The sequence below is a fragment of the Pseudomonas sp. B21-035 genome (genome assembly GCF_024748945.1).
Lineage (GTDB): Bacteria > Pseudomonadota > Gammaproteobacteria > Pseudomonadales > Pseudomonadaceae > Aquipseudomonas.
Window position 1 is genome coordinate 3967253 of record NZ_CP087179.1, and the last position, 55563, is coordinate 4022815.

Sequence of the window (55563 nt, forward strand, 5' to 3'; positions counted from 1 at the left end):
TGTACATCGCCCCCATGCTCAAGGATGCAATACACATCAAAGGCATCGTTCTTGTGCCCATTCGCCAATGGGTCAGAGCTGTGATGCGAATACAGACGATCATCCGTGATAGTGATCCCAGGCAGCCCGCTACTACTTTGAGGGCAGAGCCATTTACCGCCGTGCTTGCTGTAACCATGAGCTGCCAGCAGCGCTTCGATGTCATGACAGCGATTGAACTCATCGATAACTTTCGGCAGTTGCTTACCTCCGACCAAAGCTCGCTTGGGCGCAGCCGGTGGAGCCTTAGCGAGCTTCGGGGCCCATGGGCAGACGGCTTCCGCTTCAGGCTTGAATGCGTCCCAGCCCTGCCAGATGGCTAACAACTCAGCCGGCAGATCTGGCAAACCTTCAGCCCTGGGAGGGTTGCGCCATACATAAGGTTTCTGCGTTCCCGGGTGGATCGAAGGCGGTAGCACGTCCTGCGTCAGGCCGGCGCGCAACTCAAATACGGTGAACTTCTTGTAGGGTTCAGCTGCAGCACGCGCAACGGCCTCGGCTTCCGCGTCTTCGGCCTCTTTCGCTGCCTTGGCCTGGGCCATGAACCCCCGGAATATCGAACCATCAGGATCGTTTTCGTTTGGCCAGGACAGCGAATGTCGACTCAGCTCAACGCCGTCAGGCACGCGAAACAACACGCGAAAACGCGCCGGGTTGCCTACCACTGTCGGATAGGCAACTGCCAACGCATCCAAATCGACCCCCAGCCGCTCCTGCAGGACGAAGCGCGTCCACTGGACATCATCCACGTCCAGGGAACAGACTCGACTGGGACCATGAACGACGCCCATGTTGTGCGATGGGTTCTTCTGCCAGAATGCCTCAGCGGCTTCCGCATCTACAAAGTACCCACCAGGCTGATTCCAGCCCTTACCTTTCGGGCCCTTTTCTCCCGGCTCGATTGGCACCAGTGCGAAGTTGAAAGTTTCGATATAGCGGCGGGCCCAGACAGCAATCGGCACTCCATTGCGCTCAGTCATCCCCAACGCTCCCGCAACCCCTGGCAACTGATGCAGGTCTCACAACCTGCAACGGCCCGCTGACGGGGCAGCGGGATCGGGTCTTCACAATCAACGCAGAACTGAGCGCTTGGCTTGAGCGACTGGCGTGGCCGGGACTGCAATGCGACCTGCAGGTGATACTCGACCTGCTCATTGGCCCGATCAATTTCATCAGCCATCGATACGGTCCTCCATCGCCTGCCGCGCACCGGCCATGATGCCCAACACTTCGCGGATAACGTCCATACCATGCTTCTCTAGGTCGAGAACCTCATGGAGTTCCCACTTTTTGTCGGCGGCACCGTCATGCATGCTGGACACAAACTCGCTGGCCTCTTCCAGCAACTTGCCCACGGCCTTCAGTGCTTCATGAGTTGCTGGGACCGGTACAGGGCGATACCAAACGGCACCAGCTGGGCGCACCAATGCATCCAGCAAACGAGGGTCAGCCGTCAACCCGATAACCTCTTCCAGCTCATCAGGCGTCAGCCAACGGCGCTCTTCGTCAAGCTTGAGCTTCTTTTGCAGTGCATCGTTGTCGAGCACCATTTCGTAGGCAAGGCGGGTGATACCACCCGGAAAATCGCGACCGGCGCGATAAAGCGCCTGCCGCAAAGAAAGGACCGGGCCTGCGCCTGGCAATAGATCTGTGCGACTCATAACCGTAAAACCCCCGTTTACGGTGTAGCCACAGGAACAGGTTCACCCTATCCTACGACCACGACCGATGTGCTGTGCTAAACGTGCTGTGCGGCACGGTGCTTCGATTGAGTCGTCCGGTATGACTTGTGGTGAGAAGGACCGGACGGCGGATTGCGTCGGCGCCATGCGCCGACATTGCTGAGCTGGGGAACTTCTTGTGGTGAGAGCCCCCAGCTCGGCGTTCCTATCAGGGCTTCGGCTTGCGCCGGCTCCCTATTGGGCGGATCTCAAAGGCGGAAAATCCTCCTTCGCCATTACTGCGCACACGTATGTCACGCGCAGAATTGAGCATCTGAGAGACTGCGCTTTGAGTGACACCGAGCAGTTCAGCCAATTCGGGCTGACTTCTATCCTTTGCGAACTCCCGCAAAGGCACTCCAAATTTTTCTTCCATCCCTTTCGTCCTCGACGGGTGCATGCGTGAATATTAGTGTTACTTCTTTTGAAGGGCAAGCAAAATATAAGCATCACTCTTTGAACGAGATAAGCGGCGCTAATATCTTGGTAGGCATGACTACTAAGCCCGCTTACATCGCCGAAGAAGCAGCCCGACTCAAGGCCATCTACAAAGCCCGTAAGTCAGCTGACCCGTCACTCAATCAAGAAAAGGTGGCTCATGACTGCGGCTGGGCAAGCCAAAGCGTTGTCAGCCAGTACATGACAGGGAAAATCCCCCTCAACATCGCCGCCCTACTAACGCTGAGCAGGGCCTTGAACTTCGCTCCAAATGAGGTCAGTCCGCGCTTAGCGGAAACCCTCGGGAGCCAGCCTGGCTCGGCCGGCGTGGAGAACGCCACAAACTTGGGGACTGCAGGTCGCCTGCTCCCGGTCGTGGGCTACGTCAAAGCAGGCGCGTTCTGTGAAGCCGTTGCCTTCCAGGCCAGCGATGCAGATGAATGGGTCGAAGCAGGCGGCCCAGCAGGGCCTCGCGCGTTCATTCTGAGGGTTGAAGGCTTCAGTATGGAGCCAGACTTCAAACCAGGGAAAAGGTTGTAATAGACCCCGACATGCAGTGGGAGACTGGCGACTTTGTGGTGGCCAAGCGTGTTAGGGATCAGGCAGTGACCTTAAAGCAATTGCGCCGAGAAGGGGGCGAGTTCTACCTATATGCAACCAACCCTGACTGGCCTGAAAGGATCATTCGAATGGATGAAGAGTGGTCAATATGTGGCCGAGCACGGAGAAAAATTGTCGACCTGTAAGGCTCCAAGCCCGCATCAAGCGGGCTTTTTCATGCCCTCAACCAGCATTTATTAGTATCACTGTTGACTTATTAAATCAGTAATACTAATTTTGTCTCGCACAAGCCCTCTCACCACAGAGACCGAGACATGCTAAACGCACAGCAATGCCAAGTATTTCTACACCCCACAGCCTGCAGCAGCCGCTCAGCAATTGATGCTATCCAGAGACGTACAGGGCGACTGATCATCGTTACGCAGAAAGGCAACGCCCAAGCTGTACAGGACGTGACCGCCCAACAGCTCGGGGTAACGCGGCATGAGCGCCTTCGTCATCCCTTTTGCAAAACAAGATCTACTACACCAAGTCCTCACGACTGGCGGTACAGCGATCTGCCCGCTTTATCTCCCTACGATTCAGCTCGACGCTGACATTGATGTCGAACTGAGCACAGGCCAGGCGCACGTTAAAGTAAAGTTTGGTGCGTTTTCGGGATCTCTGACACTCCCCCGCGGCGACCGGGCTAACCACCTGCACCTACGCGACTTCATCGAGGATGTCGCCAACGGCCGTACCACGACTGGCCGGACCAAACAGGCTATTGCCCTGATGGAAGCACTCGACCATATCAGCACCGCACTCCTAGAAGGCCAGGTTGCGTACATCGCACCTACGACCAATGCTGAATACCCGTTCGGCGCCGTGGTTACGAACGGACGCGGTGAGCTCTGCGCGGCAGCAATTGGCACCGACAAAGAGCACCTAGCGGATTTACTGCGGGACAAGCTGCGGCCCCATCCCGAGGGGAACGGGGAGAAGGCATGAGTGAAACGCTAGCCCAACTGCGCCGGCAGTGGACAACCCCCTGCCCAACCCTACGTGAAGTTCGGGAACACTATTTCCCGCACATCAAGACGGATCAGCATCTGCGCAAACTGATCAACAAAGGCCGCATCAAGCTCAAGCTGATTAAGCCAGATCACTCCGTACGCGCCGAGTACGTGGTCTATCTGCACGAACTCGCTGCTTATCTGGATGCACAAGCGCATTCCGCAGGCTAATTAAGGCGGCCCCGGCCTACAGGGGCATCTTTGCACTGCCGCTCTCACCACGGCTCACAATGGCGGCGGGCACATTCTGGAGCACAGCACATGCAACCACAGCAAATCATCCTTGCCCTGGCCACCCTCTGGCTCTTCACGCTAGTGGCCCTGCCATTCCTTTTCAGCAAGGCCCGCCGGCGAGCAAAAGAATGCGGCTTTGCCGCAGGGCTTGCTCAACGGGAAGCCGACCATGCCAAGCAGATCGCTGACTTAAATGCTGACATTGACGCCATCGCCCAGGAGCGCCTCAAAGAACAGCGGGCGCACCTTCTGGTTACAAGTCAGCGGCTGGCTCACATCGAAGAGCTTGAAGCCAGAATCATGTCCTACTCCGGGCTCGCCGTGACAAAGGTCGACTATGACCACCTAACACGCGCAGCCGAAACTCTGCGCCTTGCTCGAAATACATGGCAAAAACTGGAAGGCACTGAGCCATGGTGCAAACGCGCGTACGCCGAGTGCCAAGGTCTTCTGCGCCTAGCCAGCCGCGTCCATGCAGAATTGCGCTCCAGCGCCAGCTCGGCCACCCAGCAAGGAGACGCAGCATGAGCCTTGATCAGCAAGAACGAGAACGCATTATCCGCAAGATAAAGCACTGCCTCGCTCTCTCGGCCAGCTCCAACGAGCACGAGGCTGCAGCAGCAATGCGACAGGCTCAAAAGCTGATGCGTAAGTATCGCCTGACCGAGCTCGACGTACACATCAGCTCTGTGGGGAAAACCTATGGCGCTCAAGTGAAATGCCGTCGGCCGGCATGGGATCGGGACCTAATCAACGTCGTGGCTGAAGCCTTCAACTGCAAGGGATTCACTCACAGCAACTGGGATGCAGACTCAGGTGCCCGCCGAGAGCGAGCCCTGTTCGTTGGTGTTTCACCAGCACAGGAGATTGCCAAGTACGCCTACGACATTCTTTTACTGAAAGCGAGCGCCGCCAGAAAAGCCCATGTCGCCAAAATAAAGCGAGGAGAGATACCGCAGGCTCGATTCACCCCAGAGACTCGTGGCAATCACTTCGCTGAAGCGTGGGTCAGCGAAGTCCGTTACAAATTGCAAGAGCTGGTACCTGAAGCAGATGAATCCGACGAACTCGGGATCAGTGACGAGAAAGCTTTAACCATTGCCGAATCCAAAGAGCACGCCCTAATTAGTGCCTTTGTGCACCAACTTACCAAGGGCAAGGGGCCGACTACTGAGCGCGAACGAAAAATGCCAGACGCCAACCTCGAGGACCTGGTACTGGGGATGAAAGCCGGACGAAACGTTGAATTGAATCACGGGCTGGCAAACGCGGGAGACACCCCCACCCCCCTGACCTTCGACACGCGAGAGGTCGCATGAGATGAAAACGACCTTCGTACTGATGGCGCAATACAACGCACTTGCCGTCATCCCCTTGGAGCAGGTGTGCAATGATTACTTCACACACCTAACCGTAAAGATGTTGGAGCGTAAGGTCCTGGCTGGCCAGATCAAACTCCCCATAACTCGACTTGAGTCTAGCCAGAAGAGTGCCAAAGGGGTTCATATCACCGACTTGGCACTTTACCTGGACCAACAACGAGAAGCCGCATTAAAGGAATGCGCCCAGCTAAACGGATACAAGAAAGCCAGCTGACTTACGCCTTGATCCTGGCGCCCAATTCTACGGGCGCCTTTTTTATTTGCTCCAACCACCTCCAATCGCGGTAATTATCTCCCCGCCCTCGCAGATGCGTATAACGGCGCAGTGAATTCCAGTCCCTATGACCCGAAACACTCGCCACTCGCGGAATATCCCAGTCCATCTCAAACAAGCGACTGACCCCCTCATGCCGCAAGTCGTGGAAGTGCAGGTCCTCGATCTCTAGGAACTGGCAAGCCCTGGTCCATGCGGCCGAGATTGAATCACTGTTGTAAGGGAATATCTCATCGCACTCCCGAGGCATGCTGTGAACAATCGCCCAGGCCTCATCCGGCAAATGGCACCAGACATCGTTACCGATCTTCTGCCCCGGGTTCTTCATGTCCCGAACCTTCACAGCCTGCCGTTCTTCATCCAGATCAGCCCAGCGGATTCGCGTGATCTCCTCCTGACGGCGCGTCGAGAACAGGGCAAAAGCAAGCACCTTTGGCATGTTGATAGACGATGGCCGACGCTTCTGCATCTCGAAGAAGTGCTCAAGCAGCCTGTCCAGCTCAACCATCGCCGGCCGACGATCACGCTCACGGCTTTTCATGTTGTACCCGAGCTTCTTCAACACGGTACGGGCATCACTCATGGCGTGGGGTTCCACCTCATACCCCCAAGCAGGCCGAGCCACCGATAGCACCGATCCGAGGTGTGCGAGATCGTTGCCAGCCGTCTGAGGCTGTACAGCGCCACCTTCAGGGCTCATGCGCCACAAAGCGTAATCAACCAGGATCTGACTGTTGATAGCAGAGTCCACTACCTCTCCGAAGTGGCTCGCAGCAATGGCGAGCAACGTAGCCTTCTTGGTTTTCCCAAGCGGCCGGACCTTGGCGCCTTCGACCAGGTAGCGGTCAATCATCTCGCGAACGGTGTGCCCCTTGCGGTTTGCTCGCTCGATCGCACCAGGTTCAGCTAGCTCTGTCTCTCGTCGCTTTGCCCACGCCTGAGCAGCCTGCTTGCGGGCGAATGTCTGGCACTCTTGGTAGACTAGGACACCCTTGTTTTTAAGACGGATCTGGACGGTGTAGCTGACCGTTCCGTCGGCCTTTTTTCGTGCTCTGATCGTTGCCATAGATTCCGGTGGTACAAAGGAGATTGTCGGTGGTACATCGTACCACCGAGGTACAAAAAACGCCTTAAAACGCCCAAAAATGGTACAAAACACGTAATCGAAAATGCCCCTAGAATCCGCCTCAACCCCAGTAAACCCGCGCCCCGAGCCGTATCGCCGGTTCAGCGTTGCGCCTATGATGGACTGGACTGACCGCCACTGCCGGTTCTTCCTGCGCCTGCTGTCCAGCAACGCCCTGCTCTACACCGAAATGGTCACCACCGGCGCCTTGCTGCACGGTGATGCCGAGCGTTTCCTGCGTCATAGCGAGGCCGAGCATCCGCTGGCGCTGCAGTTGGGCGGCAGTGTGCCGGCTGATCTGGCCGCCTGCGCCAAGCTGGCCGAGGCCGCAGGCTATGACGAGGTCAACCTCAACGTTGGCTGCCCAAGCGATCGGGTGCAGAACAATATGATCGGCGCCTGCCTGATGGGCCATCCGGCGCTGGTTGGCGATTGCGTGAAGGCGATGCAGGATGCGGTGCAGATTCCGGTGACGGTCAAGCACCGCATCGGTATCAATGGCCGCGATAGCTACGCCGAGCTGTGTGATTTCGTCGGTCAGGTGCGTGATGCCGGTTGCCGCAGTTTTACCGTGCATGCGCGTATTGCGATTCTTGAAGGCTTGTCGCCGAAGGAGAACCGTGAGATTCCGCCGCTGCGGTATGACGTCGCCGCGCAGTTGAAGGCCGACTTCCCGGACCTTGAGCTGGTGCTCAACGGCGGGATCAAGACCCTGACGGAATGCCAGGAACACTTGAAGGTTTTCGACGGGGTGATGCTCGGACGCGAGGCTTATCACAATCCGTATCTGTTGGCCGAAGTTGACCAGCAGTTGTTCGGCAGCAGCGCGCCGGTGATCAGCCGCAGCGAAGCGCTGGCCAAATTGCGCCCTTACATTGCTGCGCACCTGGCCTGCGGCGGCGCCATGCATCACATCACCCGGCATATTCTCGGCCTTGGCCAGGGCTTCCCGGGGGCGCGCAAGTTCCGCCAGTTGCTGTCGGTGGATATCCACAAGAGCAAGGACCCACTGGCCCTGCTCGACCAGGCCGGCGAGCTGCTGCAGGGGCGTTAACCCCGGAACCTGTGCGCGCTTTGGCACTCGAAGGCTTATCCCCTTCGCCCCGCCTGCCAGCCAGCCCTTGAGCGGCTGGCAGCGCTCGGGTAATGTCGATCCATTGCACAGGACAGAGCACGCCCATGACTTCCAAGCTGGAACAACTCAAGCAGTTCACCACTGTGGTTGCCGACACCGGTGATATTGATGCCATCAGCCGCTTGAAACCGGTCGATGCCACCACCAACCCTTCGCTGCTGCTCAAGGCCGCGGCCATGCCTGGCTATGCCGAGCTGCTCCAGCAATCGGTCGCGCACAGCAAGGGCGATGTCGGCCTCGCCTGTGACGCCTTTGCCGTGGCCGTTGGCGCCGGCATTCTCAAGGTGATTCCGGGGCGTATCTCCACTGAGGTCGACGCCCGCCTGTCCTTCGACCAACCGGCGCTGCTGGCCAAAGCCCGGCAGTTGATCGAGCTGTACGACCAGGCCGGTATCGGCCGTGACCGGGTGCTGATCAAACTGGCCTCGACCTGGGAAGGCATCCGCGCCGCCGAGGTTCTGGAAAAGGAAGGCATCCAGACCAACCTGACCCTGCTGTTCTCCTTCGCCCAGGCCCAGGCTTGCGCCGACGCCGGGGTGTTCTTGATTTCGCCGTTCGTGGGGCGCATCTACGACTGGTACAAGAAGTCCACCGGCAAGGAGTATGTCGGCGCCGAAGACCCGGGCGTGCAGTCGGTGACGCGCATCTACGATTACTACAAGACCAATGACTACAAGACCGTGGTCATGGGCGCGAGCTTTCGCAATATCGGCCAGATCGAGCAACTGGCCGGCTGTGACCGCCTGACCATCAGCCCCGAGCTGCTGCAGCAATTGAGCGATGATCAGGGCGAGCTACCGCGCATCCTCAAGCCTGGCAAAACCGGCGAGGCGCGCCAGCAGTTGACGGAAAGCCAGTTCCGCTGGGCGTCGAACGAAGATGCCATGGCCACCGAGAAGCTGGCCGAGGGGATTCGCCAGTTTGCCCGGGATCAGGAGAAGCTTGAGGCGTTGTTGGCAAAGGCCTGATACAAATCTGGGTTTGCCAGTGAGGGGTGCAGCGTAGAGCATCTTATCGGCCTTCAGGGCCTCATCGCGGGTCAAGTCGAGTCGTCGCACCGCCGCTCCCACCCATCAAGTGGGAGCGGCGGTGCGACGACTCGACTTGACCCGCGATGCTTTCGACTTTGCTTTCAGAGATGTTGATGTCTGAATCTTCCGAATTACCCGCAGTACTGGCCGGGCCTTTACTGCGCCGCCTCGAACCCACCCGGATGGTGTTCTGGCTGGTAGCCTCCACGCCACTGCAGGCCGAGTTGCACCTGAGCTGCGCAGGCATTACTGCCGACATCCACTGCACGGTTGTGCCGATTGGCCGCCAGGCGTTTGTCCACCTGCTCGACATCAGCCTCGACAGCCCGCTGCCATGTGACGAACAGATCGACTACGACCTGATTGTCAACAACCAAGGTATCGCCGAGTACGCCCCGCACCTGCTTTACCCCGGCGCGCAACGGCCGAATTTCGTCCTGCGTTCACACCTGGAGCACCTGCTCCACGGCTCCTGCCGCAAACCCCACCACCCGGCGGCCGACGGGCTGCTGTGCGCCGATCGCCTGTTGCTGGAACACCCCACGCCATTGCAGCGCCCGGCCCTGCTGATGATGAGCGGTGACCAGGTGTATGCCGACGATGTCGCCGGGCCCATGCTGCGCGCCATACATGCGCTGATCGAGCGCCTGGGGCTGTTTGGCGAGCACCTGCAAGGCGCGGTGGTCGATGACAGCGCCGCGCTCTACCAGCACCCGGCCAGCTATTACCACCGCGCCGACCTGCTGCCGGCACTGGAGAGCAACGAAACCCTGCGCGAGCGCTTTTTCGGCGGCACGCGCAAGCCGATCTTCACCAGCAGCAACGCCGACAACCACCTGGTGACCTTCGCCGAAGTCATGGCCATGTACCTGCTGGTCTGGTCCCCGCTGCCCTGGGGCCTGATCGACGTGCAGATGCCACCCGGCCTCAATGCCGAGCGCCAGGCCCGCTACCGCCAGGAACAGCAACTGATCGACGGCTTTGCCAGCGGCCTTGGCGGGGTGGCGCGGGTATTGGCGCATTTGCCGAGCCTGATGATTTTCGATGACCACGACATCACCGATGACTGGAACCTGTCGGCGCAATGGGAAGAAACCGCCTACGGCCACCCGTTCTCCAAGCGCATCATCGGCAACGCCCTGCTCGGCTATATGCTGTGCCAGGGCTGGGGCAACAACCCGGATGCCTTTACCGGGCTGCTGGAGCATTGCCAGGCCTTCAGCCACAGTGCCGACGCCGATGACTACCTCGACACGCCGCTGCAGGATGCGCTGATCAACGAGGTGCTGCGCTTTCAGGGTTGGCAGTTCGTCCTGCCCAGCAGCCCGGCGCTGCTGGTGCTCGATACCCGCACCCGGCGCTGGCGCAGTGAAAGCAACTTCAACAAACCCTCGGGCCTGCTCGACTGGGAAGCCTTAAGCGAGCTGCAACAGGCGCTGCTCGACCATCCTTCGGCGATCATCGTCTCGCCGGCGCCGATCTTCGGCGTCAAGCTGATCGAGAGCGTGCAGCGGGTATTCAGCTGGCTGGGTTATCCGCTATTGGTCGATGCCGAGAACTGGATGGCCCATCGCGGCGCGGCGCAAGTGATCCTGAACATCTTCCGCCACTCGCGCACACCGGGGCACTACGTGATTCTTTCCGGTGACGTGCACTACTCGTTCGTCTATGAGGTGCTGATCCGCCACCGCCAGCGCGCCCCGCACCTGTGGCAGATCACCAGCAGCGGCATCAAGAACCAGTTCCCCAAGCGCCTGCTGGACACCTTCGATCGCCTAAACCGCTGGCTGTACTCGCCGCGCTCACCGCTCAACTGGTTTACCAAGCGCCGGCAGATGCAGGTGATGCCGCGCACACCCGCGCACAGCAAGGCCGGCGAGCGGCTGTGGAACAGCGCGGGCCTGGGCCAGGTATTTTTCAATGAACAGGGGCAGCCGGCGCGGATTTTCCAGCTCAACGCCGATGGCAGCGCGGCGACCGAGTTTCCACCGCGCGAAGCTGACTGTTAAGTGATTTTTGACCGGCGCCAGAACGGCGCCCGGTCGACGATCAGGTGCGCTCGAGAGCGTTGACCAGGTCGTGGAAGGCTTCGCGGTTGGAATCGTTCAGGCCCATGAGGATCTTGTGCGCCTCAAGCACCTTGGAGCGCACCACGTCTTCGTTCTGATCCTGCGACGGCAGGTCGGTCAGGCATTCGGGGCACGGGATCGGCCGGTCAACGATGTTGAACACCTGGTCGAAACCCATCGACTGCAACAGGCGGGTGATGTCGGCGTGGGTGGTGACCACCGTTGGCAACAGCCCGACCTTTTGCCGCGACAGGATCGAGAGCTTGGCCAGCAAGCCCAGGGTGGTGCTGTCGATGCTGTGGGTTTCTGTCAGATCGATGACGATCGCCGAGAAATTCAGCGCCGTGAAGATCTTTTCAATCGTCGCATCCAGCGCCGAACACAAGGTCAGGCGCACTTCACCGACAAACTTCAGCACGAAGGTGCCATTCTGCTCGGCGAACTGGATTCTACCCGTACTCATTGAAGGTTCCTGCTCAACACCAATAGGGCGATATCATCCGGCATCTCCCCAAGCGTAGCTAATCCGAATCGTTGGCGCAGCCCATCCAGACTACCGCCTGCGGCCTTGATGATTTCAGGCAGGGCCGCCTCTTTATCTTTGAGTGTGTCACCGGGCAAAAGGTCCAGAATGCCATCAGACAGCAGGGTCAGGCTGAACTGCGGCGGCAACTCCAGGACGTGGTCCTGGTAGGTAGCCTCCTCGAACAAGCCGACCGGCAATCCGCGGCCCTCCAGATAACGGCTCTGGCCCGGGGTGTACAGCACTGGCAACGGCAGGTGACCACCGATGCTGTAGGTCATGATACCGGTGTCTTCGTCGATCACGCCGCCGACCATGGTCACATGCTTGCCCAGCTTGCAGTTGATCAGGCCGCGGTTGATGTGTCCGAGTACTTCCGACGGTTTGAAGTCACGCAAGTTGCCGCCGCGCTTGAATTCGAACAGCAGGCGCGTGGTCATGAACTTCAGCAGCACGGTGACGAAGGCCGACGACGCGCCATGCCCGGAAACGTCTGCCAGGTAAAAGGCAATTCGCCGGTCATCGACACGGAAATAGTCGGCAAAGTCGCCCGACAGGTACAGCGACGGAATAATCTGGTGCTCGAACGACAGGTCGTCGGCCACCCAGGGGCTTTCCGGCAGCATGTTCATCTGCACCTGACGCCCGGCGGTCTGGTCCTCCTGCAGCAGGTGCAGGCTGGCCTCAAGCTCGCGGTTGGCGGTTTCGAGCTTTTCCCGGTAGCGCTGGTTTTCCAGCACCAGACGCGCGCGGTCCAGGGCCCGGCGTACCGAATGCTCGAGCACCGCGAGGTCTTCGAGGGGCTTGATCAGGTAGTCGGCCGCGCCCAGGCGCAGGGCCTCGACGGCGTCGTTCATCACCCCGGCGCCCGATACCACGATCACCGGCAGTTCCGGCGCGCGCTCGGTTACCTGGCGAATAAGCTCCAGGCCGCCCATTTGCGGCATGCGCAGATCGCAGATCACCAGATCAGGATGTTCCTGTTCGAAGACCTGCAGGCCCTGCTGGCCATTGGCTGCCTGCAGGACGCTGAAACCGCTGTCTTCCAGGTAGGCGGCAAGACTCGCACGTACGACGTCGTCGTCATCGATTATCAGCAGCGTTGCACTGGTTTTCTGCATGTGGGCAAACGGCGCCAGGAATAGGTTGGGCGTAGGTGAGCATCGGCCCACGTACTGGATTCACTTCGAGCTACTCTTCTATGAGTTGTAGGACATCAAAACCTGTCCGGCAAATAGCAGAGGTGCCTTGTAAGGCGCAGACGGTACTCCCATCCGCCGGGCGTTTCAAGGGCACACCGATGGTCGCCGATGCTCTTTACAGCCGAAAGCACCGGGAGTTATAAAAACCCCTCCAACCGCAACGCAATGAAAGGATGCCGAGATGAGCTCAGGGCCCATGGACTACAGCGAGAAGCGCGATTTCATTCGCATGCGGGTGGAAGCAGATATAAGCCTGATCCACCAGGGGCAGGTCATCGCCGCCGTCTGCCTCGACCTCTCCAGCAGTGGCATGCAGGTCCAGGCGCCGCAGCCGTTCACGGTTGGCGATCAACTCGAGGTGCGTATCGACTCCGACCATCCGGCACTCAAGGGCCTGGAAGCGAGCACAGAGGTGGTGTGGATTGCCGACCAGCAAGACGGCAAGCAGAAACTCGGGCTGCGCATCCTCAGCATGAAATAATTGCAGACACAAAAAAGGCGACCTGAAGGTCGCCTTTTGTTTACCCGCTCGGATCAGAAGTCGTCGACGACGGCGCCATCCTTGACCTTGAATTCGCGATTTTGCAGGTATGCATTGCGAATGAAGATGTATTTGTCGCCATTGATCAGCTTTTCAGCCGACAGCAGGCTCGCGCGGGTGTCGACCACATCGACGGCGGCGGCGGTGTTGCGGGTCGGCACGTGGTCGATGTAGCGGTAGGGTTCGGTGTAGGTGTCCGGGTACTTGCCGATGGCATCGCGCACGGTGCTCGGGCCGAGCAACGGCAGCATTACGTACGGGCCGCTGCTCACGCCCCAGTAGCCGAGGGTCTGGCCAAAGTCTTCGTCATTGCGCTGCAGGCCCATCTTGGTGCCGACATCGAAGAACCCGCCAATACCGAAGGTGGTGTTGACGATCAGCCGCGCAGTATCAACCCCGGCGGCGTGCGGCTTGAGCTGCAGCACGTTGTTGGCCAGGTTGGTGACGTCGCCCAGGTTGCGGAACATGTTGTGGATGCCGTCTTCGAGGAACTGCGGGGTGACCGCCTGGTACCCCTGTGCCAGCGGCTTGAGCGCGTAGGTGTCGAGCGTGTCGTTGAAGCGGAAGATCGGCCGGTTGATGCTTTCCCAGGGATCTTCTTCAGTGGCCGCCTGGGCCGCGACGACAGGCGCCAACAGTAGGCCGGCACAGACACAAGCCCGGGTCATCCGATCGATCAGGCCGATCCTACGCATAGTGTTACTCCTCGAACTAGGCAGACGCCGCGCGTCCTACGCCAAAAAATGAAGCAAGTATAAAGGCTCTGCTGCCGTTAAGCAGCTTGGCATAAACAACGTCGCAAAAATGTGAACAACTGTGTATCGGCAGCGTCACCAAAAAGTAACAACCCAAGCGTAGCCTGCAAAGTATTTCAGGGACGTTGCCATGCCAGACTCCCCCGCCATCACTGCCCTGCTGTTCGGCTTGCGCGGCTGCCTTGTCGAAGTGAACCCGGGCTCTGATGCCCAGGCACCCTGCCCCACTCCGGGCGCGCTGCCCACCCTTGACTGGCTGTATCAGCAAAAGGTTCCCTGTGCCTGGCTCGATGAGCTGCCGGCTGCAGACGGCAAACAAATGGCCAGCCCCTTGCCGGCCTGGCTCAATGCCTTCCCGGCCTGCAAGACCCCCTGGCCGGCACCGGATGCCTGCTGGCAGGCACTGATGAGCCTCAGGGCGGGCAAACTCGACGGTTGCGTGCTGGTCAGTGGCGAACCACGCCTGCTGCAGTCGGGCCTCAACGCCGGGTTGTGGACCATCGGCCTGGCCGCCTGCGGGCCCAGCAGCCAGTGGCAAGCCCTTGGCCCCAAAGAGCAGGAACGCCAGCGTGGCCAGGCCACCTTGCAGTTGTTTGCCCTGGGCGTGCACTCGGTGATCGACCACCTCGAAGCCCTGGCCGACTGCCTGGCAGACATCGGCCAGCGCCGGCGCAAAGGTGAAAAACCCTGAAACAGCACCTTTGATCAGGGTCATGCAAAGCGCTGGCCGGTGGATTACTCTAGTAGGCAGGGCATGGACCTTTCACCCGCTAACGGGGTCCATGACTGTGCCTATTCATAGAGGGAGAACACCCATGCCTGCCCGCGAACTGCAAGAGCAACTTGACGCCCTGCGCGAGCAACTGGAGCAAAATCCACCGCTCACCGAAGAAGAGCGAGCCGATCTGCATGTATTGATGCAACAAATTGAGGCGAAGATAGAACTGGAAGCCAAGACCCCGGACAACAACCTGGTCGATGGCGTCAACCTCGCCGTGGAGCGCTTTGAAGTCGAGCACCCGGGCCTGACCGCCACCTTGCGCAATATCGTTCAGAGCCTGCAAAGCATGGGCATCTAAGCCCGCCGGAATAAAAAAGCCCCGTCATCGAACGGGGCTTTTCGTTACTGGCGAACCAGTCGCAGGTTCTCCAGGGTCACCTGTGAAGTACTGCGGTACGGGTTGATGTCCAGGCCGCCGCGGCGCACGTAACGGGCATAAACCGTCAGGTGCTCGGGGTTGAGCAGGCGCTTGAGGTCAAGGTAGATGCGCTCGACGCACTGCTCATGGAAGTCGGCATGCTGGCGGAAGCTGATCAGGTAGGTCAGCAGGCTGGCATGCTCCAGCGCCGCGCCACGGTAGTGCACGGTGACACTGCCCCAGTCCGGCTGGCCGGTGACCGGGCAGTTGGACTTGAGCAAATGGCTGTGCAGGGTTTCTTCAACAATGTTGTCGCTGTCGCAGCGCAGCAACTCCGGCTGCGGTTGCTCGTAGTTGCTGATGCTGACATCCAGCTCGTCGATGCACACGCCCGGCAAGCCGACCACGCCCTGCCCTTCGACCTCGGCCAGGCTGCGGACCTGCACGCCCACCGGCTTGCCGGCGGCAGCCGAGAGGTCCTTGACCAGGCATGCCTGCAGGGCAGCGGGCGATTCGAACACGGTCTGGTTCAGCGAGTTGAGGTACAGCTTGAACGACTTCGACTCGATGATGTTCGGCGAGTCGGCCGGGATGGCGAACTCACCGATTGCCACCACCGGCTTGCCCGACGCCAGCAACCAGGACAGCTCGAAGCAGTTCCAGAAATCGACGCCCTGCCATGGCAGGGTCTGGGCGCTGACGCCCAGCTCGGCCCATTTTGCCGCCCGCGGGATCGGGAACAGCAGCGAGGGTGTGTAGGTGGAGACGTATTCGCTGGATTTACCCAGCGGAGAATGTTCGGCGGCAGGATGCATGGCTAAAACCTGTAGGAGCAAATGCGCCTAGTTTATCGGTTTTAGGCCATGCTTTGGGCAATCGGCTGTTATTGGCCGATGGTCAGCTTGCCGACCATGCCCGCTTGATAATGACCGGGCACGTTGCAGGCGAACTCGATTGGCGTCGACTGGCTAAAGGTCCAGGTCAGTTCAGCGCTTTTGCCAGGTTCGACCATCACCGTGTTCGGATCGTCGTGCTGCATGCTGGCGTGATTCATGTTGCCGTGGCCCATGGCCGAATGGTCCATCTGGCCCTGCATGGCGAGCATTTTTTTCTGGTGCCTGGCGTGCATCACAGCATCGCCGAGGCTGAACTCATGGACTACCGCGCCCTTGTTGATTAGCACGAAGCGCACGGTCTCCCCGGCCTTGACCTCAAGGCTGCGCGGCGCGTAATACATGTCGCCCATCACCACCTCGACGCTGCGGGTGGCCTTGCTCGCAGGCGCAGGCTGGCCGAAGGTGTAGGAATGCGCGGGCGACGCCAAGGCTGGAAGGCTGAACAGCGCCAGTGCGCCAATGATAAAAAGGTGTTTCATTTCAAGCCCACTCCAGGGTTGCGACGGTTCAGGCTTCACTGTAGAAAATCGCCGCTGGCAGTCACCTGACAAAAACATTACAACTTTGTCAGCTTGGCCACCCGCCACGCCCGCCGCGGTATAACCCTGCGGCAATCCACGTAAAAGAGCCAGCCGATGAAATTGTTGATCGTCGAAGACCAGACCAAGACCGGCCAGTACTTGTGCCAGGGCCTCAGTGAAGCGGGCTTTGCCACCGAGCTTGCCAGCGACGGCAATACCGGCCAGCACCTGGCCCTGACCGGCGACTATGACTTGCTGATCCTCGACGTCATGCTGCCGGGCCGCGATGGCTGGCAGATCCTTCAGGCGGTGCGCGCCGCCGGCCTGGAAATCCCGGTGCTGTTCCTCACCGCCCGCGACGCCGTCGAAGACCGCGTGCACGGCCTGGAACTGGGCGCCGACGATTACCTGGTCAAGCCGTTCGCCTTCTCTGAACTGCTGGCACGGGTGCGCAGCCTGCTGCGCCGCGGCAGCAGCCCGGCACAGGAAACCAGCCTGGGCCTGGCCGACTTGCGCCTGGACCTGATCCGCCGCCGGGTCGAACGCACAGGCCAGCGCATCGACTTGACCGCCAAGGAGTTCGCCCTGCTCGAACTGCTGCTGCGCCGCCAGGGCGAAGTGCTGCCCAAATCGCTGATCGCCTCGCAGGTGTGGGACATGAACTTTGACAGCGACACCAACGTCATTGAAGTGGCGATCCGCCGCCTGCGCCTGAAGATCGACGATGCCCACGACAACAAGCTGATCCATACCGTGCGCGGCATGGGTTATGTGCTTGAAGAGCGCAGCGCCTGATGCGCCGCCTGTCCCTCGGTAGTCGCCTGGCACTGCTGTTTGCCGCCTGCACGGCAGTGGTGTCGCTGACTGCCGGTATCCTTTTTAGCCGCGCCAGCGCCACCCACTTCATCGAGCTCGACCAGCAACTGCTCAACAGCCGCCTGTCACTGCTGCGCCAGATGCTCGAAGGCGTGGACGACCCGGCCAGCCTCGCCCCGCGCCTGCCTGCCCTGCAAACCGAACTCAGCCACCAGGCCGACCTTGCCGTGCGCATTCGCGGCCGGGACGGGCGCATCTGGTTCGACAGCCAGGCCGGCCTGCCCGAGTCGCCGCAAGTGCTCGGCCTGAGCACCCTGCACAGCAGCGGCGTCGACTTTCGCAGCCTGTGCATCAACCTCAACGGTGGCGACGCGCAGCTGACGCTGTTTCTCGACATCACCCACCATCAGCATTTCCTCCAGCGCATGCAGCAGCTGATCTGGCTGACTGTCGGCCTTTCGGCGCTGGCGACCGCGTTGCTCGGCGCCTGGGCCGCGCGCAGCGGGCTGCGGCCACTGCGGCAGATGGGCGAAGTGGCCTCCGGGGTGTCGGCACGCTCGCTGACCACACGCCTACCCGAAGGGCAAATGCCGGTGGAGCTGGCAGAACTGGCGCAGACCGTCAACGCCATGCTCGAACGCCTGGACGATGCCTTTCAGCGCCTCTCTGCGTTCTCTGCCGACATTGCCCACGAGCTGCGCACGCCGCTGTCCAACCTGCTGACCCACACCCAGGTAACCCTGACCCGGCCGCGCAGCCTGGATGAATACCGCGAGGCGCTGCACAGCAACCTCGAAGAGCTGCAATGGATGGCGCAACTGGTCAACGACATGCTCTACCTGGCCAAGGCTGACCACGGCTTGCTGATGCCCAGCCGCCAGCATCTGGCGCTGGAGGACGAGGCCGATGCCTTGCTCGAATACTACGCACCGCTGGCTGAAGATGCCGAGATAAGCCTGAGCCGTGAGGGCCAGGCGCCGCTTGCCGGCGACCGGCATATGCTGCGCCGGGCGCTGTCCAATTTGCTTGACAACGCCCTGCGCTTTACCGCGGCCGGCGGCGAGATACGTGTGACCATCGAGCGACACCAAGACGGAGTAAGGCTGCAGGTGGCCAACCGCGGTGAGCCGATTGACCCGGCCGTGCTGCCGAAGCTGTTTGATCGTTTCTACCGGGCAGACCCGGCACGGCGCGAAGGCAGCAGTGAGCATGCGGGGTTGGGACTGGCGATTACCCGCTCGATCGTACAGGCGCACGGCGGGCGTATTCGCGGGGAGTCGGCTGGGGGCTGGACGCGGTTCGTGATCGACTTGCCGACGGTGTGAATACCATCGCGGGGCAAGCCCGCTCCTACAGCCGGTGTAGGAGCGGGCTTGCCCCGCGATCAGCCATCACTCGTAACGCAAGGCGTACGCCGGCTCTACCTGCGAAGCCCGCCAGGCCGGGTACAGGGTGGCCAGGAAGCTCATGATCAGGCCGGCGCTACAGATCAGCGCCACGTCGCCCCATTGCAGTTCCGACGGCAAGGTACTGATGAAGTACACGTCCGAGGTGAAGATGTGCTGGCCGCTGACACGCTCCAGCCAGCCGACGATCTGGCTGACGTTGAGCGCGGCAATCACCCCCAGCACGCCGCCGATCAAGGTACCGACGATACCGATCAGGCTGCCCTGGACCATGAAGGTGCCCATGATCTGCGCCGGCGTTGCGCCGATGGTGCGCAGGATGGCGATGTCGGCGCCCTTGTCGTTGACCACCATGATCAGCGTGGCAATGATGTTGAACGCCGCCACGGCGATGATCAGCAGCAGCAACAGGCCGATCATGGTCTTTTCCATCTTCATGGCACTGAACAGGCTGCCCTGGGTGTGGGTCCAGTCATCGGCGCGGTATTGCTCGCCAAGGCTTGTGGTAATCGCCTTGGACACCTGCGGCGCCGCGTACAGGTCCTTGACCTTGAGGCGCACGCCCTGCACCTGGTTCGGCGCCCAGCGCTGCATCTGCGCGGCGTCGGCCATGTGCATCAGGCCCAGCGAGCCGTCGAGCTCGGCGCCAACCTTGAATACCCCGACCACGTTCAGGCGCTGCATGCGCGGGGTGATGCCACCCGGCGCGCTGCTGACTTCGGGCACGATCAGGGTCAGTTTGTCGCCGACATTGAGGCGAAAGCGGCGCGCGGTGATTTCACCGATGACCACGCCGAACTCACCCGGCTTGAGGTCTTCAAGGCTGCCCTGGACGATATGCTGGGCAACGATCGAGACCTTGCCCTCCTCGGCCGGGTCGATGCCGCTGACCTGGATCGGCTGCATCGAGCCCTTGTAAGAGAGCATGCCTTCCATCTCGGTCAGTGGTGCGGCGGCGATCACTTCAGGGTTTTTCAAGGCTTGCGCCGCCACCGGCCGCCAGTCGTCCAGCGGCTGGGCACCGAGCACGCTGGCGTGCGGCACCATGCCGAGGATGCGCGAGCTCATTTCGCGCTGGAAGCCGTTCATCACCGACAGCACCACGATCATCGCCAGCACGCCCAGGGACAGGCCGATCATCGAGGTCATGGAAATGAACGAGATGAAATGGTTGCGGCGCTTGGCGCGGGTGTAGCGCGCGCCGATGAAAATAGACAAGGGTCTGAACATGAACGAAAGCACCCGGGTAAAGAAAAGGAACCAGGTGCCCGCCTGACAGCGGCGGGCACGTTGCGCGGGCAATCAGATCGGTACCAGGTGCCCGTCTTCCAGGCGCAGTACGCGGTCCATCTGGCGCGCCAGGTTGAGATCGTGGGTCACCACCAGGAAGGCCGTCTGCGAAGAGCTGCTGAGCTCCTGCATCAAGTCCTGGATACCCTGGGCGGTGTGATGGTCGAGGTTGCCGGTAGGCTCGTCGAGCATCACCAGCCCCGGACGGTTGACCAGCGCCCGGGCGATGGCCACGCGCTGGCGTTCGCCACCGGACAGCTCGGCCGGCTTGTGGCTCAGGCGATGGCCCAGGCCGACGCGCTTGAGCAGCGCTTCGGCGCGCTCGCGGGCTTCGGGGATGGCGGTGCGACCGATCAGCAGCGGCATGCACACGTTCTCCAGCGCCGTGAACTCCGGCAGCAGGTGGTGGAACTGGTAGACGAAGCCCAGGGCGCGGTTGCGCAGCAGGCCACGGGCGCGTTCGCCCAATGCCGAGAGCTCTTCGCCGGCCAGCCAGACGCTGCCTTCGGTCGGGGTATCGAGGCCGCCGAGCAGGTTGAGCAAAGTACTCTTGCCTGAACCGGAGCTACCGACGATCGCCACCCGCTCGCCCGGGTGCAGCTCCAGCTGCAGGCCGGACAACACCTGGACTTTCTCCGGGCCTTCCTCGTAGGACTTGCCCAGGTTGCGGCAACTCAGCACTGCTTTATCACTCATGCCCAACTCACTCATAACGTAGCGCCTCCGCAGGCTGGGTGCGTGCCGCACGCCAGGCCGGATACAGGGTGGCGAGGAAACTCAGGACCAATGCCGCGCCGCAGACCATCCACACGTCCTCGGCCATGATCTGCGATGGCAGGTAGTCGATGAAGTAGACGTCGGCATTGAGGAACTTGTGCCCGATCAGGGTCTCGATGCCGGCAATCGCGGCGCTGACATTGAGCGCGGCGAAAATGCCCACCAGCGCGCCGATCAGGGTGCCGACCACGCCGATCACCGTGCCCTGGACCATGAAGATGGCCATGATCTGCCCCGGCGTCGAGCCCAGGGTGCGCAAGATGGCGATGTCGCCCTTCTTGTCGTTGACCACCATCACCAGGGTGGAAATGATGTTGAACGCGGCCACCGCGACAATCAGCAGCAACAGCAGGCCGATCATGGCTTTTTCCATGCGGATCGCCTGGTACAGGTTGCCGTGGCTACGGGTCCAGTCGCGGGCGTAGAACTCCTGCTCGCCCAGCTTCTGGGCGATGTCCCAGGCAACCCGGGGGGCCTGGAACAGGTCGTCGAACTTCAGGCGCAGGCCCTGCACCTGGTCGGCTTTCCAGCGGTGCAGGCGCGACAGGTCCGACAGGTTGGTCAGGCCCAGGTAGCCGTCGATTTCACCGGCGCCGACATGGAAGATGCCGACCACGGTAAAGCGCTTCATGCGCGGGAACATGCCGGCCGGAGTGACGGTGACCTCGGGGGCGACGAAGGTCAGTTTGTCACCGATGCCGACGCCCAGCTTGGCCGCCGCCTTGTCGCCGATCATGATGCCGAAGCCGCCAGGGGCCAGGTCATCGAGCTTACCCTCGCGGATAAAGTCGTCGATGATCGAGACCTTGCGCTCCTGGGCCGGGTCGATGCCGTTGAGCAGCACCTTCTGCACCTTGCCGTCATGGGTCAGCAGGCCCTGCATCTGGGTGAAGGGCGCCACCGCCAGAACCTGCGGGTTCTGCTTTACTTGACTGGCAAGGGCGGGCCAGTCGTTGATCGGCTGGCCGGTTTCCAGTGTGGCGTGGGGCACCATGCCCAACACCCGGGTGCGCATCTCGTGATCGAAGCCATTCATGACCGACAACACCACGATCATCACGACAACGCCCAGGGCGAGGCCGATCATCGAGGTCAGGGAAATGAACGAGACGAAGTGGTTGCGACGCTTGGCACGGGTATAACGCGTGCCGATGAATACGAAGAGAGGTCTGAACATGTCGGGGCTTGTTCGGATGAAAGAGGAACGTCCTTGTGGCGGGGCTTGATTAGCAGCTTTACACTCAGACCACCGCCGCTACCATGGGTTCGCCATGTCGACATTAGATGAAGAAGATCGCCGCGAATACTACCGTATCGAGGATCGGATCGCACTGGAAATTAGCCCGTTGAGCGCCGCCGAAGCGCTTGGCACAGACTTGTTGCAAGATACTTCACCGCTGTTCAACCTGCTCAGTGAACTGCACCTGAGCGAGTTCGAGTCCCAGCACCTGCTGCGCCAGCTCAGTGACAAGGACCGCACCCTGGCGGCCTTTCTCAAGGCCCAGAACAAACGCATCGACCTGCTCAGTGCCGTGGTTGCGCAGACCCTGCTCGGGCAATTGAGCGCGCCGCAGGCGGTAGTGCTGTCCGAGGGCGGCATCGAGTTCAACCGCGCCGAGCCGCTGGCGGCCGGCGAGCGCGTGGCCGTGAAGATGGTGCTGATGCCCCAGGCCCTGGGCCTGCTGCTGCGCGCCAAGGTCACCCATTGCGACCGCCAGGCCGACGGCCAGTACGAGATCGGCACCGAGTTCGTCGACACCACCGACGCCCAGCGCCAGCTGCTGGCCCGCTACATCCTGCAACGCCAAGCGCAACAACGACGCCAGGCCCTGGAGCAGAACGACCCAAGCGCCTCCTGAGTTTCACTTATTTGTTGAAGGAACAGACGTGACCACGATTTACGGCCACCGCGGCGCCAAGGGCGAAGCCCCCGAAAACACCCTCACCAGCTTCCAGCAGTGCCTCAAGCATGGCGTGCGCCGCTGCGAGCTCGACCTGCACCTGTCGGCTGACAACCAGCTGATGGTGATTCACGACCCCAGCCTCAAGCGCACCACCGGCCGGCGCGGCAAGGTGGTTGAACATAGCGCCGCCGACCTTGCCACCTACGACGCGCGCAAGGGTGGCCCGGGCTGGGTCTCGCCCTGCCCGATCCCGCGACTTGAGGAGCTGTTTGAAAAGTGCGATTTCGAGCACTGGCAGCTTGAGGTCAAGAGCGCCTCGCGCACCCGCGCCGCCACCACTGTGCTGGCGATCCGCGAAATGGCCCAGCAGTTCGGCCTGCTCGACAAGATCACCATCACCTCAAGCTCACGGGAAGTGCTGGGCGCAGCGCTGGAGCTGACTCCGGATATTTCCAGGGGACTGGTGGCCGAGTACGCCTGGCTCGACCCGCTGAAGGTCGCCCAGAACTACGGCTGCAACTTGCTGGCGTTGAACTGGACACTGTGCACCCCCGAGCGCCTGATCAAGGCCCAGCGCCAGGGTTTGCACGTGTCGGTGTGGACAGTCAACGAGCCGGCGCTGATGCGCAGGCTCGCCGACTTCGGCGTAGACAGCCTGATTACAGACTTTCCCGGTTTGGCCAGCGCCACCCTCGAGAATCGCTGAAATCGGTCTCCCCGGCCGGCTCAGGCCACCGGCCGGAGCCGCTCAAAAAAGCCGGTTGAGGCCGTCGTAAGCCGCTACCCGATAGGCTTCGGCCATGGTCGGGTAGTTGAAGGTGGTGTTGACGAAGTACTTCAGGGTATTGCGCTCACCCGGCTGGTCCATGATCGCCTGACCAATGTGAACGATCTCCGAGGCCTGGTAGCCGAAGCAGTGCACGCCGAGGATTTCCAGGGTTTCGCGGTGGAACAGGATCTTCAGCATGCCTTGTGGCTCACCGGCAATCTGCGCCCGGGCCATGCTCTTGAAGAAGGCCTTGCCCACTTCATAAGGCACCTTGGCCTGGGTCAGCTCCTGCTCGTTCTTGCCGATCGAGCTGATCTCCGGAATGGTGTAGATGCCGGTCGGCACATCGTTGACGAAGCGCCAGCTGCCATTGTCGACGATACTGCCGGCAGCCGAGCGGCCCTGGTCGTGGGCGGCACTGGCCAGGCTCGGCCAGCCGATCACGTCACCGGCACCGTAGATGTTCGCCACGTGGGTGCGGTAGTTTTCGTCGACTTCGATCTGGCCACGGCTATTGACCTTGATGCCGATGTTTTCCAGGCCCAGCTTGTCGGTGTTGCCGGTACGGCCGTTGCACCAGAGCAAGGCATCGGCCTTGATCTTCTTGCCGGATTTCAGGTGCAGGATCACCCCGTTGTCCAGGCCTTCGACACGCTCGTACTCTTCGTTGTGGCGCACGGTGATGTTGTTGTTGCTGAAGTGGTAGCTCAACGCCTGGGAGATTTCCGAGTCGAGGAAGCTCAGCAACTGGCCGCGGTTGTCTACCAGCTCTACCAGCACACCCAGGCCGCTGAAGATCGAGGCGTACTCGCAGCCGATCACGCCGGCGCCGTAGACGATCAGTTTGCGCGGGGTGTGGCCGAGGCTGAGGATGGTGTCGCTATCGTAGATTCGCGGGTGGTGGAAATCGATATCGGCCGGGCGATACGGGCGCGAACCGGTGGCGATGATGATGTGCTTGGCCACCAGCTTCTCGACCACGCCGTTGGCGCAGACCACTTCGATGGTCTGCTCGTCGGCGAAGCTGCCGGTGCCGAAGAACACGTCGACGCGGTTGCGGGCGTAGTAGCCGGTGCGCGAGGCCACCTGCTTGGAGATCACCTTCTCGGCGCTTTTCAGCACGTCGGGGAACGAGAACCAGCGCGGCTCACCAATGGCCCGGAACATCGGGTTGGTGTTGAACTGCATGATCTGGCGCACCGAGTGACGCAGGGCCTTGGACGGAATGGTACCCAGGTGGGTGCAGTTGCCGCCGACCTGGCGACGGCTATCGACCATCGCCACCTTGCGTCCTGCTTTGGCAGCATTCATTGCCGCCCCTTCTCCTGCGGGGCCGGAACCCAGCACCACTACGTCGTAGTTGTAGACAGCCATGCGTACTCCTTCAGAACAGGCCCACGCGCCACATCGGCGGGCGGGGCTACCTCATGTCGCCAGCGGCGCCATGCAAAAATTCGGGTGCAGTCTAATCAAGCTTGAACGCCGCGCACATTAACCCTTGGTCGCGTCGTAGGCTATTTTTCTCTGCACTACATGTATTCATTGTCAGTTCACCAGCACCTGGGCAAACGCCGGCGTGCTGCGGGAGACGAAACCATCGGCAACCCGGGTCACGAACACTGCGCCAATCCCGTGCCGAAGGGCAAACTCCCAGCCGCGCTCAGGCCCGAGAATCAGCAGCAAGGTCGAATAACCATCAGCCATCAGCGTCGAGCGGTCAAACACCGTCACCGAGGCCAGCTCGTGTTTCACGGGTTTTCCCTGGCGCGCATCGAAGGTGTGTGAATAGCGCTGGCCATTCTCCTCGAAATAATTGCGATAGTCACCGGAGGTCGATACACCAAACCCGTCCACGTCCAGCACTTGCTGGGCTATCTGGCGGTCAGCGCGGGGCAGTTCCAGCGCCACTTTCCACGGGCTGCCGTCGGCCTTGCGCCCGATCGCCTTGAGTTCACCTGTCGCCTCGACCAGCAAATCCGCGACCCCCAGGGCTTTTAACCGCTCCACCAGCAGGTCTACCGCATGCCCGGCGGCGATGCTGTTGAAGTCCACTTCCACCGGCGCATCCTTGCACAGCTGCTCGCCAACTATGCGCAAATGCCCATGCCCGACCCGCTGGCGAGTGGCAGCCAGGGCCTGGGCATCCGGTACTTTTTCCATCCGCGACTGCGGGCCAAAGCCCCACAGGTCGAGCAAGGGCTCCACGGTCAGGTCAAAAGCGCCGTCACTTTGCTGCGCCAGTTGCTCGCCGACCCGCACCAGTTGCAGTACATCGGCCGGCATCGACTGACAGCTATTGGCCGGCAGCCTGTTGAAAGCTTCGGTCAAAGAATCACTACGGTAGGTGGAAAAACGCCTGTCGACACCCTCGAGAATCCGCTCGACCTCGCGCTTGACCAGCTCCGGTGCCGGCCCCTGGGGCGTACGCACATACTGCACGGTGTAGCTGCTGCCCATGGTCGGGCCACTGATGCGCTCCAGGGTGTTGCCTTGCCCGCACCCGGCCAGGCCCAGCATCACACCGATCAACACTGCCTTGCGCATCCAGCCTCCTGGGAAAGTTCAGGCAAAAAAAACGGGAACCCTGAGGTTCCCGTCTTTCACGATCAAGCCAAGCTTAGCGTGGGAAAGCAGGCGGATTGACGCCAGCCATGTCTTCCATCACGCGCACTACCTGGCAGCTGTAACCAAATTCGTTGTCGTACCAGACGTACAGGACAACACGGTTATCGTTGCAGATGGTGGCTTCGGCATCGACCACACCGGCGTGGCGCGAACCGACGAAGTCGGTGGAGACCACTTCCTGGGAGCTCACGTAGTCGATCTGCTTGTGCAGGTCCGAGTGCATGGCCATCTGGCGCAGGTACTCGTTGATCTCTTCGCGATTGGTGGCTTTTTCCAGGTTCAGGTTGAGGATGGCCATCGACACGTTCGGCGTTGGTACGCGGATCGCATTGCCGGTCAGCTTGCCCTTGAGCACTGGCAGTGCCTTGGCGGCTGCAGTGGCGGCACCGGTCTCGGTGATAACCATGTTCAGCGGCGCGGCGCGGCCACGACGGCTGCCCTTGTGGAAGTTGTCGATCAGGTTCTGGTCGTTGGTGAACGAGTGAACGGTTTCAACGTGGCCGTTGACGATACCGAACTTGTCGTTGACCGCTTTGAGCACAGGAACGATGGCGTTGGTGGTGCAGGAAGCCGCGGAGATGATCTTGTCATCAGCGCTGATTTCGCCATGGTTGATGCCGTGCACGATGTTCTTCAGCGCGCCCTTGCCAGGTGCGGTGAGGATCACGCGGGCCGCGCCCGGGCAGGCCAGGTGCTGGCCCAGGCCGTCGGCGTCGCGCCATACACCGGTGTTGTCGACGATCAGGGCATTCTCGATGCCGTACTGGGTGTAGTCGACTTCGCTCGGGTTCTTGGCGTAGATAACCTGGATCAGGTTGCCGTTGGCGGTGATGGTGTTGTTGGCTTCGTCGATGGTGATGGTGCCATCGAACGGGCCGTGCACCGAGTCACGACGCAGCAGGCTGGCACGCTTGACCAGATCGTTCTCGGCGCCTTTGCGCACGACGATGGCGCGCAGACGCAGGCCGTCGCCACCACCGGTTTTCTCGATCAGGATGCGCGCCAGCAGGCGGCCGATACGACCGAAGCCGTACAGCACGACGTCGGTGCCTTTGCGTGCCGAAGCGTTTTGCTGGCCAACCACGTCAGCCATTTCTTCACGCACGAACTGCTCGGCAGTACGGCCGTTGCCTTCTTGCTTGAACTTGTTGGCCAGCTTGCCCAGGTCGACCGAGGCGGCGCCCAGTTTCAGCTCGCTCATGGCTTTGAGCAGCGGGAATGTCTCGTGTACAGACAGTTCGGTTTCGTCGGTCTGGCGATGACGGGCAAAGCGGTGTGCTTTGAGGATCGAGATCACCGAGCGGTTGATCAGGCTACGGCCATAGATCGAGCTCACCACATTGTTATTGCGGTAGAGCTGACCGATAAGCGGGATCATCGCTTCTGCAAGCGCTTCACGATCAATCCACTCACCAAGACACTGGTCGGGCTTCTGAGTCACGGGAACCTTCCACATGTAGGGACAGAAAAAAGGGGCTACATTATGACGCCCCGCAGCCCATCGGGCAATGAGCGCCTGTCGCCAGCATCGCACTACATGCTTTTAGCCTGCACAAACCTGACAGCGCGGGCCTGCGCCCGGTACAATTGGCGTCTTTGTCGCAACGCTTGGAGCTCGACCTCCCGTGCCTGTTCTGCGTCTACCGCACCTGCCGGCCACTGCCGGCAAACAAACCTGGGGCAACCTGCCGGGCGCCGCCCTGAGCCTGGCCATTGCCGAAGCGGCCAGCGCCGCCAAACGCTTCACCCTGCTGCTGACCGCCGACAGCCAGAGCGCTGACCGCCTCGAGCAGGAGCTGCGCTTTTTTGCGCCCGAGCTGCCGGTGCTGCCGTTCCCCGACTGGGAAACCCTGCCCTACGACCTGTTCTCGCCGCACCAGGACATCATCTCCCAGCGCATCTCCAGCCTGTACCGGCTGCCGGAGCTCGATCACGGCATTCTCGTGGTGCCGATCACCACCGCCCTGCACCGCCTGGCGCCGACGCGCTTCTTGCTCGGCAGCAGCCTGGTGCTGGACATCGGCCAGAAGCTCGATGTCGAGCAGATGCGCACGCGTCTTGAAGCCAGCGGCTACCGCTGTGTCGACACGGTCTACGAGCACGGCGAATTTGCCGTGCGCGGCGCCTTGATCGACCTGTTCCCGATGGGCAGCAAGCTGCCGTACCGCATCGACCTGTTCGATGACGAAATCGAGACCTTGCGCACCTTCGACCCGGAAACCCAGCGCTCGATCGACAAGGTCGAGTCGGTGCGACTGCTGCCGGCCCGCGAGTTCCCGCTGCAAAAAGATGCGGTGACGCGTTTCAAGGCGCGCTTTCGCGAGCGCTTCGACGTTGATTTTCGCCGCTGCCCGATCTTCCAGGACCTTTCCAGCGGCATCACTCCGGCCGGCATCGAGTACTACCTGCCGCTGTTCTTCGACGACACCTCGACCCTGTTCGACTACCTGCCCCAGGACACCCAGGTGTTCTCCCTGCCCGGTGTCGAGCAGGCCGCCGAACACTTCTGGAGCGATGTACGCAACCGTTATGAGGAGCGTCGCATCGACCCGGCGCGGCCGCTGCTGCCGCCGGCCGAGCTGTTCATGCCGGTGGAAGACTGCTTCGCCCGGCTCAAAAGCTGGCCGCGGGTGGTGGTCAGCCAGGATGACCTCGACAGCGGGGTCGGCCGCGAACGCTTCCCGGCCCAGGTCCTGCCCAACCTTGCCATCGAAGCCAAGGCCAACCAGCCATTGGCGGCGCTGTCGGGGTTTCTCGAGACGTTCCCTGGCCGCGTGCTGTTCACTGCCGAATCGGCGGGGCGCCGCGAAGTATTGCTGGAACTGCTCGAACGCCTGAAGCTGCGCCCGCAGACCGTCGACAGCTGGAGCGCTTTCGTCGCGGGCAAGGCGCGCCTGGCGATCACCATCGCCCCGCTGGACGAAGGCCTGCTGCTGGACGACCCGGCCATTGCCCTGGTCGCCGAGAGCCCGCTGTTCGGCCAGCGGGTGATGCAGCGCCGGCGCCGCGACAAGCGCAGCGACGCCAACAACGATGCGGTGATCAAAAACCTCACCGAGCTGCGCGAAGGCGCGCCGGTGGTGCATATCGACCATGGCGTGGGCCGCTACCTGGGCCTGGCGACCCTGGAAATCGACAACCAGGCCGCCGAGTTCCTCACCCTCGAATACGCCGAGGGCGCCAAGCTCTATGTGCCGGTAGCCAACCTGCACCTGATCGCCCGCTACACCGGCAGCGACGACGCCCTGGCGCCGCTGCACCGGCTCGGCTCCGAAGCCTGGCAGAAAGCCAAGCGCAAGGCTGCCGAACAGGTGCGCGACGTGGCCGCCGAACTGCTCGACATCTATGCCCGCCGCGCCGCGCGCAAGGGCTATGCCTTCGCCGACCCGTCGGTGGACTACGCCACCTTCAGCGCAGGCTTCCCCTTCGAGGAAACCCCCGACCAGCAGAGCGCTATCGAGGCGGTGCGCGAGGACATGCTCGCGGCCAAGCCGATGGACCGCCTGGTGTGCGGCGACGTCGGCTTCGGCAAGACCGAAGTGGCCATGCGCGCAGCCTTCATTGCCGTGCATGGCGGTCGCCAGGTGGCGATCCTGGTGCCCACCACCCTGCTCGCCCAGCAGCACTACAACAGTTTTCGCGACCGCTTTGCCGACTGGCCGGTAACGGTTGAAGTGATGAGCCGCTTCAAGTCGCCCAAGGAAGTCGCTGCCGCGGTGGCGGACCTGGCCGAAGGCAAGATCGACATCGTCATTGGCACCCACAAGCTGTTGCAGGACGACGTCAAGATCAAAGACCTGGGCCTGGTGATCATCGACGAAGAACACCGCTTCGGTGTGCGCCAGAAAGAACAGCTCAAGGCCCTGCGCAGCGAGGTGGACATCCTCACCCTGACCGCCACGCCAATCCCGCGCACCCTGAACATGGCCGTGGCCGGCATGCGCGACCTGTCGATCATCGCCACGCCGCCGGCACGCCGGCTGTCGGTGCGCACCTTTGTCATGGAGCAGAACAAGAGCACGGTCAAAGAGGCGTTGCTGCGTGAGCTGCTGCGCGGTGGCCAGGTGTACTACCTGCACAACGATGTGAAAAGCATCGAGAAATGCGCCGCCGACCTCGCCGAACTGGTGCCGGAGGCCCGCATCGGCATCGGCCACGGGCAGATGCGCGAACGCGAACTCGAACAGGTGATGAGCGACTTCTACCACAAGCGCTTCAACGTGCTGATCGCCTCGACCATCATCGAGACCGGCATCGACGTGCCGAGCGCCAACACCATCATCATCGAGCGCGCCGACAAGTTCGGCCTGGCCCAGTTGCACCAGTTGCGCGGCCGGGTCGGGCGCAGCCACCACCAGGCCTACGCCTACCTGCTCACCCCGCCGCGCCAGCAGATCACTCCGGACGCCGAGAAGCGCCTGGAAGCCATCGCCAACACCCAGGACCTGGGCGCAGGTTTCGTCCTGGCTACCAACGACCTGGAAATCCGCGGCGCCGGCGAGCTGCTCGGCGAAGGCCAGAGCGGGCAGATCCAGGCAGTCGGCTTCACCCTGTACATGGAAATGCTCGAGCGCGCGGTCAAGGCCATCCGCAAGGGCGCCCAGCCGAACCTCGACCAGCCGCTGGGCGGCGGCCCGGAAATCAACCTGCGCCTGCCGGCGCTGATTCCCGAGGACTACCTGCCGGATGTCCACGCGCGGCTGATCCTCTATAAGCGCATCGCCTCGGCGGTGGATGAAGACGGCCTCAAGGACCTGCAAGTGGAGATGATCGACCGCTTCGGCCTGCTGCCGGAGCCGACCAAGAACCTGGTGCGCCTGACCCTGCTCAAGCTGCAGGCGGAAAAACTCGGGATCAAGAAAGTCGATGCCGGGCCCAATGGCGGCAAGATCGAGTTCGAATCGGAAACCCCGGTCGATCCGCTGGTGCTGATCAAGCTGATCCAGAGCCAGCCAAAACGCTACAAGTTCGAAGGCGCCACCCAGTTCAAATTCCTGGTGCCGATGGAGCGTCCGGAAGAACGCTTCAACAACCTTGAGGCGCTGTTCGAGCGCCTGACCCCACAATCTGCGTGAAGGAAGTTCCATGCGTGTAATGCGTAGCCTGACCCTGCTGCTGGCGCTGATCGCCCCGGCAGCCTTTGCCGATGGCACTTTTCAGGTCGAAATGATCCTGGTACGGCAAAACGCCGTGCCGGCGATCACCATCAAGTCGGCTCCGGAAGACTGGCGCAACGGCGCCCAGGCCATCCAGGAAGGTGACCTGCGCCAACCGGCGCTCAATGACGAAGCGGCCAAGCTTGCCGCCGACCCGCAGTACACCGTGCTGCTGCACAAGGCCTGGAAACAGGACGCAGGCACAGTGGCGATCAGCGACGGCGAAGAACACTTCGGCCAGTTCCCCATCGCCGGCAACCTGAGCATCAAGGAAGAGCGCTTCATCGCCGCAGAAGCCAACTTCTGGGTCAACCAGTTCGACGGCAACGGCAGCGTGCTGCAGAGCGAAGCATTCAAGCAGAGCAACAGCAACATGAAAAATGGCGAGTTGACCTTCTTCGATGGCGGACACCTGGCCGTGCTGCTGAAAGTTACTACCCACCGCCCAGTCAGCGCCCCCGCTGCGCCTGCGGAGATGATGGAGCAGTAACCCGATGCCTAACGATGGTCTTGCCCCCACACCTCACCTGATCCTGGGCAGCCACGAGTTCAGCGCCTACGTGCCGCAAACCGGCCGGATGCAGCGCCAGCACCAGCACCGGGCGGCGCTGTCGTTCAACTATGACGGCATTCGTGCCAGCGGCAGGCAAGGCAAGGAAGCCGGCCGCCTGGACGTCAGCAGCCAGCGCATACAGCGCCACGCCGAAGCCGAAAGTCAGATCCGCCAAACCCTTCAACGCCTGGGCTTCAAGGTCGCCACCCGGCAAAGCAAAGCCTTGCCGGAGAGTGCCGGCGACCTGCTGGAGCTGGCTTCCGAAGCGGCCTGGCTGCGTTTCATGCTCAACGATCTGCCCAGCCTGCGCGAGCAAGGCTGGGAGATCGAGTACACCGAGGACTTCGCCTTCAACCTCGCCGAGGTTGACGACTGGTATGCGCACATCGACGAAGCCAGCGGCCGCGACTGGTTCGACCTGGAGCTGGGCATCGAGGTCAATGGCCAGCGCCTGAGCCTGCTGCCGATTCTGCTCAATGTGCTACGCAGCCACCCGGAGCTGCTCAACCCGGCGCAGCTATACAAACGCCGCGATGACGAGCAGTTGCTGGTGCAGATCCCCGCCCCCGCCGGTGAAGCACGGCGCAATCTGCAAGTGGCCTTGCCCTACGGCCGCCTCAAGCCGGTGCTGGCCACCCTGGGGGACTTTTACCTGCGCGAACCCGGCGAAACCAGCGTGCGCCTGCCAACCCTGGACGCCACCCGCCTCAACGACCTGGAAGACCTGCCGTTGAGCTGGCAAGGTGGCGAACAGGTGCGCAGCCTGGGCGAACGGCTGCGCGATATTCGCTTACAGCCGGCACAAACCCCGGATGGCCTGAACGCAACCCTGCGCCCCTATCAGCTCGAAGGCCTGAGCTGGATGCAGGCCCTGCGCGAGCTGCAGGTTGGCGGCATCCTCGCCGACGACATGGGCCTGGGCAAAACCCTGCAGACCCTCGCCCACCTGCTCTGCGAAAAGAACGCCGGACGCCTGACCCGCCCGGCGATGGTGGTGATGCCTACCAGCCTGATCCCCAACTGGCAGGACGAAGCTGCGCGCTTCGCCCCTGGCTTGCGCGTACTGGCCCTGCAGGGCATTGGCCGGCGCAAGCATTTCGACAACCTGCAGGACTACGACCTGCTGCTGACCACCTACGCCCTGCTGCCCAAGGACCTGGAGCACTTCAAGGGCCTGATGCTGGATGTGCTGATCCTCGACGAAGCGCAGTACATCAAGAGCCCGAACAGCAAGGCGGCCCAGGCGGCGCGCCAGCTCGACGCACGCCAGCGCCTGTGCCTGAGCGGCACGCCGCTGGAAAACCACCTGGGCGAGCTGTGGTCGCTGTTTCACTTCCTGCTACCTGGCTGGCTGGGCGATGCCAAGGCCTTCAATCGCGACTACCGCGTGCCGATAGAGCGCCAGGGCAACGATGAACGCCTGCAGTACCTGAATGCGCGAATCAAGCCCTTCCTGCTCAGGCGCACCAAGGAGCAGGTGGCCACCGAACTGCCGGCCAAGACCGAAATGATCCACTGGGTCGAGCTAAGCGATGCCCAGCGTGACGTGTACGAAACCATGCGCCTGGCCATGGACCAGAAAGTGCGCGCCGAAATCACCCGCAAGGGCGTGGCGCGCAGCCAGATCATCATTCTCGAAGCACTGCTCAAGTTGCGCCAGGTGTGCTGCGATTTGCGCCTGATCAACAGCGAAGCCTCGACCGCGCGCGGCGCCCACTCCGGCAAACTCACCAGCCTGATGGAAATGCTCGAAGAACTGCTGGCCGAAGGGCGACGCGTCCTGCTGTTCTCGCAGTTCACCAGCATGCTGCGGCTGATCGAGGCCGAACTGCAGCACCGCGGTATCGCCTATGCCCTGCTGACCGGCGAGACCCGCGATCGCCGCTCGCCGGTGCAGGACTTCCAGAGCGGGCAATTGCAGATCTTCCTGATCAGCCTCAAGGCCGGTGGTGTGGGCTTGAACCTGACCGCTGCGGACACCGTGATCCACTACGATCCGTGGTGGAACCCGGCCGCAGAAAACCAGGCCACCGACCGTGCCTATCGCATCGGCCAGGAGAAGCCGGTGTTCGTCTACAAGCTGATTACCCGGGGCACGGTGGAAGAAAAGATCCAGCAGTTGCAACTGGAGAAATCGGCGTTGGCGGCGGGTGTGCTGGATGGGCGTCAGGCGGGGGACTGGCGTTTGGCGGCGGAGGATATCGATGCGTTGTTTGCGCCGTTGCCGGGGAAGCGGCACGGCACAAGATCTGGTTGAATTCATCGCGGGTCAAGTCGGATCGCCGTACCGCCGCTCCCACCCTGTGGGAGCGGCGGTACGGCGATCCGACTTGACCCGCGATTGCCATCAATCGACCAGTTGCGCTTCCTTGAGCGCCCCCAGGGCCTCCAGCCAGCGCGGCTGCTGGCGATAGTCGGTACGGGCAAAGCCCTGCCCACGCATCTGCGCAATCCGCGGCGAAGGCTTGACCTTCAGGCGCTGGGCCGCGCTCAGGGCAAGTTCCGCCGCCGCACGGTCATTGCACACCAGGCCCATGTCGCAGCCGGCACTCAGCGCCGCTTCGATGCGGCTGGCCGCATCGCCGACCACGTGGGCGCCAGCCATGGACAGGTCATCACTGAAGATCACCCCGTTGAAACCCAGCTCGCCACGCAGGATGTCCTGCAACCAGCGGCGGGAGAAACCGGCCGGCTGGTTGTCGACCTGCGGGTAGATCACGTGGGCCGGCATTACTGCCGCCATTTGCCCGCTCAAGCGGGTGAACGGCACCAGGTCGGCTGCGCGGATCTGCTCCAGGCTGCGCTCGTCGGTAGGGATCGCCACATGGGAATCGGCCTCGGCCCAGCCATGACCGGGGAAATGCTTGCCGCAAGCGGCCATGCCCGCAGCGTTCATGCCGCGGATAAAAGCACCGGCAAGCAACGTGGCGCGCTGTGGATCGCCTTCAAAGGCACGGCTGCCGACCACCGCGCTGCGCTGGTGATCGAGGTCCAGCACTGGCGCAAAGCTCAGGTCCAGGCCCACCGCCAGCACCTCGGTGGCCATCAGCCAACCGCACTGTTCGGCCAAATAGTCTGCGTTGGCGTTGTCGGCAATCGCGCGCATCGCCGGCAGGCGCACAAAGCCCTGGCGCAGGCGCTGGACCCGACCGCCCTCCTGGTCCACCGCCAGGATCAGCTCCGGGCGAATGGCGCGAATCGAGGCACACAGCTCACGCACCTGGCGCGGGCTTTCAATGTTGCGGGCAAAGATGATCAGGCCGGCCACTTCGGGCTGGCGCAAAAGCTGGCGGTCCTCGGCGGTCAGCCAGGTACCGGCGATGTCGACCATCAGGGAGCCTTGCAGGCTGGCACTCATAATTGATCCTTCAGTTGACGCTGATGTGAGCCCATAGGGGGCACGCGGCTTCGTCGATCTGCACCGGGCAATGCACCGGCACCTGGTCGAACAGGCTCAGCAGGTCGGCGTTGCGCAAGCGCACGCAGCCATGGGACAACGGCACACCCATAGGTTCGCTATCGGGCGTGCCATGCAGGTAGATGTAACGACGAAAGGTGTCGACCGACCCCAGGCGATTGACGCCCGGCTCGCAACCGCTGAGCCAGAGAATGCGCGTAAGGATCCAGTCGCGACCGGGAAATTGTTCATGCAGCTCGGCCGACCAGGTCTCGCCAGTCCAGCGCCGCCCGCGCAGCACCGCGCCTTGCGGCAGGCCGGCGCCGATCTTGGCACGCACCTGGTGGCGCCCTCGCGGCGTGCAACCTGAACCATTGAGCTCGCCCGCGCCATTGCGCGCAGTGGAGATCTCGAGGCGCAGGCGCAACTGCCCCTGGGCGAACCCATAGAGGCATTGATCAGCGAGGGAAATATGCAGGAAATCGAGACTGGCCATGGGGCGCTAGCTTAGCCGATGCGGCCCGCCGCGCCCAGCCGTGGCATCAGGCCTTGGCGGCGACCGGAGCGCTGGAGGACTTGCTGCGCGGGCGCAGCTGCGCGGCAGCCATGGCCTCGTCGGTGACGCCGCTGTCGGCGCGCATGCCGGCGGCCAGGAACGGCACCATCAGGCGCATGACCTGCTCGATCGAGGTATTGATGCCGAAATCGGTTTCAGCAATGGCGCGCAGGGCCTTGATCCCGGACATGCTGAACGCCGCAGCGCCGAGCATGAAGTGCACGCGCCAGAACAGCTCGATTGGCGGAATGCGCGGCGCGGCTTCGTTGACCAGCAGCATGTAGCGGCGGAATACCTTGCCGTACATGTCTTCAAGGTAGCGGCGCAGGTGACCCTGGCTCTGGCTGAAAGCCAGGCCCAGCAGGCGCATGAAGATCGACAGGTCGTTGCCGCTGCGTGGCTGTACCACAAGCGCCTGTTCGACCAGCATCTCCAACAGCTCTTCAAGGGTGGGCTTTTGCTCGGGGCGGGCCTGGCGACGCTCCAGCTCGCGCTCAAGGCTTGCGCAGAACGGCCCGAGGAAACGCGAGAAAACCGCCTGGATCAGGGCCTTCTTCGAACCGAAATGGTAGTTCACCGCCGCCAGGTTGACGCCGGCCTTGCTGGTGATCAGCCGTAATGAGGTTTCGGCAAAACCTTTTTCCGCGAACAGCTGCTCGGCAGCATCGAGAATGCGCTCTACGGTTTCCGACTGGGCCATGACTTCTCCGCCTGACAAACACTTGTTTGAAACATACGTTTCAAAGTGGTGATTTGTCAAGTCCGCACAGCCGTTTTGCGGCCATATGGTCACGTATTAAACCATAGCTGCAAGCCACAAGCTGCAAGCGGCAAGAACGCCCCTGTGCCGTTTCTTGAAGCTTGGCGCTTGCAGCTTGCCACCCACTGTATATAATCCCAGTCACTGTATAAAAAGACAGAGCGATCGACATGCTAAAACTGACGCCACGCCAAGCTGAGATTCTGGCTTTTATCAAACGCTGCCTGGAAGACAACGGCTTCCCGCCGACCCGCGCAGAGATCGCCCAGGAGCTGGGCTTCAAATCGCCCAACGCCGCCGAGGAGCACCTCAAGGCCCTGGCCCGCAAGGGTGCGATCGAAATGACCCCCGGGGCGTCACGGGGCATTCGCATCCCAGGCTTCGAAGCCAAGCCCGACGACAGCGGCCTGCCGATCATCGGCCGGGTAGCAGCCGGTGCGCCGATCCTCGCCCAGCAACACATCGAGGAGTCCTGCAACATCAACCCGGGGTTCTTCCATCCGCGTGCCGACTACCTGCTGCGCGTTCACGGCATGAGCATGAAGGATGTCGGCATCGTCGACGGCGACCTGCTGGCGGTACACACCTGCCGCGAAGCCCGTAACGGCCAGATCGTCGTCGCCCGCATCGGCGATGAAGTCACGGTCAAGCGCTTCAAGCGCGAAGGCAGCAAGGTCTGGCTGATTGCCGAGAACCCCGAATTCGCCCCTATCGAAGTCAACCTGAAAGACCAGGAACTGGTGATCGAGGGCTTGAGTGTCGGCGTCATACGCCGGTAAAGGAGGCATCATGCAGTTCCCCCCTGCGTCACAGAACGTACCGCTGCAAGCACAATTGCCACTGTTCGAAGCATTCCTGGCCCAGCCGGTACTGCCCGGACTGAAAAACACCAGGCCTGCACCCCACCCCGGCGCGGCCCAGGTTTTCAGCGAGCTGTCCTTGCGTGGCGCACTGGGTAGCTGCCAGAGCCTGCTGGCACCGATGCTGCGTGAACTGAGCGAGTTGAGCGAAGAACATGACGCCCGCTGGCTGACCCTGATCGCTCCACCCGCCAGCCTGACCCAGGCCTGGCTGCGCGAGGCCGGGCTGAACCGCGAGCGCATCCTGCTGCTGCAACCGCGCGGCAACCAGAGCGCCTTGCAACTGGCCTGCGAAGCCCTGCGCCTGGGCCGCAGCCACACTGTGGTCAGCTGGCTCAATACCGTCAGCAGCAGCGCCCGTCAGCAACTGAGCAATGCCGCCCGTGCAGGAGACGCACAAAGCCTGAACATCCGCCTCGGCTGATATTCAGGTCTGTTTCAAATGTTGATTTCGCCAGGCTTCCTCAGGACGAGGAAGCCATGCAGGCGATCAGTGCAGAACCCGCGGCCCGTCGTCACGCTCGATCTCGCCTTCCACCAGCTTGCCAGCCATCTGCACGCCAACACTGAGCATGGCCTTGGCCACTTCGACGTGTTGACCCTGCAAAAAGGCTTTGGCGTCCTCGGAGAAATCCAGGGTTACCAACGAACCCTCGTCCTCGGCACGGCGCAGCTCGATCCGGCCATCAGGCAACTCGACAATTTCTAGAAAGGACGTTGGCATAAGGGGCTGTTCTCCACGAAAGGCCGGCATTGTACCAGCCGTTGCCCCAATCAGCACTCACTCAAACCCTCGCGAAAACGAACCGTAAGGCGCTTGAGATTTTGCCGCCAGCTTTCCAGCTCTTCGCGCGACAGCGCTGGCGCCTCGGGTTCGTCGAGGCTCACCGCCTGGATCAGCGGCTGGGTGACGTCGGTTTTTGCTGCTTTTTTCGCGACCGGCGGTCGGAACAAATCGGCATAAGCGTCAAGCAGTTGCGCCAGCCAGGTTTCGCGCTGCTCAGCCAGTTCGACCAGTTCGGCCATCTCTGGAATGGCAATGGCCTCAAGCACTTCGCGGGTCAGCAGCAGCTCGGCGCGGGGTGCGCCGGCCTGGGGCAAACGATAGAACCCGGCAATCTCGTGACACAAGCCCAGCAACGCGCCGTACAGGTGGAACAGCGCCGATTCGCGCTCGGCCTGGATCAGCGCCTGGGCGTTCATGGCCCGGCTCTCCTGCGCCTTGCCAAGGGCTTCGAGGGCCAGGCCTGCGAAGTAAATCTTCTGGTTGGTGCGGGTGTAGAGTTCCTGGGCCATCTGGGTGCCCTCCGAAAGGCTGCAAGGCGGTCTATCAATCTACACTAGTGCAGGCCTGAAAAGCATCGCGGGGCAAGCCCGCTCCTACAGACTGTAGGAGCGGGCTTGCCCCGCGATTTTTACCTGACCTGGCGATCAGCGCTTGTCTTCGACCTTCCAGGCATTGCCGTCGTAGAACGCACGCCAGCCAGTCGGCTTGCCGTCAACCTCGGTCTGCACGTACTGCTCCTTGGTCTTGCGGCTGTAGCGAATGACTGCCGGGCGACCGTCCGGGTCCTTCTTCGGCGCTTCGCAGAGGAAGTGGTACTTCGGATCGATCTCGTCCTTGTGCGGGATGATTTCGATCACCAGCGGTGCGCGGGTCTCGCGGTTTTTCGGGAACTGGCTGGCAGCCAGGAACAACCCCGAAGCGCCGTCACGCAGCACGTAGGTGTCGTTGACCTTCTCGCACTTGAGCTCCGGCATCTTCACCGCGTCCATCTTCGGCGGCGCCGCCTCGCCGCTCTTGAGCAGCTTGCGGGTGTTCTTGCATTCGGCGTTGGTGCAACCGAAGAACTTGCCGAAACGGCCGGTCTTGAGCTGCATCTCGCTGCCGCACTTGTCGCACTCAAGGCTCGGCCCTTCGTAGCCCTTGATGCGGTAGTTGCCTTCTTCGATTTCGTAGCCGGTGCAATCCGGGTTGTTACCGCAGATGTGCAGCTTGCGCTTCTCATCGAGCAGGTAGGCATCCATGGCAGTCGAGCAGATCGGGCAGCGGTGCTTGTTGAGCAGCACGCGCGACTCCGATTCACCCTCGTCATCGGCGGCGATCTCATCGCCAGGGACCAGGTTGACGGTGGCCTTGCAGCGCTCTTTCGGTGGCAGGCTGTAGCCCGAGCAGCCGAGGAACACGCCGGTGGAGGCGGTGCGGATCATCATTGGCCGGCCACATTCCTTGCAGGCAATGTTGGTCAGGGTCGGCTGGTTGGCACGCATGCCCTTCTCGCCGTCCTCGGCCAGCTTGAGCTTGTTGCTGAAGTCGCCGTAGAACTCGTCGAGCACGTTTTTCCAGTCGCGCTCGCCCTGGGCCACGTCATCGAGGTTCTCTTCCATGCCGGCGGTAAAGCCGTAGTCCATGAGGTTGGAGAAGCTCTCGGACAGGCGCTCGGTGACGATGTCGCCCATCTTCTCGGAGTAGAAGCGGCGGTTGTGCAGGGTCACGTAACCGCGATCCTGGATGGTCGAGATGATCGCCGCGTAGGTCGAAGGACGACCGATGCCGCGTTTTTCCATCTCCTTGACCAGGCTGGCTTCGGAGTAGCGCGCCGGCGGCTTGGTGAAGTGCTGGCTCGGGTCGAGCTGGATCAGCTTGAGCACTTCGCCCTGGTTCATTTCCGGCAGCACATCGTCATCGCCCGGCTTGCTCTGCTGCGGCAGTACCCGGGTGTAGCCGTCGAACTTGAGGATACGGCCCTTGGCGCGCAGTTCGAAGTTGCCGGCGGTGACGCTGACGGTGGTCGACAGGTACTGCGCAGGCGGCATCTGGCAGGCCAGGAACTGGCGCCAGATCAGCTCGTACAGACGCTCGGCGTCACGCTCCATGCCGCTGAGCTTGGTCGGATGGGTGTTAACGTCGGACGGACGAATCGCTTCGTGCGCCTCCTGGGCACCCTCTTTGCTGCCGTAGACGATCGGCGCTTCGGGCAGGTACTTCTTGCCGAACTCGCTTTCGATGTAGCTGCGGGCCATTTCCACCGCATCGACCGAAAGGTTGGTCGAGTCGGTACGCATGTAGGTGATGTAGCCGGCTTCGTACAGACGCTGGGCCATCATCATGGTTTTCTTCACGCCGAAGCCCAGGCGGTTGCTCGCGGCCTGCTGCAGGGTCGAGGTGATGAACGGCGCCGACGGCTTGCTGCTGGTCGGGCGGTCTTCACGCTTGGCCACGGTGTAGCTGGACGACTTGAGCTGCGCAAGCGCTGCCATGGCCTGGGCTTCGTTCAGCGGCTTGAAGGCTTCGCCGTTCTCGCGGGCCACTTCGAAGCGCACCTTGGCGTCCTTGGCGGTACCCAGGTCGGCGTGCACTTCCCAATATTCTTCAGGGATGAAGGCGCGGATTTCGCGCTCACGCTCGACCACCAGCTTCACCGCCACCGATTGCACCCGGCCGGCAGACAGGCCGCGGGCGATCTTGGCCCACAGCAGTGGCGAAACCATGTAGCCCACCACGCGGTCGAGGAAGCGCCGCGCCTGCTGGGCGTTGACCCGGTCGATATCCAGCTCGCCAGGCTGCGAGAACGCCTCCTGGATGGCTTTCTTGGTGATTTCGTTGAACACCACGCGCTTGTAGCGGCTGTCGTCCCCACCGATGGCTTCGCGCAGGTGCCAGGCGATGGCTTCCCCCTCGCGATCCAAGTCGGTTGCGAGATAGATGGTGTCGGCATCTTTGGCCAGGCGACGCAGCTCGTCGATGACCTTCTCCTTGCCCGGGAGAATCTCGTACTTGGCCTTCCAGCCGTGGTCAGGGTCGACGCCCATGCGCGCAACCAGCTGCTTGCGCGCCTTCTCTTTCGGCGACAGGGCCGGCGCTTCGCCCGCAGCGGCCTTGCCGCGCTTGGCGGCAGGCTCCTTGCTGGCGCTGGCCGAACCGCTGGTGGGCAGGTCTCGGATATGGCCGATACTCGACTTCACCACGTACTGGCTGCCCAGGTACTTGTTGATGGTCTTGGCCTTAGCCGGGGATTCCACAATGACCAGCGATTTGCCCATGGATCGGAAAATTCCTGAATACTGAAAATAAAAACACGGCAGGTACCTGACGCGGCACCGCTATATATAGTGGCAACAGAGTGAGGTCAAGCGCGGGGCTTTAGCCACCCTCGGCATCGGAGCGGGAAAACAGCTCGGTTTCAGCCTTGACCAAAGCAAAGCGCGGCACTTGCTCGCCGTCAACCTCGACCGACTCCAGAAACATCGAAAGCGGTCGCACCCACAGGCCGAATTCGCCGTACAGGGCTTGGTAGAACACCACCCACTCCTCGGTTTCGGAATGGCGCGCGGTGCCGAACACACGATACTCAGGCCCCTTGTAATGCCGGTATACGCCTGGTTGTATCTGCATGTTGCTCACCCTCTTGAAAAAAATTTGCTGCAAAAACAAAAACCGGGGCACCAGGCCCCGGTTTCCGTCCAGCGAAGCGTTAAACGCGTTCGAAGACGGTGGTGATGCCTTGGCCCAGGCCGACGCACATGGTCGAAACGCCGAAGGTCCCGCCATTCTGCTTCATGACGTTGAGCAGAGTGCCGGAAATCCGCGCACCGGAGCAACCGAAAGGATGGCCCAGGGCGATGGCGCCGCCGTGCAGGTTAACCTTCTCATCCATCTTGTCGAGCACTTTCAGATCCTTCAGCACTGGCAGGGCCTGTGCGGCGAAGGCTTCGTTGAGCTCGAAGAAGTCGATATCGGCGATCGACAGGCCCGCGCGCTTGAGCGCTTTCTGGGTTGCCGGAACCGGACCGTAGCCCATGATTGCCGGGTCGACACCGGCCACGGCCATGGAACGGATCACCGCCAGAGGCTGGATACCGAGGTCCTGGGCACGCTGGGCCGACATGACGATCATGCACGAGGCACCGTCGGTGATCTGCGACGAAGTACCGGCAGTCACGGTACCACCTTTGGGGTTGAAAGCCGGCTTGAGGGCCGCCAGGCTTTCCAGGGTGGTGTCCGGGCGAATGGTTTCGTCGTAGTCGAAGACCTTGAGGAAGCCGTTCTCGTCGTAGCCCTGCATCGGGATGATCTCATCCTTGAACTTGCCTTCGACCGTCGCCTTGTGGGCGAGCTGGTGCGAACGCAGGCCAAACAGGTCCTGCTGCTCACGGCTGATGCCGTGCATCTTGCCGAGCATTTCGGCGGTCAGGCCCATCATGCCCGAGGCCTTGGCGGCGTACAGCGACATGTGCGGGTTCGGGTCGACGCCGTGCATCATGCTGACGTGGCCCATGTGCTCGACACCACCGACGACGAAGACATCACCGTTGCCGGTCATGATCGCCTGGGCGGCGGTGTGCAGCGCGCTCATCGACGAGCCGCACAGGCGGCTGACGGTCTGGCCGGCAGCGGTGTGCGGGATCTGGGTCATCAGGGAGGCCATGCGGGCGATGTTCCAGCCCTGCTCCAGGGTCTGGTTGACGCAGCCCCAGATGACGTCTTCGACTTCGCTCGGATCGACCTTGGTGTTGCGCTCCAGCACCTTGCTGATCAGGTGCGCGGACATGTCTTCGGCGCGGGTATTGCGATGCATGCCACCCTTGGAGCGGCCCATCGGGGTGCGACCGAAGTCGACAATCACCACGTCTCTTGGATTCAGGCTCATATATTCACTCTCGCTCTATATCGTTGGGCGCTTAACCGAAGAAGCTCTGGCCGTTCTTGGCCATTTCACGCAGCTTCGCGGTGGGGTGATACAGCGGACCCAGATCGGCGTACTTGTCGGCCAGGGCAACGAATTCGGCTACACCGATCGAGTCGATGTAACGCAGCGCGCCGCCACGGAAGGGAGGGAAACCGATACCGTAGACCAGGCCCATGTCGGCCTCGGCCGCGGTGTCGACGATGCCGTCTTCCAGGCAGCGAACGGTTTCCAGGCACAGCGGGATCATCATCCAGTTGATGATGTCTTCGTCGCTGACTTCACGCTGCTCGTAGACGATCGGCTTGAGCACTTCGAGGACTGCCGCGTCAGCGACCTTCTTCGGCTTGCCGCGCTTGTCGGTCTCGTAGGCGTAGAAGCCCTTGCCGTTCTTCTGACCCAGGCGCTTGGCTTCGTAGAGCACATCGACGGCCGAACGACGGTCGTCCTTCATGCGGTCCGGGAAGCCCTCGGCCATGACGTCACGGCCGTGGTGGCCGGTGTCGATGCCGACCACGTCCATCAGGTAGGCCGGGCCCATCGGCCAGCCGAATTTTTCCATGATCTTGTCGATGCGCACGAAGTCGACACCGGCGCTGACCAGCTTGGCGAAGCCGCCAAAGTACGGGAACAGTACACGGTTGACCAAGAAGCCCGGGCAGTCGTTGACCACGATCGGGTTCTTGCCCATCTTCTTGGCGTAGGCCACGGTGGTGGCGACGGCCACTTCGCTGGACTTCTCGCCACGGATGACTTCGACCAGCGGCATCATGTGCACCGGGTTGAAGAAGTGCATGCCGACGAAGTTTTCCGGACGCTTGAGGGCCTTGGCCAGCAGGTTGATGGAGATGGTCGAGGTGTTGGACGCAAGGATCGCGTCTTCCTTGACCTGGCCTTCCACTTCAGCCAGTACGGCCTGCTTGACCTTGGGGTTCTCGACCACGGCTTCGACGACGATGTCGACGTTGCCGAAGTCGCCGTAGGACAGGGTCGGGCGAATCGCGTTCAGCGCTTCGGCCATTTTCGCCGGGGTCAGGCGGCCTTTTTCAACGCGCTTGCCGAGCAGCTTGGAGGCTTCGTTCAAGCCCAGCTGGATGGCGGCTTCGTTGATGTCCTTCATCAGGATCGGGGTGCCCTTGACCGCCGACTGGTAGGCGATGCCGCCGCCCATGATGCCGGCGCCGAGTACGGCGGCCTGCTTCACGTCGTGAGCGATTTCGTCGTGGGCCTTGGCTTTGCGCTTGAGCTCCTGGTCGTTGAGGAACAGGCCGATCAGGCTCTCGGCGACCGAGGTCTTGGCCAGTTTGACGAAACCTGCGGCTTCGACTTCCAGGGCCTTGTCACGACCGAAGTTGGCGGCCTTCTGGATGCTCTTGATCGCTTCGACCGGCGCCGGATAGTTCGGGCCAGCTTGACCGGCGACGAAACCCTTGGCGGTTTCGAACGACATCATCTGCTCGATGGCGTTGAGCTTGAGTTTTTCCAGTTTCGGCTGGCGCTTGGCCTTGTGGTCGAGCTCGCCGCTGATGGCGCGCTTGATCAGGTCCAGGGCCGCAGCCTGCAGCAGCTCAGGAACCACCACAGCATCGACGGCGCCGACCTTCAGCGCGTCTTCAGCACGGTTTTCCTTGCCGGCGGCAATCCACTCGATGGCGTTGTCGGCACCGATGATGCGCGGCAGGCGCACGGTACCGCCGAAGCCCGGGTAGATGCCCAGTTTGACTTCCGGCAGGCCGATCTTGGCGCTGCTGGCCATGACGCGGTAGTCCGCCGCCAGGCACATTTCCAGGCCGCCGCCCAGGGCGATGCCATTGATCGCGGCAACGGTCGGCACGGCCAGGTCTTCGAAATCGCTGAAAATCCGGTTGGCTTCCAGGTTGCCGGCGACCAGTTCGGCCTCGGGCAGCTTGAAGTTGTCGACAAACTCGGTGATGTCCGCGCCGACGATGAACACGTCCTTGCCACTGCTGACAATCACGCCCTTGATCGATGCGTCGGCTTTGATGGTGTCTACGGCCTGACGCAATTCGTTCAGGGTAAGACGGTTGAACTTGTTGACGGACTCACCCTTGAGGTCGAACTTCAGTTCGACGATGCCGCTTTCAAGAGCCTTAACCGTGATGGCTTTACCTTCGTAAATCATCAACTGATCTCCACGATATGGAAGCTGAACTGTACACGCCGATCGCTGGTGAAAGGCCCGGCCGGCCAATGGCCGTTGTTGCCGAACCCTTGCGCCAGGCACACCCGCCAGCGCGATAGTCGGGATTCTGTAAGAGCCGTCTGACAATACAAACGCTCAATTCATACGCCCGTTTGATTTGGGTATGCACACATTCAACGAAAAGATCGCCGTTGTCAAATACCCAAAAGCAGCGGCAAAACGCGACTTTCCGGTCATTTTCTGCTGAGCGCGGGTAAACCGCCGTGGCGGTGATGCTGAGCCATTCACTGGCGCGATAGTGTTCAACGGCTTACACGCCGTTACTATTGATCAACACGGAAAAAGTTGGGATTTGCAGCAGATAGCCGCGAGATGGCTACACTGGGAGAGATTGAACCTTAAGCCGGCCTGCCTGGCCTGTCCGCCCGATCTGTGAATCGGGCTTTTTATTGATGATGATCAGGCCAGCGCCTTGAGGACCTCGGCAATATCCTGCAATACAGCCGTTTCACCGCGCTCTCCCCAGTACAGGGCAACCATCTGCGGACCCGCCTCGACCTTGTAGACGCTTTCTGGCAAGCGTGCCAATTGACCGGCATGCACGGCATCGGTGCACGGCTCGCGCCACTGGTTGAGCCATACCCCAGGGGTGGTCTGCCAATAGCTCCAGCTGTCGCTGCGGCCCGGGCGCCGCGGTCGCAGGTACTGGGCACAGGGGCTTGGCGGCTCTTTGGGCAGCCAGTGTGGCCACTCCTGGGGCGCCAGTTGCATGGCCAGGCCCATGCGCCGGGCTTCCATGCGCAAGGCCATCTGGCCGCTCTGCTTGCGTGAAGGACGCAACCAGGCCAAAGGGCTGAGAATCAGCGCAAGGATTGACACCACTACCCAGACCGTCATATCTGTTGTTCCCATAAAGCTTTGCAAATGAGCTGGTTAGCCGTGGTTCGAAGCGATCAGCCTGAAACCGACCATACTTTAACTATCGCGACTGTCAGGAGAGCTTCTCATGCCCTACGAACACATACTGGTTGCCGTCGACCTGACCGAAGAATGCGACCCGGTCATCAAGCGCGCCATGAAGCTGGCTGAACCTACCCGCGCCAAGGTTTCCCTGGTGCATATCGTCGAACCCATGGCCATGGCCTTTGGCGGCGACGTGCCGATGGACCTGTCGCAGCTGCAACAGCAGCAGTTCGACCAGGCCAAGGAGCGCATGGAGCGCCTGTACAACAAGTACCCCGACATCAACCGCGGCGATTCGCACCTGACCTACGGCCAGCCGCGCCAAGAAATCCACCAGTTGGCCAAGGAGCAGAAATGCGACCTGATCGTGGTCGGCAGCCATGGCCGCCACGGCCTGGCCCTGCTGCTGGGCTCGACCGCCAATGACGTGCTGCATGGCGCACCGTGCGATGTGCTGGCGGTACGCCTGCAGAAAAAAGCCGAGTAAACCTCTGGCGGACCCGGCGCACTTTCAAGCGCCGGGCCCTGCCCCTCAGCTGTCGAGCTCAGCCCAGCGCTCGACCAGCACGTCCAGTTCGCCCTGCATCTTCTCCAGGCTTGCCAGTACGGCGCTGGTCTGCTCGATCGGGCGCTGGTAGAAGGCCGGGGCAGCAATTTCTTCCTGCACCGCAGCCATCTTCTGCTCCAGTGCGTCGATCTGGCCCGGCAGGGCTTCGAGCTCGCGCTGCAGCTTGTAGCTGAGCTTTTTCTTCGGCGCGTCAACCGCTGCTGGTGCTGCTACCGACGCAGGTGCCACGGCCTCGACCACTGCCGTGTTGAGCTCGGACTTGCCCGACTTGCTTTCGGTGACGCCGAGCAGCTTCGGCGAACCGCCCTGGCGGATCCAGTCCTGGTAGCCACCGACGTATTCGCGCACCTTGCCCTCGCCTTCGAACACCAGGGTGCTGGTGACCACGTTATCGAGGAAGGCCCGGTCGTGGCTGACCATCAGCACGGTGCCCTTGAACGCCGACAGCACTTCTTCGAGCAGCTCGAGGGTCTCGACGTCGAGGTCGTTGGTCGGTTCGTCGAGCACCAGCAGGTTGGCCGGCTTGCTGAACAGTTTGGCCAGCAGCAGGCGCGCACGCTCACCACCGGACAAGGCCTTGACCGGCGTGCGGGCACGCTGCGGGCTGAACAGGAAGTCGCCCAGGTAGCTCAGCACGTGACGGCTCTGGCCGTCGATGTCGATGAAATCGCGACCTTCGGCGAGGTTGTCGATCACGGTCTTTTCCAGGTCCAGCTGATGGCGCAGCTGGTCGAAATAGGCCACTTCCAGACGGGTGCCGGACTCGACCTTGCCGCTGGTGGGCTCAAGATCGCCGAGCATCAGCTTGAGCAGCGTAGTCTTGCCGGTGCCGTTGGCGCCGAGCAGGCCGATGCGGTCTTCGCGCTGCAGGACCATGGAGAAGTCCTTGACCAGCTGCGGGCCGTTGGGGTGGCTGAAGCTGACATTTTCCAGGACCATCACCTGCTTGCCGGATTTCTCCGCGACATCAAGCATGATGTTGGCCTTGCCCTGGCGCTCGCGGCGTTCGCTGCGCTCAACACGCAGGGCCTTGAGGGCGCGTACGCGACCTTCGTTGCGGGTACGCCGGGCCTTGATGCCCTGGCGGATCCACACTTCTTCCTGGGCCAGCTTCTTGTCGAACAGGGCGTTGGCGGTTTCTTCGGCCGCCAGCGCCGCCTCCTTGTGCACCAGGAAGCTTGCGTAGTCGCCGTTCCAGTCGATCAGGCCGCCGCGGTCCAGCTCGAGGATGCGCGTGGCCAGGTTCTGCAGGAAGGAACGGTCGTGGGTGATGAACAGCACGGCGCCGCCGAAACCACTGAGGGCATCTTCAAGCCAGGCAATGGCGCCGATGTCCAGGTGGTTGGTCGGTTCGTCGAGCAGCAGCAGGTCAGGCTCGGACACCAGCGCCTGGGCCAGCAGCACGCGGCGGCGCCAGCCACCGGAGAGCTCGGCCAGGGTCTTGTCGGCCGGCAATTGCAGGCGGCTCAGGGTGCTGTCAACCAGTTGCTGCAGGCGCCAGCCATCGCGCGACTCAAGGTCGTGCTGGACATGCATGAGCTTTTCCAGGTCGGCATCGCTATGGATGTTCTGGCTCAGGTGGTGGTATTCGGCCAGCAAGGCGCCGACGCCATCGAGACCTTCGGCTACCACGTCGAACACGGTACGGCCGTCAGCCACCGGCAACTCTTGCGGCAGCTCGCCGATCTTCAGGCCCGGGGCACGCCAGACGTCGCCTTCATCAGGCTTCTGATCGCCCTTGACCAGGCGCAGCATGCTCGACTTGCCAGTGCCGTTGCGGCCGATGATGCACACCCGCTCACCACGGGCGATCTGCCAGGACACCTTGTCCAACAACGGCGTGGCGCCGAACGCAAGGGACACATCGCTTAATTTGAGCAGGGTCATGATCTTCTCCAAAAACCGGGCGCGCATTCTACCCGACTTGGGCCGGCTTCACATTAAGCAGCGCGTCCTACTGTACCTTCCGACGACGGGCCGCTTCTTTACAACCAGATACAAGCACAATGCTTTCATCCGCCTGTTGCAACCGGCTAAGCTAAGGCAATGCAACTCCAACAGTGCTGGCTTCGCCGTCACTTTTCATGGTCAAACTGCCCGGAAGTCTCATGCGCAGCCGCCTGTTCTGCCTCGTATCCAGCCTGCTTCTCACTGCCTCGGCAGTGGGTGTCGCCCAGGCCACCGACATCACCCAGCAACGTCAATACTACGATGAAGCCAAACGCGCCCTGGCCAAGGGCGACAAGGGCCCGTACCTGCGTTACGCCGATGCCCTGCGCGATTATCCGTTGACGCCTTACCTGGCCTACGACGAACTCACCGCCCGGCTTAAAACTGCCAGCAACGACGAAATCGAGAAATTCCTCGCCGCCCACGGCGACCTGCCCCAGGCTAACTGGATGAAGCTGCGCTGGTTGCGCTGGCTGGCCGAGCGCGGCGACTGGGCGACCTTCACCAAGTACTACGATCCAAAGCTCAATTTCACCGAGCTGGACTGCCTCAACGGCCAGTACCAGCTCAGCCACGGCCTGCGCGCCGAAGGCTTCGCCAGCGCCGAGAAACTCTGGCTGGTCGGCAAGTCGCAACCGGCTGCCTGCGATGCCCTGTTCGAACGCTGGGCCGCCGAAGGCCAGTTGACCGAGCAAAAACGCTGGGAGCGCGCCAAGCTGGCGGCCCAAACCCGCAACTATGCGCTAGCCAACACCCTGGTCAAGAGCCTCAACACCCTGGCGCCGCAGGGCCGCCTGCTGATCGACGTGGCGCAAAAGCCCGAGTTGCTCAACCAGCCCGGGCGCTTCACTCCGGTCAACGAGGCGATGTCCGACGTGGTCAGCCTCGGCCTGCGCCGCCTGGCCCGCCAGGACCCGGAGCGGGCCATGAGCCTGCTCGACGACTACGCCAACCGCATGCATTTCTCCCGCGACGAAAAGGTCGCCATCGCCCGCGAAATCGGCCTGACCCTGGCGCGCCGCTACGACCCGCGGGCGCTGGATCTGATGACCCGCTACGACCCGGAGCTGCGTGACAACACCGTCACCGAATGGCGCCTGCGCCTGCTGCTGCGCCTGGGCCGCTGGGAAGATGCCTACGAGCTGACCAAGCGCCTGCCCCAGGACCTGGCCAGCAGCAACCGCTGGCGCTACTGGCAGGCGCGCAGCCTGGAGCTGGCGCAGCCGAAGAACCCGCAGATCCCGCTGCTGTACAAAACCGTGGCCCGTGAGCGCGACTTCTACGGCTTCCTCGCCGCCGACCGCGCGCAAACCCCCTACCAGTTGAACAACAAGCCGCTGGTACTCAGCCAGCAGCTCATCAACAAGGTACGCAACACTCCCGGGGTCAAACGTGCACTGGAGTTCCACGCCCGGGGGCAGATCGTCGACGGTCGCCGCGAGTGGTATCACGTCAGCCGGCACTTCAACCGTGACGAGATGGTCGCCCAGGCCAAGCTGGCCTATGACATGCGCTGGTACTTCCCGGCCATTCGCACCATCAGCCAGGCCAAGTACTGGGACGACCTGGACATCCGCTTCCCGATGGCCCACCGCGACACCCTGGTGCGCGAGGCCAAGGTGCGCGGCCTGCATTCGAGCTGGGTGTTTGCCATCACCCGCCAGGAAAGCGCGTTCATGGACGATGCCCGCTCAAGCGTTGGCGCCAGTGGCCTGATGCAACTGATGCCGGCCACCGCCAAAGAGACCGCGCGCAAGTTCAGCATCCCGCTGGCCTCGCCGGCGCAGGTGTTCAACCCGGACAAGAACATCCAGCTCGGCGCTGCCTACCTGAGCCAGGTGCACAGCCAGTTCAACGGCAACCGCGTGCTCGCCTCGGCCGCCTACAACGCCGGGCCAGGCCGGGTACGCCAGTGGCTGCGTGGCGCCGACCACCTGAGCTTTGACGTTTGGGTCGAGTCGATCCCGTTCGACGAGACACGCCAGTACGTGCAGAACGTGCTGTCGTATTCGGTGATCTACGGGCAAAAGCTCAATTCGCCGCAGCCGCTGGTGGACTGGCATGAGCGGTATTTTGACGATCAGTGATTGATGCCATCGCGGGGCAACGCCTCGACTTGCCCCGCGATAGAAGTCCACAGCCGAACTACTCCAGCACCGTCACTGCCATCCCCACCTCAAGCCTTCCTACCCCATCGGCCACCAGGTTCTGGCCAAACAGCACATCGCCTTCCTTCTGCCGGTAGGTTTGCAAGGTCGCCAGTGGTTCACGGTCCGGGCTGCGTTCGCCGGTCTGCGGGTCGATGGTGGTCATGATGCAGCGCTCGCAGGGCTTGAGCACCCGGAATTCGACCTCGCCGATACGGATGCGCTTCCAGCCATCCTCGGCAAAGGCAGCACTGCCCTCCACCACCAGGTTGGGACGAAAGCGCAGCATCTGCAGCGGCCGCCCGACCTTCGCTACCAGGTCATCCAGCGATGCCTGGCCAATCAGCAGCAAGGGAAAACCATCGGCGAACGCCACACGGTCGCTGTTCAGGCCATACCCACTGGGCAGGAAGCGTGCACGTTGATCGGGCACGTAAACCAGGCGCACGTCCTTGCCGATGAATGCACTAAGCCACTGCGCGGCCGCATCGCCGGCATCGGGTACGCGAAAGGTGTCGCGCCAGATAGTGATACCGCGCAGGTCGTTTTCGGGCTCGGGTACGGCCACGTGCAGCGTGGGATGGCCCGGCGCCTCAAGGGTGAGGCTGCCATCGGCGTTGTGCAGCGCGGCCAGCTGGGTCATCTGCGGGTACATGCGCTGGGTCAGGAAGCGCCCGTTGGCGCGCTCCACGAGCAGCCAGCGGCGGTCCCCGCTCAACCCCAGAAGGTCCAGCGAGGAAGTCTGCAGCGCCTCACCGCGCGCTGATTTGAGCGGGTATCGGTACAACGCACTGAGGCGCATCATGACCTGCCTTGTGTCGGTTAAAGCCCTAGCTTATACCGACTCAGGCCGTGGCTTCATCCAGCATCAGCCGCTGGCGCACGACATCGACCAGCTTGTCGGGCTGGAACTTGGAAAGGAAGTTGTCGCAGCCGACCTTCTTCACCATCGATTCGTTGAAGCTGCCCGACAGCGACGTGTGCAGCACCACGTACAACGAACGCAGGCGCGGGTCGTTGCGGATTTCAGTGGTCAGGCGGTAGCCGTCCATTTCCGGCATTTCGGCATCGGTGAAGACCATCAGCAGCTTCTCGCAAACATCCTCGCCGGCATCGGCCCAGCCCTTGAGCATGCGCAGCGCCTTGAGGCCATCGCTGGCCACATGCATTTTCACTCCCAGTTGCGACAAGGTGTCGCGCAACTGCGCCAGGGCCACGGTAGAGTCGTCGACCAGCAGTACTTCGCGGCCGCGGGCACGGGCCAGCACCGGGTCTTCGAGTTTGTCGCGCGAGACCTTGGCGCTGTACGGGACGATTTCCGCCAGAACCTTCTCGACGTCGATGATTTCCACCAGTTGCTCGTCGACCTTGCTGATCGCCGTCAGGTAGTGCTGGCGACCGGCGCTGGTCGGCGGCGGCATGATGGCTTCCCAGTTCATGTTGACGATACGGTCGACGCCGCCGACCAGGAAGGCCTGCACCGAGCGGTTGTATTCGGTGACGATGATGGTGCTGCCCGGGCCTGGCTCCAGCGGGCGCATGCCGATGGCCTGGGACAGGTCGATCACCGGCAGGGTCTGGCCGCGCAGGTTGACCACGCCGCAGACGTACGCATGGCGCTGCGGCATCAGGGTCAGCTTGGGCATCTGCAGCACTTCCTGGACCTTGAACACGTTGATCGCGAACAGTTGCCGGCCAGCCAGGCGGAACATCAGGATTTCCAGGCGGTTCTCGCCCACCAGCTGCGTTCTTTGGTCTACCGTGTCGAGAATGCCAGCCATCGAAGAGCCCCCAAGGTGTGTCGAAAATGATCCCAATGGCCCTGTATCGGCCGTTTGCCGCAGAGCTTGACCCTGTGAAGAAAATGCTCCGCAGCCCATTGATGTCATTTTACCATCATGCTTTACTGCGCTCACCTCTCCGCTGTCGCAAACACCCGCAAAGGGTCGTATCGAAAACACCGCATCAGGGAATCCCCTAGTGACAATCGGGTGAGACCTGATGTTCGCAATATCCATTAGCCATTAATGTGACGCCATTCTCATTGCATGAACGGAGTCAGGCTTTTGTCAGCGATCGCCTCATGGTGGCCAGCCCCTGCTCCAGCCTTACGCGCTGGAGCCAAATGATGGCTAACGACGCACTGCACAACAGCGCCCTGCAGGATTTCCTGATCGACGCCCAGGTGCTGCTGACCAAGGCAGAGGAATGCCTGCTGCACCTGCAACTGATCGACAACGATCCGGATGCCTGTCACTGCCTCAACGATACCCTGGCCACCCTGGTAGAACGCGCACAGGCCCTTGGCCTGGTCGAGGTCGCAAGCTACAGCCAACATCTGCAGGCACTGCTGGAACCCGCACAGGCGCAACCGGCATTGCAAGGTGAAGCCCTGCAAGCCCTGGAAAGCTGCCTGACCCTGCTGGCCTGGCAGCTGGAGTTGATCGATCCGCACACCGGCCGCCTGAGCCTGGATACCGAGGAACAGGTGCAGTTGCTCGACACCCTGGCCACCGCTCTGAGCCCGCAGGAGGCTCTGGCCTGCGACTCTTGCATCGAAACCCGGCACACTTGCGAACACCCCGCCCCTTCAATGGCTGCGCCCACCAGCGCGAACGCCACTGCACTTTCTTCGCCGACCAGGGGCAACTAAGGGACATAACAATACTGCCCCGGCGAGATTAACCAAGCCTGTGACGAGTGCACACTAAGACCCAACTTAGTGTATTTCCAGGTCTCTCTAATTATCTGCAACAAACATTTCGTTTAATTGATTTCGGGCAAAATCCCAGCCCCGCAAACTGATGGCAAAATGCTAGATTCGAAGACAATCGGAACCGTCGTACCAGCCCGTAAAATCTGGCTATTCAGTCAGTTATCAGAGTTCGCGACCAATTGTATTTGAAGTGATACCATGCGCGCTGATGGACACATGCACCTTACCCGGATCTCCCCAGACACCGCGTGCAGACTTTCATCGCGGTTACCCCGGCGCCGGCATTTAAACGTTATTGAAGGCAATTCGACAAACGCCTCTAGTTCGACCTTTGCAAGGCTTTCAACAGCGATATTTCAGTGGCTTCAATTTCTATGTTCTCAAGCCTCAAGACACTCAAGCGCTGGCACCCCGGAGCCTCTCTGTTGCGCTGGGCAACCGCCCTGCTGTGCCTGGCTTCGGTTGCCGTCAACCTGGCCTTGTACCTGCTTGAGCAACCGCTGCCAGGCATCGCCCTGGCCCTGCAACTGGTTGCCCTGTCGAGCATTGCCTGGCAACTGCGCCAGTGGGCGCGCTCGATTGCCCTGCGCCCGGCGGAACTGGCCGACCGCCTGCTCAAAGTGCAGGAAAGCGAACGCCAGCGCCTGAGCCGCGAACTGCACGACGATATCGGCCAGTTGCTGACCGCCGCCAAACTCCAGGCCGACTGGCTCGCGCGCCGCGCTCCGAGCGAGCTGCAGGAGCACTGCAAAACCTTGCGCAGCACCCTGGACGACACCCTGGCCAGCGTGCGCGATGTTTCGGCCATCCTCAACCCAAGACAACTGTCCAGCCTGGGCCTGGAAGCCAGCCTGCGCGCGCACCTGCTGCGCGCCCTGGAAAACACCGAGGTGCACTGGAGCCTGGAATGCCGCCAGCGCCTGGGCGGCCTCCCGGAAGATATGGCCATCGCCGCCTTTCGCATTACCCAAGAGGCGGTGACCAACATCCTGCGTCACGCCAAGGCAAAGAACCTGGTGGTGCGCATTCAGCGCCAGCCCGAAGGCCTGGCGTTGTCGATCAGCGATGACGGCCTGGGCTTTTCGCCGGCCAGCAGCCCAGCCGATGAAGGCCAGCGCGGCATGGCCGGAATGCTCGAGCGCGTCGGCCTGCTCAATGGCACACTGTCGGTCAACAGCCAGCCCGGCCTGGGCACCCAGATCGACGCCCTGTTCCCCTGGCCTGCGCGCACCCTCGAACGCGCCAAGACAAGTAACGTCCCATGACCTGTACATTGCTGTTGGTCGATGACCATTCACTGATTCGCGCAGGTGTGCGCGCGCTGGTGTCCGACATTCCCGGCTATGCCGTGATCGGCGAAGCCAACGACGGCAGCCAGGTGCCGGAACTGGTCATGCAACTGGACCCGGACATCGTCCTGCTGGATATCTCCATGCGCTGCACCAGCGGCCTGGATGCCCTGACCCGCCTGCGCGCCCTGGGCTGTCGCAGCAAGGTGCTGATCCTCTCCATGCACACCGACCCGGAGCTGATCATGCAGGCCCTGGAAAGCGGCGCCCATGGCTACCTGCTCAAAGACACCACCGCCACCGAGCTTGAACAGGCACTGGCAGCACTGCGCGGCAACGAGCGCTACCTGAGCCCGGCGATTGCCCACACGGTAATCAACCAGGCCCTGCTGCGCGCCCAGTCGGGCAAGCCGGAGACAGCGGAAAAGCACAACCTCACCGCCCGCCAACTGGAAATCCTGCGCCTGATCGTGCGCGGCAAGTCGACCCGGGAAATCGCCCAGGGCCTGGGCTTGAGCATCAAGACCGTGGAAACCCACCGCTCGCAGATCATGAAACGCCTGCAGAT

56 protein-coding genes (2 of these 56 only partly in view) are annotated in these 55563 nt (G+C 61.9%); 27 read left to right on the top strand and 29 right to left on the bottom strand.

The annotated features are described in order from the left end of the window. The 4 genes from LOY22_RS17985 to LOY22_RS27120 all read right to left on the bottom strand — a co-directional run. Positions 1 to 1019: the beginning of a bifunctional DNA primase/polymerase gene (locus tag LOY22_RS17985; RefSeq protein WP_258594307.1), read on the bottom strand. 1717 nt of this gene lie to the left of the window's left edge; the window shows 1019 of its 2736 coding nt (coding positions 1-1019); the start codon lies at positions 1017 to 1019; its stop codon lies off the left edge, out of view. After that, entirely contained in the window at positions 1016 to 1291 is a 276-nt protein-coding gene (locus LOY22_RS17990) for a TraR/DksA family transcriptional regulator (protein WP_408980889.1), read from the bottom strand. The genes LOY22_RS17985 and LOY22_RS17990 overlap by 4 nt, the downstream gene beginning before the upstream one ends. Then, entirely contained in the window at positions 1212 to 1700 is a 489-nt protein-coding gene (locus LOY22_RS17995; RefSeq protein WP_258594311.1) for a phage regulatory CII family protein, read from the bottom strand. Before LOY22_RS17995 ends, LOY22_RS17990 begins: the two co-directional genes overlap by 80 nt. A gap of 229 nt (positions 1701 to 1929) precedes the next feature. Beyond that, positions 1930 to 2160, bottom strand: coding sequence for a Cro/CI family transcriptional regulator (locus LOY22_RS27120; protein WP_408980928.1), 231 nt, complete (start codon positions 2158 to 2160; stop codon positions 1930 to 1932). Between the two features lie 2 nt (positions 2161 to 2162). On the opposite strand from LOY22_RS27120, the gene LOY22_RS18000 reads away from it, so the two are divergent. The 7 genes from LOY22_RS18000 to LOY22_RS18030 all read left to right on the top strand — a co-directional run bounded on the left by LOY22_RS18000 (position 2163) and on the right by LOY22_RS18030 (position 5644). Next, positions 2163 to 2738, top strand: a complete 576-nt coding sequence (locus LOY22_RS18000; protein ID WP_258594313.1) for an XRE family transcriptional regulator — start codon at positions 2163 to 2165, stop codon at positions 2736 to 2738. An 11-nt stretch (positions 2739 to 2749) separates the two neighbouring features. Next, complete coding sequence (locus LOY22_RS18005; protein ID WP_258594315.1) at positions 2750 to 2944, top strand: LexA family transcriptional regulator; 195 nt, start codon at positions 2750 to 2752, stop codon at positions 2942 to 2944. A 298-nt stretch (positions 2945 to 3242) separates the two neighbouring features. After that, positions 3243 to 3749, top strand: coding sequence for a hypothetical protein (locus LOY22_RS18010; protein WP_258594317.1), 507 nt, complete (start codon positions 3243 to 3245; stop codon positions 3747 to 3749). Further along, positions 3746 to 3985: a pyocin activator PrtN family protein gene (locus LOY22_RS18015; protein ID WP_258594319.1), complete on the top strand. Its 240-nt coding sequence runs from the start codon at positions 3746 to 3748 to the stop codon at positions 3983 to 3985. The genes LOY22_RS18010 and LOY22_RS18015 overlap by 4 nt, the downstream gene beginning before the upstream one ends. Before the next feature lie 90 nt (positions 3986 to 4075). Further along, the gene (locus LOY22_RS18020; RefSeq protein ID WP_258594320.1) at positions 4076 to 4576 is read left to right on the top strand and encodes a hypothetical protein; all 501 of its coding nucleotides are present in this window, start codon (positions 4076 to 4078) and stop codon (positions 4574 to 4576) included. After that, on the top strand, positions 4573 to 5367 hold the full coding sequence (locus LOY22_RS18025) for a DUF2786 domain-containing protein (RefSeq protein WP_258594322.1): 795 nt from the start codon (positions 4573 to 4575) through the stop codon (positions 5365 to 5367). Before LOY22_RS18020 ends, LOY22_RS18025 begins: the two co-directional genes overlap by 4 nt. Before the next feature lies 1 nt (position 5368). After that, positions 5369 to 5644 (top strand): pyocin activator PrtN family protein, encoded by a 276-nt coding sequence (locus LOY22_RS18030; RefSeq protein ID WP_258594324.1) that lies wholly within the window; start codon positions 5369 to 5371, stop codon positions 5642 to 5644. Position 5645: 1 nt separating this feature from the next. Here the strand turns inward: LOY22_RS18030 and LOY22_RS18035 are convergent, their stop codons facing one another. Next, positions 5646 to 6770 carry a tyrosine-type recombinase/integrase gene (locus tag LOY22_RS18035; RefSeq protein WP_258594326.1) on the bottom strand — a complete coding sequence of 375 codons (1125 nt, stop codon included), beginning with the start codon at positions 6768 to 6770 and terminating at the stop codon, positions 5646 to 5648. A gap of 103 nt (positions 6771 to 6873) precedes the next feature. Here LOY22_RS18035 and dusA point away from each other — a divergent pair, with 103 nt between their 5' ends. The 3 genes from dusA (at position 6874) to LOY22_RS18050 (ending at position 11005) form a co-directional block, all read left to right on the top strand. Beyond that, positions 6874 to 7884, top strand: coding sequence for a tRNA dihydrouridine(20/20a) synthase DusA (dusA, locus tag LOY22_RS18040; protein WP_258594328.1), 1011 nt, complete (start codon positions 6874 to 6876; stop codon positions 7882 to 7884). 125 nt (positions 7885 to 8009) lie between these two features. Next, positions 8010 to 8933 (top strand): transaldolase, encoded by a 924-nt coding sequence (tal, locus tag LOY22_RS18045; protein WP_258594330.1) that lies wholly within the window; start codon positions 8010 to 8012, stop codon positions 8931 to 8933. 176 nt (positions 8934 to 9109) lie between these two features. Beyond that, positions 9110 to 11005 (top strand): alkaline phosphatase D family protein, encoded by a 1896-nt coding sequence (locus tag LOY22_RS18050; protein ID WP_258594332.1) that lies wholly within the window; start codon positions 9110 to 9112, stop codon positions 11003 to 11005. Between the two features lie 40 nt (positions 11006 to 11045). Here the strand turns inward: LOY22_RS18050 and rssC are convergent, their stop codons facing one another. Both rssC and rssB read right to left on the bottom strand, forming a co-directional pair. Continuing rightward, positions 11046 to 11528, bottom strand: a complete 483-nt coding sequence (rssC, locus tag LOY22_RS18055) for an anti-sigma factor antagonist RssC (RefSeq protein ID WP_038994382.1) — start codon at positions 11526 to 11528, stop codon at positions 11046 to 11048. Further along, on the bottom strand, positions 11525 to 12709 hold the full coding sequence (rssB, locus tag LOY22_RS18060; protein WP_045194857.1) for a two-component system response regulator RssB: 1185 nt from the start codon (positions 12707 to 12709) through the stop codon (positions 11525 to 11527). The genes rssC and rssB overlap by 4 nt, the downstream gene beginning before the upstream one ends. A 262-nt stretch (positions 12710 to 12971) precedes the next feature. Here rssB and LOY22_RS18065 point away from each other — a divergent pair, with 262 nt between their 5' ends. Continuing rightward, a complete protein-coding gene (locus tag LOY22_RS18065) occupies positions 12972 to 13271 on the top strand; it encodes a PilZ domain-containing protein (protein ID WP_045194861.1) in 300 nt (99 codons plus the stop codon). Positions 13272 to 13324: 53 nt separating this feature from the next. Here LOY22_RS18065 and LOY22_RS18070 read toward each other — a convergent pair whose 3' ends face one another. Continuing rightward, positions 13325 to 14026 carry a VacJ family lipoprotein gene (locus LOY22_RS18070; protein ID WP_045194864.1) on the bottom strand — a complete coding sequence of 234 codons (702 nt, stop codon included), beginning with the start codon at positions 14024 to 14026 and terminating at the stop codon, positions 13325 to 13327. A gap of 190 nt (positions 14027 to 14216) precedes the next feature. Here LOY22_RS18070 and LOY22_RS18075 point away from each other — a divergent pair, with 190 nt between their 5' ends. Then, the gene (locus LOY22_RS18075) at positions 14217 to 14777 is read left to right on the top strand and encodes a hypothetical protein (RefSeq protein WP_045194865.1); all 561 of its coding nucleotides are present in this window, start codon (positions 14217 to 14219) and stop codon (positions 14775 to 14777) included. 124 nt (positions 14778 to 14901) lie between these two features. Further along, positions 14902 to 15165, top strand: a complete 264-nt coding sequence (locus LOY22_RS18080) for a DUF4404 family protein (RefSeq protein ID WP_093380787.1) — start codon at positions 14902 to 14904, stop codon at positions 15163 to 15165. 44 nt (positions 15166 to 15209) lie between these two features. On the opposite strand, the gene queF is transcribed toward LOY22_RS18080, so the two are convergent. Both queF and LOY22_RS18090 read right to left on the bottom strand, forming a co-directional pair. After that, positions 15210 to 16040: an NADPH-dependent 7-cyano-7-deazaguanine reductase QueF gene (gene queF, locus LOY22_RS18085; RefSeq protein ID WP_258594337.1), complete on the bottom strand. Its 831-nt coding sequence runs from the start codon at positions 16038 to 16040 to the stop codon at positions 15210 to 15212. 68 nt (positions 16041 to 16108) lie between these two features. Beyond that, positions 16109 to 16600 (bottom strand): cupredoxin family protein, encoded by a 492-nt coding sequence (locus LOY22_RS18090; RefSeq protein WP_258594339.1) that lies wholly within the window; start codon positions 16598 to 16600, stop codon positions 16109 to 16111. A gap of 156 nt (positions 16601 to 16756) precedes the next feature. Here LOY22_RS18090 and LOY22_RS18095 point away from each other — a divergent pair, with 156 nt between their 5' ends. Both LOY22_RS18095 and LOY22_RS18100 read left to right on the top strand, forming a co-directional pair. Beyond that, positions 16757 to 17437 (top strand): heavy metal response regulator transcription factor, encoded by a 681-nt coding sequence (locus LOY22_RS18095; RefSeq protein WP_045194874.1) that lies wholly within the window; start codon positions 16757 to 16759, stop codon positions 17435 to 17437. Continuing rightward, positions 17434 to 18783: a heavy metal sensor histidine kinase gene (locus LOY22_RS18100; RefSeq protein ID WP_258597825.1), complete on the top strand. Its 1350-nt coding sequence runs from the start codon at positions 17434 to 17436 to the stop codon at positions 18781 to 18783. Before LOY22_RS18095 ends, LOY22_RS18100 begins: the two co-directional genes overlap by 4 nt. A gap of 66 nt (positions 18784 to 18849) precedes the next feature. Here the strand turns inward: LOY22_RS18100 and LOY22_RS18105 are convergent, their stop codons facing one another. From LOY22_RS18105 to LOY22_RS18115, 3 genes are all read right to left on the bottom strand, one after another. Beyond that, positions 18850 to 20094, bottom strand: coding sequence for a lipoprotein-releasing ABC transporter permease subunit (locus LOY22_RS18105; RefSeq protein WP_093387417.1), 1245 nt, complete (start codon positions 20092 to 20094; stop codon positions 18850 to 18852). A 72-nt stretch (positions 20095 to 20166) separates the two neighbouring features. Next, positions 20167 to 20850 (bottom strand): lipoprotein-releasing ABC transporter ATP-binding protein LolD, encoded by a 684-nt coding sequence (lolD, locus tag LOY22_RS18110; protein WP_176794235.1) that lies wholly within the window; start codon positions 20848 to 20850, stop codon positions 20167 to 20169. Positions 20851 to 20857: 7 nt separating this feature from the next. Further along, entirely contained in the window at positions 20858 to 22108 is a 1251-nt protein-coding gene (locus tag LOY22_RS18115; RefSeq protein ID WP_045194878.1) for a lipoprotein-releasing ABC transporter permease subunit, read from the bottom strand. A gap of 94 nt (positions 22109 to 22202) precedes the next feature. Here LOY22_RS18115 and LOY22_RS18120 point away from each other — a divergent pair, with 94 nt between their 5' ends. Both LOY22_RS18120 and LOY22_RS18125 read left to right on the top strand, forming a co-directional pair. Continuing rightward, complete coding sequence (locus tag LOY22_RS18120) at positions 22203 to 22790, top strand: PilZ domain-containing protein (RefSeq protein WP_045194879.1); 588 nt, start codon at positions 22203 to 22205, stop codon at positions 22788 to 22790. 28 nt (positions 22791 to 22818) lie between these two features. Beyond that, positions 22819 to 23541, top strand: coding sequence for a glycerophosphodiester phosphodiesterase (locus LOY22_RS18125; RefSeq protein WP_045194882.1), 723 nt, complete (start codon positions 22819 to 22821; stop codon positions 23539 to 23541). 42 nt (positions 23542 to 23583) lie between these two features. Here LOY22_RS18125 and sthA read toward each other — a convergent pair whose 3' ends face one another. The 3 genes from sthA to LOY22_RS18140 all read right to left on the bottom strand — a co-directional run bounded on the left by sthA (position 23584) and on the right by LOY22_RS18140 (position 27685). Then, entirely contained in the window at positions 23584 to 24978 is a 1395-nt protein-coding gene (gene sthA, locus LOY22_RS18130) for a Si-specific NAD(P)(+) transhydrogenase (RefSeq protein ID WP_038994353.1), read from the bottom strand. A gap of 171 nt (positions 24979 to 25149) precedes the next feature. Beyond that, positions 25150 to 26148, bottom strand: a complete 999-nt coding sequence (locus LOY22_RS18135) for an FAD:protein FMN transferase (protein ID WP_258594343.1) — start codon at positions 26146 to 26148, stop codon at positions 25150 to 25152. A 73-nt stretch (positions 26149 to 26221) separates the two neighbouring features. Further along, the gene (locus tag LOY22_RS18140) at positions 26222 to 27685 is read right to left on the bottom strand and encodes a glyceraldehyde-3-phosphate dehydrogenase (RefSeq protein ID WP_045194887.1); all 1464 of its coding nucleotides are present in this window, start codon (positions 27683 to 27685) and stop codon (positions 26222 to 26224) included. Positions 27686 to 27854: 169 nt separating this feature from the next. Between LOY22_RS18140 and mfd the strand changes: the two genes are divergently transcribed. Genes mfd through LOY22_RS18155 form a run of 3 tightly spaced genes read left to right on the top strand, consistent with a single transcriptional unit; the run spans position 27855 to position 34195 of the window. Next, positions 27855 to 31304 carry a transcription-repair coupling factor gene (mfd, locus tag LOY22_RS18145; protein WP_045194889.1) on the top strand — a complete coding sequence of 1150 codons (3450 nt, stop codon included), beginning with the start codon at positions 27855 to 27857 and terminating at the stop codon, positions 31302 to 31304. A gap of 10 nt (positions 31305 to 31314) precedes the next feature. After that, positions 31315 to 31875, top strand: a complete 561-nt coding sequence (locus LOY22_RS18150) for a peptidoglycan binding protein CsiV (RefSeq protein WP_258594346.1) — start codon at positions 31315 to 31317, stop codon at positions 31873 to 31875. 4 nt (positions 31876 to 31879) lie between these two features. After that, the gene (locus tag LOY22_RS18155; protein WP_258594347.1) at positions 31880 to 34195 is read left to right on the top strand and encodes a DEAD/DEAH box helicase; all 2316 of its coding nucleotides are present in this window, start codon (positions 31880 to 31882) and stop codon (positions 34193 to 34195) included. A gap of 90 nt (positions 34196 to 34285) precedes the next feature. Here the strand turns inward: LOY22_RS18155 and nagZ are convergent, their stop codons facing one another. From nagZ to LOY22_RS18170, 3 genes are read right to left on the bottom strand one after another with little or no spacing between them, the layout of a single operon-like run. Then, the gene (gene nagZ, locus LOY22_RS18160; protein WP_177329147.1) at positions 34286 to 35284 is read right to left on the bottom strand and encodes a beta-N-acetylhexosaminidase; all 999 of its coding nucleotides are present in this window, start codon (positions 35282 to 35284) and stop codon (positions 34286 to 34288) included. A 22-nt stretch (positions 35285 to 35306) separates the two neighbouring features. Beyond that, entirely contained in the window at positions 35307 to 35831 is a 525-nt protein-coding gene (locus LOY22_RS18165) for a L,D-transpeptidase (protein WP_258594348.1), read from the bottom strand. A 46-nt stretch (positions 35832 to 35877) separates the two neighbouring features. Then, positions 35878 to 36591 carry a TetR/AcrR family transcriptional regulator gene (locus LOY22_RS18170; RefSeq protein WP_045194900.1) on the bottom strand — a complete coding sequence of 238 codons (714 nt, stop codon included), beginning with the start codon at positions 36589 to 36591 and terminating at the stop codon, positions 35878 to 35880. Positions 36592 to 36821: 230 nt separating this feature from the next. On the opposite strand from LOY22_RS18170, the gene lexA reads away from it, so the two are divergent. Both lexA and sulA read left to right on the top strand, forming a co-directional pair. After that, on the top strand, positions 36822 to 37430 hold the full coding sequence (lexA, locus tag LOY22_RS18175; protein ID WP_045194902.1) for a transcriptional repressor LexA: 609 nt from the start codon (positions 36822 to 36824) through the stop codon (positions 37428 to 37430). 10 nt (positions 37431 to 37440) lie between these two features. After that, positions 37441 to 37935, top strand: a complete 495-nt coding sequence (sulA, locus tag LOY22_RS18180) for an SOS-induced cell division inhibitor SulA (protein ID WP_045194905.1) — start codon at positions 37441 to 37443, stop codon at positions 37933 to 37935. Between the two features lie 66 nt (positions 37936 to 38001). On the opposite strand, the gene LOY22_RS18185 is transcribed toward sulA, so the two are convergent. The 7 genes from LOY22_RS18185 to LOY22_RS18215 form a co-directional block, all read right to left on the bottom strand. After that, positions 38002 to 38235 carry a hypothetical protein gene (locus LOY22_RS18185; RefSeq protein ID WP_045194907.1) on the bottom strand — a complete coding sequence of 78 codons (234 nt, stop codon included), beginning with the start codon at positions 38233 to 38235 and terminating at the stop codon, positions 38002 to 38004. A gap of 50 nt (positions 38236 to 38285) precedes the next feature. Then, positions 38286 to 38807 carry a DUF6586 family protein gene (locus LOY22_RS18190; RefSeq protein ID WP_045194909.1) on the bottom strand — a complete coding sequence of 174 codons (522 nt, stop codon included), beginning with the start codon at positions 38805 to 38807 and terminating at the stop codon, positions 38286 to 38288. 135 nt (positions 38808 to 38942) lie between these two features. Beyond that, a complete protein-coding gene (gene topA, locus LOY22_RS18195) occupies positions 38943 to 41555 on the bottom strand; it encodes a type I DNA topoisomerase (protein WP_010226976.1) in 2613 nt (870 codons plus the stop codon). A gap of 100 nt (positions 41556 to 41655) precedes the next feature. Then, positions 41656 to 41907 carry a DUF1653 domain-containing protein gene (locus tag LOY22_RS18200; protein WP_045194911.1) on the bottom strand — a complete coding sequence of 84 codons (252 nt, stop codon included), beginning with the start codon at positions 41905 to 41907 and terminating at the stop codon, positions 41656 to 41658. 79 nt (positions 41908 to 41986) lie between these two features. Beyond that, positions 41987 to 43162 carry an acetyl-CoA C-acyltransferase FadA gene (gene fadA / locus LOY22_RS18205; RefSeq protein ID WP_045194913.1) on the bottom strand — a complete coding sequence of 392 codons (1176 nt, stop codon included), beginning with the start codon at positions 43160 to 43162 and terminating at the stop codon, positions 41987 to 41989. A gap of 31 nt (positions 43163 to 43193) precedes the next feature. Further along, positions 43194 to 45341 carry a fatty acid oxidation complex subunit alpha FadB gene (gene fadB / locus LOY22_RS18210; protein WP_045194915.1) on the bottom strand — a complete coding sequence of 716 codons (2148 nt, stop codon included), beginning with the start codon at positions 45339 to 45341 and terminating at the stop codon, positions 43194 to 43196. A gap of 480 nt (positions 45342 to 45821) precedes the next feature. After that, complete coding sequence (locus LOY22_RS18215) at positions 45822 to 46259, bottom strand: hypothetical protein (protein ID WP_045194916.1); 438 nt, start codon at positions 46257 to 46259, stop codon at positions 45822 to 45824. Between the two features lie 109 nt (positions 46260 to 46368). On the opposite strand from LOY22_RS18215, the gene LOY22_RS18220 reads away from it, so the two are divergent. Beyond that, entirely contained in the window at positions 46369 to 46812 is a 444-nt protein-coding gene (locus tag LOY22_RS18220) for a universal stress protein (RefSeq protein ID WP_045194918.1), read from the top strand. Between the two features lie 45 nt (positions 46813 to 46857). On the opposite strand, the gene LOY22_RS18225 is transcribed toward LOY22_RS18220, so the two are convergent. Then, on the bottom strand, positions 46858 to 48780 hold the full coding sequence (locus LOY22_RS18225; protein WP_213603648.1) for an ATP-binding cassette domain-containing protein: 1923 nt from the start codon (positions 48778 to 48780) through the stop codon (positions 46858 to 46860). Positions 48781 to 49001: 221 nt separating this feature from the next. On the opposite strand from LOY22_RS18225, the gene LOY22_RS18230 reads away from it, so the two are divergent. Continuing rightward, the gene (locus LOY22_RS18230) at positions 49002 to 50930 is read left to right on the top strand and encodes a transglycosylase SLT domain-containing protein (protein WP_093380758.1); all 1929 of its coding nucleotides are present in this window, start codon (positions 49002 to 49004) and stop codon (positions 50928 to 50930) included. A gap of 58 nt (positions 50931 to 50988) precedes the next feature. Here the strand turns inward: LOY22_RS18230 and LOY22_RS18235 are convergent, their stop codons facing one another. Together LOY22_RS18235 and LOY22_RS18240 are read right to left on the bottom strand one after the other, a co-directional pair. Then, on the bottom strand, positions 50989 to 51795 hold the full coding sequence (locus LOY22_RS18235; RefSeq protein ID WP_082075398.1) for an MOSC domain-containing protein: 807 nt from the start codon (positions 51793 to 51795) through the stop codon (positions 50989 to 50991). A gap of 40 nt (positions 51796 to 51835) precedes the next feature. Continuing rightward, a complete protein-coding gene (locus LOY22_RS18240; RefSeq protein WP_038994319.1) occupies positions 51836 to 52771 on the bottom strand; it encodes a chemotaxis protein CheV in 936 nt (311 codons plus the stop codon). Positions 52772 to 53118: 347 nt separating this feature from the next. Between LOY22_RS18240 and LOY22_RS18245 the strand changes: the two genes are divergently transcribed. From LOY22_RS18245 to LOY22_RS18255, 3 genes are all read left to right on the top strand, one after another. Beyond that, positions 53119 to 53643 (top strand): histidine kinase, encoded by a 525-nt coding sequence (locus tag LOY22_RS18245; RefSeq protein ID WP_082075399.1) that lies wholly within the window; start codon positions 53119 to 53121, stop codon positions 53641 to 53643. A gap of 488 nt (positions 53644 to 54131) precedes the next feature. After that, the gene (locus LOY22_RS18250) at positions 54132 to 54971 is read left to right on the top strand and encodes a sensor histidine kinase (RefSeq protein ID WP_371128641.1); all 840 of its coding nucleotides are present in this window, start codon (positions 54132 to 54134) and stop codon (positions 54969 to 54971) included. Next, positions 54968 to 55563, top strand: partial view of a response regulator transcription factor gene (locus LOY22_RS18255; protein ID WP_045194934.1) — the 5' portion only. It continues 64 nt past the right edge of the window; 596 of the gene's 660 nt are visible here — the first part of the coding sequence; its start codon is at positions 54968 to 54970; its stop codon lies off the right edge, out of view. The genes LOY22_RS18250 and LOY22_RS18255 overlap by 4 nt, the downstream gene beginning before the upstream one ends.

Coding starts and splice junctions, on each gene's coding strand:
- LOY22_RS18155 (WP_258594347.1), top strand. CDS start 31,880: ATGCCTAACGATGGTCTTGCCCCCACACCTCACCTGATCCTGGGCAGC.
- LOY22_RS18190 (WP_045194909.1), bottom strand. CDS start 38,807: ATGGCCCAGGAACTCTACACCCGCACCAACCAGAAGATTTACTTCGCA.
- LOY22_RS18120 (WP_045194879.1), top strand. CDS start 22,203: ATGTCGACATTAGATGAAGAAGATCGCCGCGAATACTACCGTATCGAG.
- fadA (WP_045194913.1), bottom strand. CDS start 43,162: ATGAGCCTGAATCCAAGAGACGTGGTGATTGTCGACTTCGGTCGCACC.
- LOY22_RS18065 (WP_045194861.1), top strand. CDS start 12,972: ATGAGCTCAGGGCCCATGGACTACAGCGAGAAGCGCGATTTCATTCGC.
- LOY22_RS18170 (WP_045194900.1), bottom strand. CDS start 36,591: ATGGCCCAGTCGGAAACCGTAGAGCGCATTCTCGATGCTGCCGAGCAG.
- LOY22_RS18080 (WP_093380787.1), top strand. CDS start 14,902: ATGCCTGCCCGCGAACTGCAAGAGCAACTTGACGCCCTGCGCGAGCAA.
- LOY22_RS18015 (WP_258594319.1), top strand. CDS start 3,746: ATGAGTGAAACGCTAGCCCAACTGCGCCGGCAGTGGACAACCCCCTGC.
- LOY22_RS18220 (WP_045194918.1), top strand. CDS start 46,369: ATGCCCTACGAACACATACTGGTTGCCGTCGACCTGACCGAAGAATGC.
- fadB (WP_045194915.1), bottom strand. CDS start 45,341: ATGATTTACGAAGGTAAAGCCATCACGGTTAAGGCTCTTGAAAGCGGC.
- LOY22_RS18035 (WP_258594326.1), bottom strand. CDS start 6,770: ATGGCAACGATCAGAGCACGAAAAAAGGCCGACGGAACGGTCAGCTAC.
- LOY22_RS18230 (WP_093380758.1), top strand. CDS start 49,002: ATGCGCAGCCGCCTGTTCTGCCTCGTATCCAGCCTGCTTCTCACTGCC.
- LOY22_RS18225 (WP_213603648.1), bottom strand. CDS start 48,780: ATGACCCTGCTCAAATTAAGCGATGTGTCCCTTGCGTTCGGCGCCACG.
- rssB (WP_045194857.1), bottom strand. CDS start 12,709: ATGCAGAAAACCAGTGCAACGCTGCTGATAATCGATGACGACGACGTC.
- LOY22_RS18240 (WP_038994319.1), bottom strand. CDS start 52,771: ATGGCTGGCATTCTCGACACGGTAGACCAAAGAACGCAGCTGGTGGGC.
- LOY22_RS18030 (WP_258594324.1), top strand. CDS start 5,369: ATGAAAACGACCTTCGTACTGATGGCGCAATACAACGCACTTGCCGTC.
- topA (WP_010226976.1), bottom strand. CDS start 41,555: ATGGGCAAATCGCTGGTCATTGTGGAATCCCCGGCTAAGGCCAAGACC.
- LOY22_RS18185 (WP_045194907.1), bottom strand. CDS start 38,235: ATGCCAACGTCCTTTCTAGAAATTGTCGAGTTGCCTGATGGCCGGATC.
- LOY22_RS18025 (WP_258594322.1), top strand. CDS start 4,573: ATGAGCCTTGATCAGCAAGAACGAGAACGCATTATCCGCAAGATAAAG.
- LOY22_RS18135 (WP_258594343.1), bottom strand. CDS start 26,148: ATGCGCAAGGCAGTGTTGATCGGTGTGATGCTGGGCCTGGCCGGGTGC.
- LOY22_RS17990 (WP_408980889.1), bottom strand. CDS start 1,291: ATGGTATGGACGTTATCCGCGAAGTGTTGGGCATCATGGCCGGTGCGC.
- LOY22_RS18090 (WP_258594339.1), bottom strand. CDS start 16,600: ATGAAACACCTTTTTATCATTGGCGCACTGGCGCTGTTCAGCCTTCCA.
- sulA (WP_045194905.1), top strand. CDS start 37,441: ATGCAGTTCCCCCCTGCGTCACAGAACGTACCGCTGCAAGCACAATTG.
- sthA (WP_038994353.1), bottom strand. CDS start 24,978: ATGGCTGTCTACAACTACGACGTAGTGGTGCTGGGTTCCGGCCCCGCA.
- LOY22_RS18245 (WP_082075399.1), top strand. CDS start 53,119: ATGGCTAACGACGCACTGCACAACAGCGCCCTGCAGGATTTCCTGATC.
- LOY22_RS18095 (WP_045194874.1), top strand. CDS start 16,757: ATGAAATTGTTGATCGTCGAAGACCAGACCAAGACCGGCCAGTACTTG.
- LOY22_RS18150 (WP_258594346.1), top strand. CDS start 31,315: ATGCGTGTAATGCGTAGCCTGACCCTGCTGCTGGCGCTGATCGCCCCG.
- LOY22_RS18020 (WP_258594320.1), top strand. CDS start 4,076: ATGCAACCACAGCAAATCATCCTTGCCCTGGCCACCCTCTGGCTCTTC.
- LOY22_RS18165 (WP_258594348.1), bottom strand. CDS start 35,831: ATGGCCAGTCTCGATTTCCTGCATATTTCCCTCGCTGATCAATGCCTC.
- tal (WP_258594330.1), top strand. CDS start 8,010: ATGACTTCCAAGCTGGAACAACTCAAGCAGTTCACCACTGTGGTTGCC.
- LOY22_RS18005 (WP_258594315.1), top strand. CDS start 2,750: ATGCAGTGGGAGACTGGCGACTTTGTGGTGGCCAAGCGTGTTAGGGAT.
- LOY22_RS17995 (WP_258594311.1), bottom strand. CDS start 1,700: ATGAGTCGCACAGATCTATTGCCAGGCGCAGGCCCGGTCCTTTCTTTG.
- lolD (WP_176794235.1), bottom strand. CDS start 20,850: ATGAGTGATAAAGCAGTGCTGAGTTGCCGCAACCTGGGCAAGTCCTAC.
- LOY22_RS18140 (WP_045194887.1), bottom strand. CDS start 27,685: ATGTGGAAGGTTCCCGTGACTCAGAAGCCCGACCAGTGTCTTGGTGAG.
- LOY22_RS18075 (WP_045194865.1), top strand. CDS start 14,217: ATGCCAGACTCCCCCGCCATCACTGCCCTGCTGTTCGGCTTGCGCGGC.
- rssC (WP_038994382.1), bottom strand. CDS start 11,528: ATGAGTACGGGTAGAATCCAGTTCGCCGAGCAGAATGGCACCTTCGTG.
- LOY22_RS18115 (WP_045194878.1), bottom strand. CDS start 22,108: ATGTTCAGACCTCTCTTCGTATTCATCGGCACGCGTTATACCCGTGCC.
- LOY22_RS18235 (WP_082075398.1), bottom strand. CDS start 51,795: ATGATGCGCCTCAGTGCGTTGTACCGATACCCGCTCAAATCAGCGCGC.
- LOY22_RS18105 (WP_093387417.1), bottom strand. CDS start 20,094: ATGTTCAGACCCTTGTCTATTTTCATCGGCGCGCGCTACACCCGCGCC.
- LOY22_RS18050 (WP_258594332.1), top strand. CDS start 9,110: ATGTCTGAATCTTCCGAATTACCCGCAGTACTGGCCGGGCCTTTACTG.
- LOY22_RS18010 (WP_258594317.1), top strand. CDS start 3,243: ATGAGCGCCTTCGTCATCCCTTTTGCAAAACAAGATCTACTACACCAA.
- LOY22_RS18200 (WP_045194911.1), bottom strand. CDS start 41,907: ATGCAGATACAACCAGGCGTATACCGGCATTACAAGGGGCCTGAGTAT.
- lexA (WP_045194902.1), top strand. CDS start 36,822: ATGCTAAAACTGACGCCACGCCAAGCTGAGATTCTGGCTTTTATCAAA.
- LOY22_RS18215 (WP_045194916.1), bottom strand. CDS start 46,259: ATGACGGTCTGGGTAGTGGTGTCAATCCTTGCGCTGATTCTCAGCCCT.
- queF (WP_258594337.1), bottom strand. CDS start 16,040: ATGCATCCTGCCGCCGAACATTCTCCGCTGGGTAAATCCAGCGAATAC.
- LOY22_RS18070 (WP_045194864.1), bottom strand. CDS start 14,026: ATGCGTAGGATCGGCCTGATCGATCGGATGACCCGGGCTTGTGTCTGT.
- LOY22_RS27120 (WP_408980928.1), bottom strand. CDS start 2,160: ATGCACCCGTCGAGGACGAAAGGGATGGAAGAAAAATTTGGAGTGCCT.
- dusA (WP_258594328.1), top strand. CDS start 6,874: ATGCCCCTAGAATCCGCCTCAACCCCAGTAAACCCGCGCCCCGAGCCG.